The sequence below is a fragment of the Blastococcus sp. SYSU D00813 genome, assembly GCF_054050735.1.
Genome location: NZ_JBJGZX010000035.1, coordinates 1 through 46,706, shown reverse-complemented (window position 1 = coordinate 46,706; position 46,706 = coordinate 1). Strand labels below are relative to the sequence as shown.

47 protein-coding genes are annotated in these 46,706 nt (G+C 75.9%); 27 read left to right on the top strand and 20 right to left on the bottom strand.

Annotated features, from left to right (window positions below; all coding sequences use genetic code 11):
• On the bottom strand, positions 1-982 hold a 982-nt coding region (mmuM, locus tag ACI8AX_RS19175), incomplete at its 3' end, for a homocysteine S-methyltransferase (protein WP_456551447.1).
• A 52-nt stretch (positions 983-1,034) separates the two neighbouring features.
• Here mmuM and yidD point away from each other — a divergent pair.
• Both yidD and arfB read left to right on the top strand, forming a co-directional pair.
• Positions 1,035-1,553 carry a membrane protein insertion efficiency factor YidD gene (yidD, locus tag ACI8AX_RS19170; protein ID WP_456551446.1) on the top strand — a complete coding sequence of 173 codons (519 nt, stop codon included), beginning with the start codon at positions 1,035-1,037 and terminating at the stop codon, positions 1,551-1,553.
• A 33-nt stretch (positions 1,554-1,586) separates the two neighbouring features.
• Positions 1,587-2,030 (top strand): alternative ribosome rescue aminoacyl-tRNA hydrolase ArfB, encoded by a 444-nt coding sequence (arfB, locus tag ACI8AX_RS19165; RefSeq protein WP_456551445.1) that lies wholly within the window; start codon positions 1,587-1,589, stop codon positions 2,028-2,030.
• A 26-nt stretch (positions 2,031-2,056) separates the two neighbouring features.
• On the opposite strand, the gene ACI8AX_RS19160 is transcribed toward arfB, so the two are convergent.
• The 10 genes from ACI8AX_RS19160 to ACI8AX_RS19115 all read right to left on the bottom strand — a co-directional run bounded on the left by ACI8AX_RS19160 (position 2,057) and on the right by ACI8AX_RS19115 (position 9,661).
• A complete protein-coding gene (locus ACI8AX_RS19160) occupies positions 2,057-2,425 on the bottom strand; it encodes a YciI family protein (RefSeq protein ID WP_456551444.1) in 369 nt (122 codons plus the stop codon).
• 270 nt (positions 2,426-2,695) lie between these two features.
• On the bottom strand, positions 2,696-3,928 hold the full coding sequence (locus ACI8AX_RS19155) for an RNA polymerase sigma factor (RefSeq protein ID WP_456551443.1): 1,233 nt from the start codon (positions 3,926-3,928) through the stop codon (positions 2,696-2,698).
• Positions 3,929-3,972: 44 nt separating this feature from the next.
• The gene (locus tag ACI8AX_RS19150) at positions 3,973-4,398 is read right to left on the bottom strand and encodes a YciI family protein (protein WP_456551442.1); all 426 of its coding nucleotides are present in this window, start codon (positions 4,396-4,398) and stop codon (positions 3,973-3,975) included.
• A gap of 130 nt (positions 4,399-4,528) precedes the next feature.
• The gene (locus ACI8AX_RS19145) at positions 4,529-4,804 is read right to left on the bottom strand and encodes a DUF1905 domain-containing protein (protein WP_456551441.1); all 276 of its coding nucleotides are present in this window, start codon (positions 4,802-4,804) and stop codon (positions 4,529-4,531) included.
• A 5-nt stretch (positions 4,805-4,809) separates the two neighbouring features.
• Entirely contained in the window at positions 4,810-6,027 is a 1,218-nt protein-coding gene (locus ACI8AX_RS19140; RefSeq protein ID WP_456551440.1) for an RNA polymerase sigma factor, read from the bottom strand.
• 1 nt (position 6,028) lies between these two features.
• On the bottom strand, positions 6,029-6,388 hold the full coding sequence (locus tag ACI8AX_RS19135; RefSeq protein WP_456551439.1) for a YciI family protein: 360 nt from the start codon (positions 6,386-6,388) through the stop codon (positions 6,029-6,031).
• 62 nt (positions 6,389-6,450) lie between these two features.
• Positions 6,451-7,113 carry an N-acetyltransferase gene (locus ACI8AX_RS19130; RefSeq protein ID WP_456551438.1) on the bottom strand — a complete coding sequence of 221 codons (663 nt, stop codon included), beginning with the start codon at positions 7,111-7,113 and terminating at the stop codon, positions 6,451-6,453.
• A 61-nt stretch (positions 7,114-7,174) separates the two neighbouring features.
• Complete coding sequence (locus tag ACI8AX_RS19125) at positions 7,175-7,789, bottom strand: hypothetical protein (protein WP_456551437.1); 615 nt, start codon at positions 7,787-7,789, stop codon at positions 7,175-7,177.
• Between the two features lie 147 nt (positions 7,790-7,936).
• On the bottom strand, positions 7,937-8,752 hold the full coding sequence (locus ACI8AX_RS19120) for a DUF2382 domain-containing protein (RefSeq protein WP_456551436.1): 816 nt from the start codon (positions 8,750-8,752) through the stop codon (positions 7,937-7,939).
• Between the two features lie 108 nt (positions 8,753-8,860).
• Positions 8,861-9,661, bottom strand: a complete 801-nt coding sequence (locus tag ACI8AX_RS19115) for a TetR/AcrR family transcriptional regulator C-terminal domain-containing protein (protein WP_456551435.1) — start codon at positions 9,659-9,661, stop codon at positions 8,861-8,863.
• 157 nt (positions 9,662-9,818) lie between these two features.
• Between ACI8AX_RS19115 and ACI8AX_RS19110 the strand changes: the two genes are divergently transcribed.
• From ACI8AX_RS19110 to ACI8AX_RS19095, 4 genes are all read left to right on the top strand, one after another.
• Positions 9,819-12,425: a molybdopterin oxidoreductase family protein gene (locus tag ACI8AX_RS19110; RefSeq protein ID WP_456551434.1), complete on the top strand. Its 2,607-nt coding sequence runs from the start codon at positions 9,819-9,821 to the stop codon at positions 12,423-12,425.
• The gene (gene nirB, locus ACI8AX_RS19105) at positions 12,425-14,956 is read left to right on the top strand and encodes a nitrite reductase large subunit NirB (RefSeq protein WP_456551433.1); all 2,532 of its coding nucleotides are present in this window, start codon (positions 12,425-12,427) and stop codon (positions 14,954-14,956) included. Before ACI8AX_RS19110 ends, nirB begins: the two co-directional genes overlap by 1 nt.
• Positions 14,953-15,294: a Rieske (2Fe-2S) protein gene (locus ACI8AX_RS19100; protein WP_456551432.1), complete on the top strand. Its 342-nt coding sequence runs from the start codon at positions 14,953-14,955 to the stop codon at positions 15,292-15,294. Before nirB ends, ACI8AX_RS19100 begins: the two co-directional genes overlap by 4 nt.
• Positions 15,295-15,434: 140 nt before the next feature.
• On the top strand, positions 15,435-15,905 hold the full coding sequence (locus ACI8AX_RS19095) for an ABC transporter substrate-binding protein (RefSeq protein WP_456551431.1): 471 nt from the start codon (positions 15,435-15,437) through the stop codon (positions 15,903-15,905).
• A gap of 67 nt (positions 15,906-15,972) precedes the next feature.
• Here ACI8AX_RS19095 and ACI8AX_RS19090 read toward each other — a convergent pair whose 3' ends face one another.
• The 4 genes from ACI8AX_RS19090 to ACI8AX_RS19075 form a co-directional block, all read right to left on the bottom strand.
• Entirely contained in the window at positions 15,973-16,419 is a 447-nt protein-coding gene (locus ACI8AX_RS19090) for a nuclear transport factor 2 family protein (protein ID WP_456551430.1), read from the bottom strand.
• Positions 16,420-16,628: 209 nt separating this feature from the next.
• Complete coding sequence (locus ACI8AX_RS19085; RefSeq protein WP_456551429.1) at positions 16,629-18,098, bottom strand: hypothetical protein; 1,470 nt, start codon at positions 18,096-18,098, stop codon at positions 16,629-16,631.
• Entirely contained in the window at positions 18,095-18,625 is a 531-nt protein-coding gene (locus ACI8AX_RS19080; RefSeq protein WP_456551428.1) for a SigE family RNA polymerase sigma factor, read from the bottom strand. Before ACI8AX_RS19080 ends, ACI8AX_RS19085 begins: the two co-directional genes overlap by 4 nt.
• Before the next feature lie 103 nt (positions 18,626-18,728).
• The gene (locus ACI8AX_RS19075; protein WP_456551427.1) at positions 18,729-19,541 is read right to left on the bottom strand and encodes a hypothetical protein; all 813 of its coding nucleotides are present in this window, start codon (positions 19,539-19,541) and stop codon (positions 18,729-18,731) included.
• 185 nt (positions 19,542-19,726) lie between these two features.
• Between ACI8AX_RS19075 and ACI8AX_RS19070 the strand changes: the two genes are divergently transcribed.
• Positions 19,727-21,169, top strand: a complete 1,443-nt coding sequence (locus ACI8AX_RS19070; RefSeq protein WP_456551426.1) for an MFS transporter — start codon at positions 19,727-19,729, stop codon at positions 21,167-21,169.
• 71 nt (positions 21,170-21,240) lie between these two features.
• Positions 21,241-21,834 (top strand): GNAT family N-acetyltransferase, encoded by a 594-nt coding sequence (locus tag ACI8AX_RS19065; protein ID WP_456551425.1) that lies wholly within the window; start codon positions 21,241-21,243, stop codon positions 21,832-21,834.
• Here the strand turns inward: ACI8AX_RS19065 and ACI8AX_RS19060 are convergent.
• Positions 21,806-22,921 carry a uroporphyrinogen-III synthase gene (locus ACI8AX_RS19060; RefSeq protein ID WP_456551424.1) on the bottom strand — a complete coding sequence of 372 codons (1,116 nt, stop codon included), beginning with the start codon at positions 22,919-22,921 and terminating at the stop codon, positions 21,806-21,808. The two genes, ACI8AX_RS19065 and ACI8AX_RS19060, sit on opposite strands and share 29 nt — an antisense overlap.
• 139 nt (positions 22,922-23,060) lie before the next feature.
• Positions 23,061-24,125 (bottom strand): MBL fold metallo-hydrolase, encoded by a 1,065-nt coding sequence (locus ACI8AX_RS19055; RefSeq protein ID WP_456551423.1) that lies wholly within the window; start codon positions 24,123-24,125, stop codon positions 23,061-23,063.
• Between the two features lie 35 nt (positions 24,126-24,160).
• Between ACI8AX_RS19055 and ACI8AX_RS19050 the strand changes: the two genes are divergently transcribed.
• The 5 genes from ACI8AX_RS19050 to ACI8AX_RS19030 all read left to right on the top strand — a co-directional run bounded on the left by ACI8AX_RS19050 (position 24,161) and on the right by ACI8AX_RS19030 (position 27,166).
• On the top strand, positions 24,161-24,649 hold the full coding sequence (locus ACI8AX_RS19050; protein WP_456551422.1) for a PH domain-containing protein: 489 nt from the start codon (positions 24,161-24,163) through the stop codon (positions 24,647-24,649).
• A gap of 329 nt (positions 24,650-24,978) precedes the next feature.
• Positions 24,979-25,557 (top strand): translation initiation factor IF-3, encoded by a 579-nt coding sequence (gene infC, locus ACI8AX_RS19045; protein WP_456551448.1) that lies wholly within the window; start codon positions 24,979-24,981, stop codon positions 25,555-25,557.
• Positions 25,558-25,660: 103 nt separating this feature from the next.
• A complete protein-coding gene (gene rpmI, locus ACI8AX_RS19040) occupies positions 25,661-25,855 on the top strand; it encodes a 50S ribosomal protein L35 (RefSeq protein WP_456551421.1) in 195 nt (64 codons plus the stop codon).
• 35 nt (positions 25,856-25,890) lie between these two features.
• Positions 25,891-26,280 (top strand): 50S ribosomal protein L20, encoded by a 390-nt coding sequence (gene rplT, locus ACI8AX_RS19035; RefSeq protein WP_456551420.1) that lies wholly within the window; start codon positions 25,891-25,893, stop codon positions 26,278-26,280.
• Between the two features lie 94 nt (positions 26,281-26,374).
• Positions 26,375-27,166 (top strand): TrmH family RNA methyltransferase, encoded by a 792-nt coding sequence (locus tag ACI8AX_RS19030; protein ID WP_456551419.1) that lies wholly within the window; start codon positions 26,375-26,377, stop codon positions 27,164-27,166.
• 58 nt (positions 27,167-27,224) lie between these two features.
• Here ACI8AX_RS19030 and ACI8AX_RS19025 read toward each other — a convergent pair whose 3' ends face one another.
• Positions 27,225-28,160, bottom strand: coding sequence for an AurF N-oxygenase family protein (locus ACI8AX_RS19025; RefSeq protein ID WP_456551418.1), 936 nt, complete (start codon positions 28,158-28,160; stop codon positions 27,225-27,227).
• Positions 28,161-28,251: 91 nt separating this feature from the next.
• Here ACI8AX_RS19025 and ACI8AX_RS19020 point away from each other — a divergent pair, with 91 nt between their 5' ends.
• On the top strand, positions 28,252-28,911 hold the full coding sequence (locus tag ACI8AX_RS19020; RefSeq protein WP_456551417.1) for a TetR/AcrR family transcriptional regulator: 660 nt from the start codon (positions 28,252-28,254) through the stop codon (positions 28,909-28,911).
• Positions 28,912-28,924: 13 nt separating this feature from the next.
• Here the strand turns inward: ACI8AX_RS19020 and ACI8AX_RS19015 are convergent, their stop codons facing one another.
• On the bottom strand, positions 28,925-31,186 hold the full coding sequence (locus tag ACI8AX_RS19015; protein WP_456551416.1) for a diguanylate cyclase domain-containing protein: 2,262 nt from the start codon (positions 31,184-31,186) through the stop codon (positions 28,925-28,927).
• A gap of 74 nt (positions 31,187-31,260) precedes the next feature.
• Positions 31,261-32,103, bottom strand: coding sequence for an EamA family transporter (locus ACI8AX_RS19010; RefSeq protein ID WP_456551415.1), 843 nt, complete (start codon positions 32,101-32,103; stop codon positions 31,261-31,263).
• Positions 32,104-32,251: 148 nt separating this feature from the next.
• Here ACI8AX_RS19010 and pheS point away from each other — a divergent pair, with 148 nt between their 5' ends.
• The 13 genes from pheS to tyrS all read left to right on the top strand — a co-directional run bounded on the left by pheS (position 32,252) and on the right by tyrS (position 46,351).
• Positions 32,252-33,319 carry a phenylalanine--tRNA ligase subunit alpha gene (pheS, locus tag ACI8AX_RS19005; RefSeq protein WP_456551414.1) on the top strand — a complete coding sequence of 356 codons (1,068 nt, stop codon included), beginning with the start codon at positions 32,252-32,254 and terminating at the stop codon, positions 33,317-33,319.
• Positions 33,316-35,772, top strand: coding sequence for a phenylalanine--tRNA ligase subunit beta (pheT, locus tag ACI8AX_RS19000; protein ID WP_456551413.1), 2,457 nt, complete (start codon positions 33,316-33,318; stop codon positions 35,770-35,772). Before pheS ends, pheT begins: the two co-directional genes overlap by 4 nt.
• A 54-nt stretch (positions 35,773-35,826) precedes the next feature.
• Positions 35,827-36,630: an SDR family NAD(P)-dependent oxidoreductase gene (locus tag ACI8AX_RS18995; protein ID WP_456551412.1), complete on the top strand. Its 804-nt coding sequence runs from the start codon at positions 35,827-35,829 to the stop codon at positions 36,628-36,630.
• A 59-nt stretch (positions 36,631-36,689) separates the two neighbouring features.
• The gene (locus tag ACI8AX_RS18990; RefSeq protein WP_456551411.1) at positions 36,690-36,908 is read left to right on the top strand and encodes a DUF6158 family protein; all 219 of its coding nucleotides are present in this window, start codon (positions 36,690-36,692) and stop codon (positions 36,906-36,908) included.
• Positions 36,909-36,997: 89 nt separating this feature from the next.
• Positions 36,998-38,038, top strand: coding sequence for an N-acetyl-gamma-glutamyl-phosphate reductase (argC, locus tag ACI8AX_RS18985; RefSeq protein ID WP_456551410.1), 1,041 nt, complete (start codon positions 36,998-37,000; stop codon positions 38,036-38,038).
• Complete coding sequence (gene argJ, locus ACI8AX_RS18980; protein ID WP_456551409.1) at positions 38,035-39,186, top strand: bifunctional glutamate N-acetyltransferase/amino-acid acetyltransferase ArgJ; 1,152 nt, start codon at positions 38,035-38,037, stop codon at positions 39,184-39,186. The genes argC and argJ overlap by 4 nt, the downstream gene beginning before the upstream one ends.
• On the top strand, positions 39,183-40,208 hold the full coding sequence (gene argB, locus ACI8AX_RS18975; protein WP_456551408.1) for an acetylglutamate kinase: 1,026 nt from the start codon (positions 39,183-39,185) through the stop codon (positions 40,206-40,208). The genes argJ and argB overlap by 4 nt, the downstream gene beginning before the upstream one ends.
• Positions 40,205-41,395 (top strand): acetylornithine transaminase, encoded by a 1,191-nt coding sequence (locus tag ACI8AX_RS18970; RefSeq protein WP_456551407.1) that lies wholly within the window; start codon positions 40,205-40,207, stop codon positions 41,393-41,395. The genes argB and ACI8AX_RS18970 overlap by 4 nt, the downstream gene beginning before the upstream one ends.
• On the top strand, positions 41,392-42,354 hold the full coding sequence (gene argF / locus ACI8AX_RS18965; RefSeq protein ID WP_456551406.1) for an ornithine carbamoyltransferase: 963 nt from the start codon (positions 41,392-41,394) through the stop codon (positions 42,352-42,354). Before ACI8AX_RS18970 ends, argF begins: the two co-directional genes overlap by 4 nt.
• Positions 42,355-42,429: 75 nt before the next feature.
• A complete protein-coding gene (locus ACI8AX_RS18960; RefSeq protein ID WP_456551405.1) occupies positions 42,430-42,966 on the top strand; it encodes an arginine repressor in 537 nt (178 codons plus the stop codon).
• Positions 42,963-44,405 (top strand): argininosuccinate lyase, encoded by a 1,443-nt coding sequence (argH, locus tag ACI8AX_RS18955; protein WP_456551404.1) that lies wholly within the window; start codon positions 42,963-42,965, stop codon positions 44,403-44,405. Before ACI8AX_RS18960 ends, argH begins: the two co-directional genes overlap by 4 nt.
• A gap of 8 nt (positions 44,406-44,413) precedes the next feature.
• Complete coding sequence (locus ACI8AX_RS18950; RefSeq protein ID WP_456551403.1) at positions 44,414-45,061, top strand: DNA-3-methyladenine glycosylase; 648 nt, start codon at positions 44,414-44,416, stop codon at positions 45,059-45,061.
• A 3-nt stretch (positions 45,062-45,064) separates the two neighbouring features.
• Positions 45,065-46,351, top strand: a complete 1,287-nt coding sequence (gene tyrS, locus ACI8AX_RS18945; RefSeq protein WP_456551402.1) for a tyrosine--tRNA ligase — start codon at positions 45,065-45,067, stop codon at positions 46,349-46,351.
• Positions 46,352-46,706 lie beyond the last annotated feature (355 nt).

Below are 46,706 nucleotides of genomic sequence, written 5' to 3'. Positions count from 1 at the left end.
GCGCGGCGTTGCGAGGGGCTGCGCCAGCCGCGGGCAGGGGGGGCCGCCGGCCCCCCCGCCCCCGCGCCCCCCCCCCCCCCCCCCCCACCCCGTCCGCGACGGCGCGGATGTCCGCCGGGCCCACGCGGCAGCAACCGCCCAGCAGCCGGGCGCCGGCGTCGACCCACCCCGGGACGGCGGCCGGGTCGACGCCGCCGGCGCCGGTCCACCGCCGGCCGGCGGCGTCCCAGCCCTCGCCGCTGTTCGGGTAGGCGACCAGCGGCTTCCCGCTCACGGCCGCGGCCGCCAGGAACGGGCCCACGGCGGACGGCGCGGTGCAGTTGACCCCCACGGCGACCACCTCGGGCACGTCGGCGACCAGCGCGAAGACGTCCGCGGCCGGCTCACCCCGGCGGGTGCGGGGGACGCCGTCGTCGTCGAGCACCGTGGTCAGCGACAGCCACATCGGCACGCCGAGGGTCACGGCCTCGGCGACCAGGGCCCCGGCCTCCGCGGCGGCGGGCACGGTCTCGCACGCGAGGACGTCGGCGCCGGCCATCGCCAGCAGGTGCATCCTCGGCCGGTGGAAGGCGCGCAGCCGGCGGATGGAGAGGTCCTCGACGTAGGCGCCGGTGTACTCGGACCCGTCGGCGAGCGTCGCCCCGTACGGGCCCACCGAGCCGGCGATCCAGGCGCCGGGCGCACCCTGCCTCGCCAGCTCCACCGACCGCAGGATCAGGTCCTCCGCCCGCGAGGCGTCCACCCCGGCCGCGGCGAACCCCTCGATGCTGGCCTGGTAGCTCGCCGTCGTCGCCACCTGGGCGCCGGCCGCCGCGAACGCGGCGTGGGCCGCCACGACGGCGCCGGGGTCGTCGAGCAGCAGCCGGGCCGACCACAGCGCCGACGAGACGTCGTGCCCGCGGGCCTCCAGCTCCGTGGCGAGCCCGCCGTCGAGGACCACCGGCCCGGCGGCGAGCGCATCGGCGAGGGAGGACGACGGCACGGTGCCCATCCTCCGCGCTGCGGCCGCCCGGCGCGGACCGCAGGATCGGGGAATGGTGTTCATCTGGAGCAGCGGCGGCGGCCGGCGGAGGCGCGGCGGGTACGGCCCCGGCTGGGGACGCGGGTACGGCCCGCCACCGGGCTACGGCCGCGGGTACGGCCGTGGGTACGGGCCGCCGCCGGGCTACGGGTACCGCCGCAGAGGCGACGACTCCTGCCTGCGCGACCTGCTGTTCCTCAACACCGGCTGCTGCCTGGCCAACGCCATCGGCTGCGGCATGGACATGTTCTACGTGGCGCCGGCGACGGTGCGGCACGTGCACCGCGCGGGCACCGGGCCCCGCCGGGGCCGGCTGGCCGACCGGCTGGTGGCGGCCGTCCGGGTCTACCAGCGGGAGGTCAGCCCGAAGCGGCCGCCGTGCTGCCAGTTCACGCCGACCTGCTCGGCCTACGCCGTCGAGGCGCTGGAGACCCACGGCGCAGGCCGCGGCTCGTGGCTGACGGTGCGCCGGCTCGTCCGCTGCCGGCCGGGTGCCCGGGGCGGGGCCGACCCGGTGCCCTCCGCCGCCTGAGAACCCGGTTGCCCGCGCCGCGAGACTGTCCGGGTGCCCGCCTCCTCCGACGACGCCGCCGGTGACCTGCCCGTCACCGGCTCCCTCGTCGTCCCCGCCGGGGAGCTGCGGTGGCGGTTCTCCCGGTCGTCGGGCCCCGGCGGGCAGGGGGTGAACACGGCCGACTCGCGGGTCGAGCTCTCCCTCGCTCCGCTCACGCTGCCCGGGCTGACCGACGCCCAGCGGACGCGGCTGGCCGAGCGGCTCGGTGGGCGTCTGGTCGACGGCGTCCTCACCGTGGTCGCCTCCGAGCACCGCCAGCAGCTGCGCAACCGGCAGGCGGCCAGGGAGCGGCTGGCGGCCGTCCTGCGGGCCGCGCTCGCCCCACCGGCCCCGGCCCGGCGGCGGACGAAGCCGACGCGGGGCTCGCAGGAGCGGCGGCTGCAGGCCAAGAAGCAGCGGAGCGAGACCAAGCGCCGCCGACGCTCCTGGGAGTGAGTGCCGCGGGGACGAGGTGTCCAGGGCTACCGGTCCGGGACCTCCTGGAAGGCGCGGACCTCGATCCGGGCTCCGAGGGCCTCCGCCGCCTTCGCGGCCCACGCGACGGCGGCCTCCTGGTCGGGTGCCTCGACGACCCAGAGTCCCCCGAGGTATTCCGGCGCCTGCGTGTAGGGCCCCTCGGCGCGGACGAGGTCGTCGCCCGTGTGGTCGACGGTGACCGCCGTCGACGGCGGGTGCAGTCCCCCCGCGAAGACGAGGGCACCGGCGGCCGTCAGCTCCTCGAGGAAGGCGCCGGCCGCTGCCATGGCGGCCTCCAGGTCGGCGGGGTCCATCGACGCCATCGTGGGCTCTTCGGCGGAGTCGTGCGGCAGGGAGAGCAGGTACTGGGTCACGGGGGGCCTCCGGGTCGTCACGCCGGCCGCTGCGGCCGGGTCGTGAGGGGAGACCTCGCGGGCCGCCCGCTCTCATCGGTGGCAGCCGGCCCGGTGGCACGCCCGGACGGCGAGGTGTCGCGCGCCTCCACCGACGTCCGATCACCACCACGCCCGCGACCGTCCTGATCGACCGGGAGGGCCGGGTGGCCGCGGTCCACGCGGCGCCGTCCCGGTCGACGACCTGTCACAGGCGGTCGGCACCCTCGCCGACGAGGACGCGTAGCGGCGTCAGACGCACTCGCGGGCCCGGGCCAGCAGCAGGTCGCGCTCGCGCTCGTTGGCCGTGAGCCCGGCGGCCCGGTCGAACTCGGCCCGCGCCTCGGCCGCCCGGCCGAGCCTGACCAGCAGGTCGCCGCGGACGGCCGGGAGCAGGTGGTAGCCCTCCAGCTGCCCCTCCAGGCGGTCGACGAGCGCCAGCGCGGCGGCCGGGCCGTCGGCCATGGAGACGGCGACCGCCCGGTTCAGCTCGACCACCGGCGACGGCGCCACCCGCCCCAGCACCCCGTACAGCGCGGCGATGCGCCGCCAGTCGGTCGCGTCGGCCGTCCGGGCCCGGGCGTGACAGGCGGCGATCGCGGCCTGCACCGTGTACGGCCCGGCGGCCCCGCCCAGCTCCTCGGCGCGGGCCAGCCCGGCCAGCCCGCGGCGGACCAGCAGCCCGTCCCAGCGGCTCCGGTCCTGGTCGAGCAGGGGGACGGGGGCGCCGTCCGGGCCGGTGCGGGCCCGCAGCCGCGAGGCCTGCAGCTCCATCAGCGCGAGCAGGCCGTGCACCTCGGGCTCGGCCGGCACGAGCGCGGTGAGCACCCGGCCCAGCCGCATCGCCTCCTCGCACAGGGCCGGGCGCACGAGGTCCTCGCCGGCGGTGGCCGAGTAGCCCTCGTTGAAGACCAGGTAGACGACGGCGAGGACCGAGGCCAGCCGGGGCGCCAGCTCGTCGGCGCCAGGCGACTCGAAGCCGACCCGGGCCTGCGCCAGCGTGCGCTTGGCCCGGACGATGCGCTGGGCCATGGTCGCCCTCGGCACGAGGAACGCGCGGGCGATCTCCTCGGTGGTGAGCCCGGCGAGCATCCTCAGGACGAGCGCGGCCTGCGCCTCGGGGGCGAGCACCGGGTGGCAGGCGGTGAACACCAGCCGCAGGACGTCGTCCTCGACCGGCTCGGGCAGCCGGAGCTCCTCACCCTCGGGCAGCTCGCGGCCGAGCAACCGGACCCTGCCGGCCAGCGCGACGTCGCGGCGGATCCCGTCGACCGCCCGGCGGCGGGCCACGGTCGTCAGCCAGGCGCCCGGGCGGTCGGGGATCCCGGACACCGGCCACTGCTCGAGGGCGGCCACCAGCGCGTCCTGGGCGAGCTCCTCGGCCCGCCCGACGTCGCCCACCAGCCGCGCCAGGCCGGCGATGAGCCGGGCCGCCTCGATCCGCCAGACGGCCTCGACGGCACGGGAGGTGGCGGTGCCGGTCACCTCGGCGAGGGAACAGCACCGCCACCCGCCCGTGCGATCCGTTGTCAGCGGCGCTCGGCCAGGGTCTGCTGCAGCGCGTCGTCGGCCGCGGCCATCTCGGGGGTGACGCTGTCGCCGAAGTCCTCGTCGGTGTAGACGGGGCGGATCTCGACCTCGCCGTCCCCGCCGACGTCCGGCGAGCGCTTGACCCACTCGACGGCCTCCTCCAGGGAGCTGACCTCGAGGATCATGTAGCCGACGAGCAGCTCCTTGGTCTCGGCGAAGGGGCCGTCGATCACCGTCCGCTCGCTGCCGGAGAACCGCACCCGCGCGCCGGTGGCGCTCGGCTTGAGCCCGTGCCCGCGGTCGACGAGGACGCCGGCCGCCAGCATCTCCTCCTGGTAGGCGAGCATCGCCTCGAAGTCCTCCATCGGCGGGATCACCCCGGCCTCGGTGTCCGCCGTCGCCTTGGCCATCACCATGAAGCGCATCCGTCGCCCCTCTGCTCTCGTCCGCGCGGGCCCCGGTCGTGCCGACCGGTACGAACCCGCGCGCACCGGTACGTCGAACGGACGGGCCCGGATTCGACACCGCTCCCGCACGTCCTCCGCGTGCCGCCGGTCACGTCAGCCGCTCCCGCAGGTGCACGGTGACCACCTCGCCGGCGCGGCTCTTGCCGATCGCGGTGCAGATCGCCGCGCGCAGCGGCAGCCAGTACGGTCCGGTGCCCGAGGGCATGAGGGTCGCGGCGAACGGGTGGCCGTCCGTCGTCCCGGTCACCTCGACCGCGCGGCGGGTGCCCAGCAGCTCGGCCGAGTCCGGCACGGTCAGGTAGGTGGGGAAGGCGCCGTCCTTCTCGATGGGCGCGGTGAAGACGACGCCCAGGGGTGTGCTCATGCTCCTCAGGACCGGCCCGGGCCCGGCAACTCATCGCGCCGTCGCCGCAGGAACGCGGCCTCGCGCTCGTTGCCGACCAGTGCGAGCGCCGCGTCGTAGGCCGCGGCCGCCTCGTCCGGGCGCCCGAGCCGGCGCAGCAGGTCGGCCCGGACGGCGGGGAGCAGGTGCGACCGCGGCAGGTCGACCGCCTCCAGGGCGGCCAGCCCGGCGGCCGGGCCGTCGACCTCGGCCACCGCGACCGCGCGGTTGAGCGCCACCACGGGGGAGGGCGTCAGCGCCATGAGGTGGTCGTAGAGGACGACGACCTGCCGCCAGTCGGTGTCCGCGGCCGTCGCGGCGTCGGCGTGCACCGCCTGGATCGCCGCCTGCACCTGGTAGGGCCCCGGGGCGCCGCGGCGCAGGCAGCGGCGGACCAGGTCCTGCCCCTCGGCGACCAGGGCGGCGTCCCAGCGGCTGCGGTCCTGCTCGGCGAGCGGGACGAGGTCGCCGGTGGGGGAGACGCGGGCGGGACGCCGCGCCTCCGTCAGCAGCATCAGCGCGAGCAGGCCCAGCGCCTCCGGCTCGTCGGGCATCAGCTCCACCAGCGCCCGGCCCAGCCGGATCGCCTCGGCGCACAGGTCGCTGCGCACCAGCTCGTCGCCGGCGCTGGCCGTGTGCCCCTCGGTGAACACCAGGGAGACGACGGCGAGCACCCCGGCCAGGCGGTCGGGCAGGTCGGCCTCGGTCGGTACCCGGTAGGGGATGCGGGCCTCCCGGATCTTCGCCTTCGCCCGCACCAGCCGCTGCGCCATCGTCGGCTCGGGCACGCCGAACGCGTGGGCGATCTCCGCGGTGGTCAGCCCGCCGACCAGGCGCAGGGTGAGGGCCACCCGGGCGGCCGGCGCCAGCGCCGGGTGGCAGCAGGTGAAGAGCATGCGCAGCCGGTCGTCGCGCACGGCCCCCTCCTCGGGGAGTGGCCCCGGCTCGGCCAGCAGCGCCGCCTGCACGTGCCGGGCGTCGCGGGTGGCCTCGCGGCGGACCCGGTCGATCGCCCGGTTGCGGGCGGTGGTGACGATCCAGCCGGCCGGGCTGGGCGGGACGCCGTCGGCCGGCCAGCGCTGGAGCGCGGCGAGGAACGCGTCCTGCACCGCCTCCTCGGCGGCGTCGATGTCGCCGAGGAGACGGGTCAGGACAGCGACCGCGCGGCCGTACGCCTCGCGGAAGACCGCCTCGACGTCGGTCACGTCAGGGGCGGCCCGAGCCGTCCTGGAACGGCCGGACCTCGATCGGCAGCGTGGTGGCGGCGGCCAGCCGGCGGCCCCACCCCAGCGCGGCGTCGAGGTCGGGGACGTCGACCACCGTGAACCCGCCGACGTGCTCCTTCGCCTCGATGAACGGCCCGTCCACGACCAGCAGCTCGCCGTCCCGGGGGCGCAGCGTGGTGGCGGAGGCCGGCGGGTGGAGGCCGCCGCCGAACACCCAGCAGCCGGCGTCGACCATCGCGCGGTTCACCGCGTCGACGTCTCGCATGATCGGCTCCAGCACCTCCGGCGGGGGCGGCGTCCCGTCGCCGGGCTGGACCACGGTGAGCAGGTAGTGCGGCATGTCGTCTCCTGTCGGTCCGGCGGGCGGCTCCTGCCCCCCGCTCACCCCCTGGACGAACGGGATCAGGCCGGATCGACACCCGGCCGGCTGGAACCCGGCTCACGGACGAGCACCCAGACCGGCAGCTCGTCGTCGGCGGTGTGCAGGGAGGCGGTCACCTCGAAGCCCGAGCCGCGCAGGAACCGGACGCCGGCCCACGTGTACGCCGCCGTCGCCGCCGGGACGCCGTCGGCGTCGCACCGGGCGAGTGCCGGCTCGAGGACCGCGCGGCCGAACCCCTGCCGCCGCGAGGAGGGGCGGGTGCCCAGGTGGGCGAGCCACCAGTGCGGGCCGGCGGGCCGGGCGGCGTCGACGACCTCCCGGGTCGCGGCCACCTGCGCGGCGTGCGACCCCGAGAGGACGGGCAGCTCGCGGGCGAGCGCCGCGGCGACGTCGGCCGGCACGGGCGAGGTGCCCTCTGCGCCCGGCGGGGCCTCCCAGGTGGCGACGGCGGTGACGTCCTCGGTCACCCACGCGCTGCCGGTGGCGACGCCGCGGTGGCCGGCGGCGAGCTCGTGCCAGCGGGTGAGCCGCTGGATCCGCCCGTCCTCGGGCAGCGCCCAGCGGGTCCAGCGCGAGTCGGCCAGCGCCACGGTCAGCGTCGCGGCGATCCGCGGGACGTCGCGCTGCTCGGCCCGGCGCACCGAGGGCGCACCCACCTGCACGACCGTGGGGACGTCGCTCACCCCGGCATCAGACCACGACGCCCCACCGGCCACGTGGCCGGTGGGGCGGGGAGGTCGTTCGTCAGACGGCGTCGAAGCCCGCGCGGTCGACCTTGCGGTGGTAGCGCGTGCCGAGCCTCCCGCCGAGCACGGCGCCGAGCAGCGTGGCCACCAGGACCGCGCCGAGGGCGATGAGCCCGCCGGTGGTGCCGGTGCCCTCGTCGATCGGGATGCGCGGCAGGTCCAGCCGCTCGAGGACGTTGTACTCGCGGCCGAAGACCAGCCCGGCGACCGCCAGCGCGGCCACGACCAGCAGCCCGATCAGCCAGACGGCCAGCCCCTGCCGCGCGCCGTCGAAGCGGGACATCCGCCCGGCCACGTAGCCGCCGGCGAGGTAGGCCAGGAAGAGGACCACGACCAGGGCGATGCCGCCGCCCAGCCCGATGGTGGCCGCCTCCTCGGCGGCCTCGTCGGCGCTGTCGAGGCCCTGGGTGAGCCCGATCGCGACCCCCGCCGCGCCCAGCAGCGCGACGAGGAGGACGGCGAGGCCGTTGGCCGACAGCCAGCCGAAGAAGGCCGCGCCCCACTTGATGCCGCCGAAGCGGGCGTGCTGGGCGTCGACCGCGTCGCGGGCGGTGCCCCGGGTGGCGCGGGCGCCTGCGGTCGCGCCGGCGTCGGGTGTCGTGCTGCTGCTCATCGGGTCTCCAGGAGTAAGGACCCCGTCCTCCTCACCCCTGCCGAGCTCGGGGCGAGCCTCCGGACGGGGCCGTCGGCCGGCGCTGTGTGCCCGCGCGGCCGGCCGGGGAAGCCCCCGGCCGGCCGTGGTCACCTGATCAGGTGCACGTCAGATGCGGTCGGTGCGGCGGGTGGTGTCGCCGCCGTCGAACTCGATCTGCTCCTTGCGGACCGTGTCGCTGACGGTCTCGGTGTCGGTCACGGTGGTCGTGTCCAGGCGGACGCGCTCGACCGGCACGGCCTCCTTGGCCACGACGGGCCGCTCGGCGTGCAGCACGACCTCGTGCTCCTCCTCGGAGATCGCCGGGCCGTCCAGCGCGTCGCCGACGTTGGCGTCGGTGATCGGCTCGCGCTCGACGCGGATCTCCTCGTGCGACACCGGCACGGTCTCGGTGACGTTCTCCGTCACCACGTACTTGCGCAGCCGGGCGACGCCGCTCTCCACGCGCTGGGTGCCGACCGACAGCCGCTCCTCGGACCGGGTCATCGCGTCGTCGGTGGTCGGGCCGGAGGTGTCGTGGCCGACGGTGCCGCGCGCGTCGAGGTCGCGGTCGGCGCGGGTCTCGGTCAGCTCGGGCCCGCGGGCGGTGCCCACGGCGTCGGCGACCGACTGCGTGCCGCCGAGGCCGTAGTAGCGGTAGAGGTCGGCCTCCTCGCTGGGGGAGAGGTGGCCCTCGACGTCGTGGTGCGGCGAGTTCTTCACCTTCTCCTTGTCGTAGGGCAGGCGGAGCTCGTCGCCGGAGAGCGTGGCGTCGGCCAGGGGCACGAAGGCCTCCTTGGTGCCGAACAGGCCGGTGCGGACCGTGGCCCACTCGGGGCGGCCGGTCTCGTCGTCGAGGTAGACCTCGCCGACGGTGCCGAGCTTGCCCTCGGGGCCGACGGCGGTGCTGCCGATGACGGTGCTGATCTGCTGCTCGGTGATCACAGGTGCTCCTCGGGGAGTGGACTGGGTGTGCGGCAGGCCCCCGGGCCGCGTACACCGGGCGGGCCGCCGGACCCAGTCGTGCCCCACGGTTTACGTCGTAAACGTCGCTCAGGTGAACGTCTCGGGACGCTGCGGGTCGCGCCCCTCGCGCCGCACGACCTCCAGCCGGCCGAGCAGGTTCTCCAGCGCCTCCTCGAACTCCGCGGCCGACTCGTCGACCGAGAGCAGGCCCTGCAGCCGCACGACCGTCGGGTACCCGGTCAGGTCGGGGGGAACCTCCGGCTCGCCGATCCCGGCGTCCTCGGCGTTGACCGCGACACCCTTCTGCGAGACCTCGAGCAGCAGGTGGCCGAGCAGGAAGCTGCTGTAGGCGCGGTAGGCGGCCACCGCGGAGTCCTCGGAGAACCCGTGGCCGGTCAGCGCGACGAGGAAGGACTCGATCCAGCGCAGGCTGCGCAGCGGCGGGCGCACCCACGGCGCCGCCGGGGGACGCGTGGCCACCAGCGGGAAGACCTCCGGGTGGGCCAGCGCGATGCGGCGCACGCCGTGCGCCAGGCGCTGCAGGTAGTCCTGCCAGCCGTGCGCGGCCTCCAGGTGCACGTCGGGGTCGCCGTACAGCTCGTCGATGACGCTCTCCACGACCCCGTCGAGCAGCTGCTCGCGGCCGGGCACGTACCGGTAGAGAGCCATCGCCTCGACGCCGAGCGCGGACCCCAGGCGGCGCATGGTCAGCGCGCTGAGCCCGTGGGCGTCGATGAACTCGACCGCGGCCCCGAGGACCCGCCGCCGGTCCAGCGGCAAGCGCCCGGTGTCGGGCGGGCCCGCCGGCATGACGGCCGCGGCGCCGCCGCGCGCCTCCGGGGAGTCCGGGTCGAGACCCGTGTCGTCGGGTTCGTCGAGTGTCGCCACGGCACCTCCCTCGCCCGGCTGCTCAGGGCGTCGTCGTCTGCATCCTGCCCGGTCGGCTGCACCGCACCGTCGTCGGTGCCCGGTCGTGAGGTGTTCGGAACGCGACGTTGACGCCGGGGCCCCCACCGGGAAACGACCGGCACGCACCCTCGTCCCCGTGACCGCCGCGACCGCACCCGAGCCCGCCACCGGCGCGGCGGGCCCGTCGCGGACCACCGACACCCACTGCCCCTACTGCTCGCTGCAGTGCGGCATGCGGGTCACCGCGGGCGGCCGGCCGGCCACGGTCGTGCCGCTGGACTTCCCGACCAACCGGGGCGGGCTGTGCTCCAAGGGCTGGTCGTCGGTCGAGCTGCTCGACCACCCCGAGCGGCTGCTGCGCCCGCTGGTGCGCGCCGTGCCGGGCGACCGCACCAGCCCGCTGGTCGAGGCGACCTGGGACGAGGCGCTGGGGCGGGTGGTCGGCGCCGTCCGCCGCACCCAGCGCACGTACGGCCGCGACGCCGTCGGCTGCTTCGGCGGCGGCTCGCTGACCAACGAGCAGGCCTACCAGTTCGGGAAGTTCGCCCGCGTCGCGCTGCGCACCTCCGCGATCGACTACAACGGCCGGTTCTGCATGTCCTCGGCCGCCGGCGCGGCCACCCGGGCCTTCGGCCTGGACCGGGGGATGCCGTTCCCGCTGTCCGACCTCGCCGAGGCCGACGTGGTCGTCCTGGTGGGCAGCAACCCGGCCGACACCATGCCCCCGGCGATGCAGTACCTCGACGCCGGGCGCGAGCGCGGCGCCGAGCACGTGGTCGTCGACCCGCGGCGCACCGCGACCGCCCGCAACGCCGCCCTGCACCTGCAGCCGCTGCCGGGCACCGACCTCGCGCTGGCCAACGGGCTGCTGCACATCGCGGTCGCCGAGGGGCTGGTCGACGAGCAGTACGTGGCCGCGCGCACCACCGGCTTCGACGACGTCCGCGCCGGCGTGGCCGCCTACTGGCCCGACCGGGTCGAGCGGCTCACCGGCGTGCCGGTCGCCGACCAGCGGCGCACCGTCCTCGCCCTCGCCCGCGCGGAGAAGGCGATCGTGCTCACCGCCCGCGGCGCCGAGCAGCACCGCAGCGGCACCGACACCGCCCAGGCGTGGATCAACCTGGCGCTCGCGCTCGGACTCCCCGGCCGCCCGGGCAGCGGCTGGGGCACCGTGACCGGGCAGGGCAACGGGCAGGGCGGCCGCGAGCACGGGCAGAAGGCCGACCAGCTGCCCGGCTACCGGTCGCTGCGCGACCCCGCCGCCCGGGCGCACGTGGCCGCGGTGTGGGGCGTCGACCCCGACGACCTGCCGATGCCCGGCAGGAGCGCCTTCGAGCTGCTCGACGCGCTCGGGACGGACGGCGGGGTGCGCACGCTGCTGGTGCTCGCCTCCAACGTCGCCGTGTCCGCGCCCGACGCCCGCCGGGTGGTCAGCCGGCTGCGCGACCTGGACTTCCTCGCCGTCAGCGACTTCTTCCTCTCCGAGACCGCCGAGCTCGCCGACGTCGTCCTGCCCAGCGCGATGTGGGCGGAGGAGGCCGGGACGATGACCAACGTCGAGGGGCGGGTCGTCCGCCGCCGGCGCGCGCTCGACCCGCCGGCCGGCGTCCCCGACGACCTGCAGCTGCTGGCCACGCTCGCCGGCCGGCTGGGCGCCGGGCACCTCTTCTCCGGCGACCCGGAGACCGTGTTCGACGAGCTGCGCCGGGCCAGCGCCGGGGGAGCCGCCGACTACTCCGGGATCTCCTACGACCGGATCGACGCCGAGGACGGCGTCTTCTGGCCCTGCCCGTCCGACACACACCCCGGCACGCCGCGGCTGTTCACCGAGCGGTTCGCCACCCCCGACGGCCGGGCCCGGTTCCTGCGCGTCGAGCACGTCGAGGCGCACGAGCGGCCCGACGCCGAGTACCCGTACGTGCTCACCACCGGCCGGGTGCTGGCCCAGTACCAGTCGGGCACCCAGACCCGCCGTTCGCGCAGCCTGCAGGTGGTCGCGCCCACGCCCCGCGCCGAGCTGCACCCCGACCTCGCCCGCCGGCTGGGCGTCGCGCAGGACGACGTGGTCGAGCTCGCCACCCGCCGCGGCCGCGCCCGCTTCCACGCCTCGGTGACCGACGCGATCCGCCCCGACGTCGTCTTCGCCCCCTTCCACTGGGGCGGCGGGTCCAGCGCCAACGCGCTGACCGACCCCGCCCTCGACCCGACCAGCCGCATGCCCGCCTTCAAGGTCTGCGCCGTCGCCGTGACCCGCGTCGGCGGGCCGACCGAGCACATCCCCCCGCCGCCCGACGCCGGCCAGCCGCGGCCCCGCCCGCACGCCCCGGCCGCCGTCCCCGAGCCCCGCCCGCCGGCCCGTTCCAGCACCCCCTTCGGATCCCCGAGGAGCACCCGCGTGAAGAGCACCCCACGCTTCCTGCAAGGCGTCTACCCGATCACCGGCGAGGGGCTGGCCAAGCCCGGCCCCGTCGACGCCGCCCTGCGCTACACCGTGCCCTCGGGTACGACCGCGCAGGCGCTGTACTTCCGCGGCGGCAACTCCACCGGCGAGCTGGTCTACGTCCTGCTGCTGCGCGACGGCGAGCCGATGCGCTGGTTCCCGATCGGGGCGAAGGGCGACGTGCACGTGCCCCTGCGCGTGGTCGAGGACCTGCCCGGCGGCACCGTCGTCGAGCTGCACGCCGCCGCGCCCGAGGGCGTCACCGGCGAGCTCGTCGTCGACCTGGGGCTGGTGGAGGTCTGATGACGGCCGTGCTCGGCGGGCGCCCGGAGGGGCTGACCTCGCTCCCCCTGGGGGACGACGAGTTCGATCCCCGCGCGCGGCTGGTCGTGGTGGGCAACGGCATGGCCGGCGCCCGCTTCGTCGAGGAGGTGCTCGAGCGCGGCGGCGGCGAGCAGTTCCGGATCACCGTCTTCGGCGACGAGCCGCACGGCAACTACAACCGGATCATGCTCAGCCCGGTGCTCGCCGGGGAGTCGTCGGAGGACGAGATCGTCCTCAACAGCCACGACTGGTACGCCGACAACGGGGTCGACCTGCGCGCCGGGGTCCGGGTGGAGCGGGCCGACACCGCGGCCAAGGTCGTGTACGGCTCCGACGGCTCGGTCACCCCCTACGACCACCTGGTGCTCGCCACCGGCAGCTACTCGTGGATCCCGCCGATGTCCGGTGTCCGGACGGCCGATGGCGCGCTGCTGCCGGGTGTGTACGGCTTCCGCACCATCGACGAGACCCGGGCGATGCTCGAGGCGACCGGCCGCTGCCGGCGGGCCGTCGTCATGGGCGGCGGGCTGCTCGGGCTGGAGGCCGCCCGGGCGCTGCAGGGCCACGGGCTGCAGGTCGACCTCGTGCACGCCATGCCGTGGTTGATGAACGCCCAGCTCGACGCCGAGGCCGGCGCGATCCTCAAGCGCAGCGTCGAGGAGCTCGGCATCACCGTGCACCTCGACGTCCTGGCCACCGAGGTGCTCGGCACCGAGCACGTCACCGGGGTGGTGCTGAAGGACGGCCGGCGGCTCGACTGCGACCTGCTCGTGGTCGCCGCCGGCGTCCGGCCGCACACCGACGTCGCCGTCCGCTCCGGGCTGGAGGTCGAGCGCGCGATCGTGGTCGACGACCAGCTGCGCACCGACGACCCCGACGTCTACGCGATCGGCGAGTGCGCCCAGCACCGCGGCTCGGTCTACGGCCTGGTCGCGCCGGCGTGGGAGCACGCGAATGTCCTGGCCGACGTCCTCACCGGCACCGACCCCACCGCCGAGTACACCGGCAGCCGGACCGCGACCAAGCTCAAGGTGGCCGGGGTCGACGTCGCCACCATGGGGGTCAGCACCCCCGAGCGGGACGACGACGAGTTCCTCGTGATCAGCGAGCCGAGGCGCGGCGTGCACCTGTCGGTGGTGGTCCGCGACGACAGGCTGGTCGGCGCCACGCTGCTCGGCGACACCCGCAAGGTCGCCTACCTCACCCAGGCGTTCGACCGGGGCTCGCCGCTGCCCGAGGAGCGGATCCGGCTGCTGGTCGACCTCTCCGACGGCGCCGAGGAGGTGGGCGTCGCCGAGATGCCCGCCGACAGCCAGGTGTGCAACTGCAACGGCGTCACCAAGGGTGCGATCTGCGGCGCGGTCGCCGACGGCTGCGGCAGCGTCGGCGCCGTCATGGACCGCACCCGCGCGGGCAAGGGCTGTGGCTCGTGCAAGTCGCTGGTGAAGCAGGTCGTCGAGTGGGCCGCCGACGGCGAGGTCACCGAGGACCCCTCGGCGTCCTGGTACGTGCCGGGCGTCCCGCTGGCCAAGCCCGAGCTGATGGCGGCGATCCGGGCCCAGGACCTGCGGTCGGTCTCGCAGGTCTTCGCCGCCCTCGCCCCCGGTGGCAAGGAGGACGCGAAGTCGAAGATGGGGCTGACCTCGCTGCTGAAGATGGTGTGGGGGCACGACTACCTGCCGGAGAAGGACGCGGAGTTCATCAACGACCGGGTGCACGCCAACATCCAGCGCGACGGCACCTTCTCCGTCGTCCCGCAGATGAAGGGCGGGGTGACCACGCCGGCGCAGCTGCGGAAGATCGCCGACGTCGCCGAGAAGTACGAGGTCCCGATGGTCAAGGTGACCGGCGGCCAGCGGATCGACCTGCTCGGCGTCCGCAAGGAGGACCTGCCGGCCATGTGGGCCGACCTCGGGATGCCCTCGGGCTACGCGTACGGCAAGAGCGTGCGCACGGTGAAGACCTGCGTGGGCAGCGACTTCTGCCGATTCGGCCTGGACGACTCGACGCAGCTCGGCATCGACCTGGAGACCCGGTTCCAGGGCATCGAGAGCCCGGCCAAGATCAAGATGGCGGTCGTGGGCTGCCCGCGGAACTGCGCCGAGGCCTACGTGAAGGACGTCGGCGTGGTGGCGGTCGGGGCGGGCCGGTGGGAGGTCTACATCGGGGGAGCGGCCGGCGCGTCCGTGCGCAAGGGCGACCTGCTGGCCACCGTCGACTCGACCGAGGCGGTGCTGCAGCTGACCGGCCGGTTCCTGCAGTACTACCGCGAGAACGCCAACTGGCTGGAGCGCACCTACGACTTCGTGCCGCGGATCGGGCTGGACCGGCTGAAGCTCGTGCTCCTGGAGGACGGCGAGGGCATCTGCGCCGACCTCGACGCCGGCATCCAGCGCTCGATCGACGCCTACCGCGACCCGTGGGGTCAGGACCTGGCGGAGCCCGCGACGCCCGGGCAGTTCCGCCCCTCCCTGCCGCTGGTCGAACTGCCGGAGGTGCCCGTCCGATGAGCCTCACCACCGAACGTCCCGCCCCCGCCGCCGGGGTCCGCGCGTACACCGTCGGCCGGGTCGAGGACGTGCCGCCGGGGGAGGGGCGGGCCTTCGTCGCCGGCGGCACCCAGGTCGCCGTCTTCCGGCTGCGCGACGGCTCCCTGCACGCGACCCAGGCGGCCTGCCCGCACGCCGGCGGGCCGCTCGCCGACGGGCAGACCGACCCGGACGTGCTCGTCTGCCCCCTGCACCTGTACGCCTACCGGTGGGCGGACGGCGCGGCGACCAGCGGTTCCCTCGCGGTGCGCGTGTACCCCGTGCGCGAGGTGGACGGGATGCTCGTCGTCGACGTGTGACGTCCCGCCCGCCCGCGGCGATCATGGGCGCGTTGCCGCTCCCACCGGCGCGTTCGCGCGTGTCGGCGGCACCATGCCCATGATCGCGGCGGCGGCACGCCTACGGCGAGACCGAGATCCCGGAGGAGCCGCAGCGAGTCGTGTCGCTGCGGTACACCGAGCAGGACGCGATCCTGGCCCTCGGCGTCGTCCCGGTGGCCGTGCGCTACGCCTTCGGTCCCGAGGACGACGTGTTCTTCGCGTGGGCCGACGAGGCGGCCGGGGACGCCGAGCCGGTGGTCCTGCCCCGCACCGAGCTCGACGCCGAGCAGGTCGCCGTCCTCGAGCCCGACCTGATCATGGCCGTCACCGCGGGCCTGACCGAGGCCGAGTACGAGACGCTCAGCGGCATCGCGCCGGTCGTCGTGCAGCCGGCGGAGTTCCCCGCCTTCGGCACCCCGTGGCAGGACCAGACGCTGGTCACCGGCCGGGCGCTGGGCCGGGAGGAGCGCGCCGAGGAGCTCGTGGCGCAAGTGGAGGCGCAGTTCGAGGAGGTGCGCGCGGCGCACCCGGAGCTCGAGGGCCGGACTGTGACGCTGTCCGGCGTGGCCCACGAGGGCGAGTACGCCTGACCGTGTGCGCGCAGGCCGCGGACCCGGCCGGGTCCTCCGGCCTGCGCGCACACGCCGGCGCGGCTCCTCAGCCGACGACGACGCCCTCCGGCGGCGCCTGCACCGGGTTCACGAACCAGATGCTCTCCTCGTAGAGGTGACGGGACCGCCAGCCGTCGGGGGTGCGGACCATGTCGTGGTGGTAGTAGCCGCCGGTGTACGTGAAGCCCTGCACGCCGGGGATCTGCATCGGGTTGTAGAAGTCGGCGACCACCTTCGCCGTGTCCCCGTCCAGCTGGACCTCGACGTTGGTCACGTGGTGCTGGGTGAACGGGAAGGTCGAGAACGCCGCTGAGAGCATCTCCACCATCTCGTCGCGCGGCAGCTTCGGGGCGCCGGCGGAGGTGTAGTCGATGACGGCGTCCTCGGTGAAGACGCTGCGGTACATCTCCCAGTCGCCGCGGTCGATGCCGTGGCAGTAGCGGGTCAGCACGTCGCGGATCTCGATGCGGTCGGCGAGGGTCTGCAGGTCCACGGGTCCTCCGGCGGGTCGGTCGGATGTGGCGCGGACCATAGCCAGCCGGTCAGCCGGCCGAGGGCTCCGAGCCGGCCGGCGGGAGGGCCCGCCGGCGGTCCCGGTCGAGGCGGAGGAGGCGCGGAGGGGGGCGTCGGAGGCGGCGCGCGTGCGCCTCGTCGGCCAGCTGCCGGGCGGCGAGCACCGATGCCGGCTCCGGTGCGGCCGGCTCAGTCATCCCAGGTCACCTGGCCCATGACCCGGGTCTCGGCGAGGACGGCGCCCTCGGACGTCTCCGACACCACCGTGGCGGTGCCCTCGGGGAACTCCGCGACCACGACCCCGCCGTCGAGGACGTGGGAGCCGAGGTCGTCGCCGTCGGCCGACAGCGCCCGGGCCACCGCGGCCTCCGGCGGCGCGACCACGACGAGGGTCGGCAGGACCGTCGCGTCCGCGCTCAGGTCGGTGACGTCGCAGCGCAGCACGAACGTCTGCTCGGGAACCGGAGGGCCGGCGGGCCGCAGCTCGTTGCCGCACCAGGTGCCGGCGCCGCTGGTGAGGTCCCGCGAGGTGACCGAGAGGTCGGCCTGGGCGTAGACCGCGCCGGAGGGGAGCGTCGCGGTGAGCAGGGTGACCGCGGCCGTCCGGTCGTCGGCCGCGGGGACCGCGCCGGCCCAGGCCACGGCGAAGCGGACGTCGTCGGCGGTCAGGCCGAGAGTCCACAGGACCTGCTGGGCGTGGTCGGGGACCTGCCCCGCCGCGCCGGCGAGCGCCGACCCGGGCTGGCCGCGCAGCCACTCCACGGGCACCTGCGGCCCGGGCTCGAAGGCGCCGGCTCCGTCGGGTCCGCTCTCCACGGCCACGGCGCCGTCGCGCAGCACGCGGTACAGCAGCGCGGGCGGGGTCGCCGTCCCGTCGTCGGGCAGGTCCACGACCGCCACCCCGTCGACGGTCTCCACCGGCTCCCAGGCGCGGCTCACCGTGGCGTCGGCGGCGACCTCGGGCCGGCGGGACACCTCGACGGCGTCCCCGCGCAGGGCGACGACCACCAGGGCGCCGGTCGTCGCGTCGACCCGGGCGATCGGCCGGGAGGCGTCGACCCCGCGCGGCACTTCGACGACGGTCATCTGCTCGGGAGCGGCCCCGGTGGGGCCGGTGAACCAGGCGACCGCGACCTGGCTCAGCGCGCCGAGGTCGGTCTGCCGCTCGGGGTCGGCGGCCTCGCCCTGCGGCTGGGCGGTGTTCTGCCCGGCGACGAGGGCCCACCGGCCGCCGGCGACGTCGCCGGCCCAGACGACCTGGCGGGTCTCCACCGGCGGGTCGGGCACCGCGCCGAGGGACGCGGTGTCCGGCGTCGTCCACGGCAGTCGCCGCACGCCCTCCAGGAAGGCCGCGTCGCCGGCCAGCTGGCCCCGCACCGGCCCGGCGAGCACGTCGACCGTGGAGGCGGGCGAGGCCGGACCGGTCGTCTGGTCGTCGGCCGGTCCGGTCGCCGTCCCCGAGAGCGCCACCGAGACGGCGACGACGACGGCGGCCACGGCGGCCGCCAGCGCGGTCAGCCCGATCCGCTGGCGACGGCGGGCGCGGGCCCGGGCGGCGATGCGGGTGGCCAGGCCCGGGTCCTCGGGCGGGGCGGTGCTCTCGGCGATCCGGGTCAGCCGCGCGCGCAGCTCGGACTGGAGGCTCGTCTCGGTGCTCACGGTCGCTCCTCGGGGTGGCCGGCGCTGACCGCGGGCGGCACCGGAGCGGCCAGGGCGGCGCGCAGGCGGGCCAGGCCGCGGCTGGTCTGGGTGTCGACCGCGCTGGCCGAACAGCCCATGGCCTCGGCGGTCTGCTGCACGGACAGGTCGGCGTAGTAGCGCAGGACGACCGCGGTGCGCATGCGCGGGGGCAGGGCGCGGAGCGCGGCGCGGAGGTCCTCGTCGGGGTCGGCCGGGGTGGCGGAGTCGTCGGGGCGGTCGGGCAGCGTCTCGACGACCTGCTCGCTGCTCCACGCGAGCCGGCGCCGCCAGCTCACGTGGCTGGTGGCCACCACGCGGCGGACGTAGGCGGTCGGCGGGCCGGCCGCGGAGATCCGCGGCCAGTGCCGGTAGGTCTTGACCAGCGCCGTCTGCACGAGGTCCTCCGCATGTCCGCGGTCACCGGTGAGGAGGACGGCGAGACGCAGCAGCGCCGGCTGCTCCCGGGACACGAAGTCCGCGAAGGCCCGGTCGTCGTGGTCGCGCACGCAGTCCCCTCTCGCAGGTCCTGCCCTCTACACGCGGTGGGCCCCTCCTGGTCCCCACACCCGGTGCATCACGTTTCGGTAACGGTGGCCCGGCCGGGGGAGCTCAGGAGCGGGGGAGGTCCAGCGCGCCCAGGACGGCGGCGACCGCCTCGTCGCGGACGAAGTCGAGCGCGAGGAGCCGGTGCACCAGCACGCCCCGGCGGGTCAGCCGCAGGTCGGCCATCCGCAGCCGGGGGAGGGCGGCCCCACCCGGGCGGGGCGCGGCCGGCGGCGGGTCGAGCAGTCCGCGGCGCTGCAGGTCGGTCACGTCCTCGAGCGCGCCCCACGCCGTCCACCCGCGCGGGTCGGCCGGCAGCGGTGCCATCGGCAGCGGCGTGCGGTCCCGGCGGCCCACGGCGGCGAGGACGACGAGCTGGCGGCCGGTGAGCTCGCCGGCCAGCCGCAGCCCGCGGTGCACGACGCCGGCGTCCAGGTCGGGGGAGACGGCGGCCTCGGCCAGCAGGTAGCCCAGGTGCCGGACGCGCCACTCCTCGGGCGTCTGCCGGGCGGCGAGGACGGCGGCCTCCGCCAGCTCGTCGGCGGGCGCGCGACCGCCGACGTCCGGGGTGAGGAAGCCGTCGGTGCGCACCGGCCGTCCCGACGACACCCGGGTCACGGTCAGCTCGACGGCGAAGGCCAGCGCGGCGCCGGCCCGCACCCGCTCGCGCGGCACCGGCAGCACGGCGCTGTCGGTGGCGACCCGGCGCAGGCAGGCGGCCAGCCGCTCGTCCACGCGCACCCGGGAGCTCGCCGGGTCGAACAGCAGGGTGGCCGCCGACCGGCTCATCGAGCCGGCCACCGGCTCACCGGTCTCGACCAGCGTGCGGCCGTCGGGGGTGGCGCCGTCGGTCGCCGAGCCGTCCAGGGTGTCCCTCACGCGGTGATCATCCCGGCGGGGCGCCGCGGGCGCACCGCCTGCGGTGGCGGCCTCACCACCGCGGGGCAGGCCGCCGGCCCCGCCGGACCGCCTCACGGGCGCGCCGCCGCCGCGGTGAGGGAAACGGAACACACGGTCATCCGCGCGGCAACGGGTGGGGAACCCGGGCCCGCCACCGTCCTCCCATGGCTGCCCTCACCCGCCCCGCCGGCGCTGCTGCCACCCGCCCCGCCGGCGCTGCTGCCACCCACCCCGCCAGCGTCCCGGCGACCGCCGCCCCGCCGGCGTCGCCCCCACCCCCGGGCGGGCGGTGGATCGAGGACTGGCGCCCCGAGGACCCGCGGTTCTGGGAGTCCACCGGGAAGCGGGTGGCCCGGCGCAACCTGTTCTTCTCCGTGTTCTCCGAGCACGTCGGCTTCTCGGTCTGGAGCCTGTGGTCGGTGCTCGTGCTGTTCCTGCCCGAGCCGGTCTATGGCATCGACCCGGCCGGGAAGTTCCTGCTCACCACGCTGCCGACCGCGCTCGGCGCGTTCGTCCGGCTGCCGTACACCTTCGCCGTCGCCAAGTTCGGCGGGCGGAACTGGACGGTCGTCTCCGCCGCGCTGCTGCTCGTCCCGGCCATCGCCACGGCGGTCGTGCTCGAGCCCGGCGTCGACTACTCGACGCTGCTGGTGGTGAGCTGCCTGGCCGGCGTGGGCGGCGGCAACTTCGCCAGCTCGATGGCCAACATCAACGCCTTCTACCCCGACCGGCTCAAGGGCTGGGCGCTCGGCCTGAACGCAGGGGGCGGCAACCTCGGCGTCCCCGTCGTCCAGCTCGTCGGCCTGCTGGTGCTCGCCACGGCCGGCGCCCAGCACCCGCGGATCATCCTGTGGGTCTACATCCCGCTGGTCGTCGTCGCCGCCGTCGGCGCGGCGCTGCTCATGGACAACCTCGCCACCGCGCGCAACCAGCCACGGGCCATGCGCCAGGCCCTGCGCGAGCCGCACACCTACGTCATGTCGTTCCTGTACATCGGCACCTTCGGCTCGTTCATCGGCTTCGGGTTCGCCTTCGGGCAGGTGCTGCAGAACCAGTTCGCCGCCGACTTCGACATCCCGCTGGAGGCGGCCTACCTGACCTGGCTGGGCCCCCTGCTGGGCAGCCTGATCCGTCCGCTGGGCGGGTCGCTGGCCGACCGTTTCGGCGGCGCGCGGATCACCTCCGCCACCTTCGTGGCGATGGCCGCCGGCGCCGCGGTGGTCCTGGCGGCCAGCCGGATCGGGTCGCTGCCGCTGTTCGTCGTCGGCTTCGTGCTGCTGTTCGTGCTCAGCGGGATCGGCAACGGCTCGACGTACAAGATGATCCCGGCGGTCTTCCGCACCCAGGCCCAGCTGGCGGTCGCGGCCGGCGGCGACCCCGCGGCCGCCGACCGGCGGGCGCTGCGGATGTCGGGCGCGCTCATCGGCATCGCCGGGGCCGTCGGCGCCTTCGGCGGCGTGCTGGTCAACCTCGCGTTCCGGCAGTCGTTCCTGACGACCGGCAGCGGCGACGGCGCGTACGTCGCGTTCATCGCCTTCTACGCCGTCTGCGTCGTCGTCACCTGGGCGGTCTACCTCCGCAGGGGCGCCCCCATGGCCGGCGTCTGAGCCGCGCCGGGCGGAGTCGCCCGAGCGCGGGAACCGCACTCGAGCGACTCCGCCCGGGCCAGGATGGCCGCATGGCGATCGAGGTGCGCCCGGCCACCGACTTCGACGACGTCGCGACGATGGTCGGCCCCAAGCGGCCGGACGCGAACGTGTGCTGGTGCCTGAGCTACCGCATCCCGTCGAGGGAGAACCTGGCGCTCGCCGGTCCCGCGCGCGGGGAGCGGGTGCGGCAGCTCGTCGCCGAGGACCCGCCCCCGGGGGTGCTGGCCTACGACGGGGACGAGGTCGTGGGCTGGGCCGCGGTGCACCCGCGGGCCGACACCTCGTTCGCGCGCAACCGGAAGATCCCGCACGTCGACGACCTCGACGTGTGGTCGCTGTGGTGCGTGCGTGTGCGCCCCGGGCACCGGGGCAGGGGCCTGGCCCACGTGCTCGTGGACGGGGCCGTGGAGTTCGCCCGCGCGCACGGGGCGCCCGCGGTCGAGGCCTACCCGGTCGACAACGACGGTGCCCGGGTCGACCTCACGATGGCCTACGTCGGCACGCGGGCCCTGTTCGAGCGGGCCGGCTTCGCGAAGGTGGCCGACACCGGCTCCGTGGTCAACGGCTTCCCCCGCGTCCTCGTGCGCCTCGACCTCAGACCGGGAGCCGGTAGCCGCGCTTGACGACGGTCTCGACGACGCCGCGGCCCAGGGCCGCGCGGAGCCGGGTGACCGCCATCTCCACGGCGTGCCCGTCCCCACCGCCGGGCAGGCAACCCACCAGCTCGGTCCGCGGGACGACGACGCCGGGCCGGCGGGCCAGCGCCCGCAGCACGGCCATCGGCCCCGGCGCCAGCTCGACCAGCCGGCCGTCGACCACCGCCGCGGTGCCGCGCACCTGCAGCGTCGTCGCCCCCAGCCGCAGCACCGGGTCGCGCTCGGGCAGCCGGGCGACCACCTCGCGCGCGAGCGCCCCGAGGCGGGCCCGCTCCGGCTGGCAGGTCGGGACGCCGGCGGCCTCCAGCGGCCCCGCGGTCACCGCGCCGACGGCGACGGCCATCACCCGGTCCCGCATCGCGGCCACGAGCTCGTCCCGCCTCCCCAGCTCCCCGGCGACCTGCAGCAGGCTCGCGGCGGCCGGGGCGCTGGTGAACGTCACGGCGTCCACGGCCCCGGCCACGACCGCGGCCACCAGCCGGCGCACCGGGGCGACGTCCTCGGGCAGCACCCAGCGGTAGACCGGCACGGTCAGCACCTGCGCGCCGGTGCGGCGCAGGCCGGCGACGAGGTCGGGCAGCGGGTCGCCGTGCAGCTGGACGGCGATGCGGCGGCCCTCCAGCGGGCCCTCCGCGCCGGCGAGCAGGTGCTCGAGGACCTCCGCCGAGGACTCCGACTCCGGTGACCACGCGTCGACCAGGCCGGCACCGCGGATGGCGCCGCGTGCCTTGGGCCCGCGGGCCAGCACCCGGGCCCCGCGCAGGTGGTCGACCAGCGGCAGGTCCCAGGCGTCGGCGGCCTCCAGCCAGCCGCGGAACCCGACGCCGGTGGTGGCGACGACCAGGTCGACCGGCGCCGACAGCACGTCGCGGGTCGCGGCCACGAGCTCGGTGTCGTCGGCCAGCGGCACGATCCGGATGGCGGGGGCGTACACGACCCGGGCGCCCCGGCGGTCGAGCAGCGCGCCGAGCTCCTCCTTGCGGCGGGCCGCGGTGACAGCGACGGTGTACCCGGCCAGCGGCAGGACGGCGTCCGGTGCCTCGGTGTCGGTCAACCCGCGTCCCCCTGGTCCGGTGCTGTAGCCGGTCCATCGTGCGCCACCCGGGTTGCGGGGATGTGTCGGGACGCCGGTGCCGGCGGTGGCACCGGTCACGTGCCGGAGGGGACGCCGAACACCCCGTGCCCCGGCCGGGTCAGCGGACCGCGGCGGTCCAGGTCCGCACCGGGTCGTCGCTGCCGACCACCAGCCCCCGGCTGGCCAGCAGCCGCAGGTGGGCGTCGGTCTCGGTGACGGCGAACATCCGCATCGCGTTCGCGTACTGCTCCCACGGCCGTGACCAGGTGAGGTACCCGGCCAGCTCCCAGGGCGTGCTGTGCGGGTGCGCGCGGATCGCGTCGAGCAGCTCGGCCAGCCGCTGCTCGTGGTGGCGGGTCAGCTCCGCGGTGCGCAGGCCCAGCCCGCGGAAGCGCCACTCGTGCGCCGGCAGCACCTCGACCGGCTCGTCGAGGTCGCCGACCCTGGCCAGCGACGCGAGGTAGTCGCGCAGCGGGTCCGGGTCGGAGCCCTGGCCCGCGGAGACGTTCGGGCTGATCCGGGGCAGCACGTGGTCGCCGGCGAGGAACAGCCCGGTGCGCTGCTCGGCGAAGCACAGGTGACCGGGGGTGTGCCCCGGGGTGTGGACGGCGCGCAGCGACCAGCCGGGGAAGTCGGCCACCTCGCCGTCCTCGAGCAGCCGGTCGGGGATCGCCTGGCGCCGCAGCCCGGCCAGCCGCTCCGGCGTGGGCGCGTCGGACGTCGCGGTCGCCTCGTCGGCGCCCAGGGCGACCATGGACGCGATCTGGGTGCGGATGAACACCTCGAGGTCGGCGGCCGCGGAGCGCCGCACGATCGCGGCGTCGGCCGGGTGCATCGCGATCCAGGCGCCGGAGGCCTCGCGCACCCGGGCGGACAGCCCGTGGTGGTCGCCGTGCATGTGCGTGACCAGGACGCCGCGCACGTCGCCGACGTCGCCGCCGATCGCCGTCAGCCCGGCCCGCAGCGACGTCCACGCGTCGTCGGAGTCCCAGCCGGTGTCGACCAGGCCGAGGCCGCCGCCGTCGAGGGCGAACACGTAGGAGGTCACGTACCGCAGCGGGTTGTCCGGCATCGGGACCGGGATCGACCACAGGTCCGGGCGCAGCTGCTCGACCGGCGGTACCTCGCGGGCCAGCCAGGCCGCGCGCTGGGCGGTCCCGGTGACCTCGACGTCGCTGTCCACGCCCGCACCCTGCCAGCCCGCGGGATGATGGTGCCGTGGCCACCCCGGATGCCCCCGCCGCCGTCTCCGCCGTCCCACGCCGCCTGCGCACGGTCTGCGCGCTCGGGGCGGCGGTCGTGGTCGCCGCGATGGCCGTCGTCGGCCTGCTGCTGCCGGACTCCTCGACCGGTGTGGTGCAGTTCGGCTGGGCCGACCAGGTCGCGATCATCGGCGTCGGGGTGTGCCTGGGCGCCGGCATCCTGACGATGGGCCGGTCGCGGGTGGACGCCGACGCCACCGGGGTGCGGGTGCGCAACCTCTTCGTCCGGCACGAGCTGCCCTGGGCCGCGGTGCGGTCGGTGCGCTTCGACCGGCACTCCTCGTGGGCCAGCCTGCTGCTCACCAACGGCGACGAGGTGTCGATGCTGGCCGTCCAGGCCGCCGACAAGGAGCACGCCGTCCGCGCCGTGGAGGGCCTGCGCGCCCTGCTGGCCCAGGCGCGGGCGGCCGAGCCCGCCCCGCTGCCGCTGCTCTACGACGACTGAACCGGGGGCGGGAATGTCCCCGGGGTCCCCGACGCTGTAGCATGGGCGTGCCTCCCCGCTACACGAGGCGCGTGAACCACCCAGCGGCCCCGCCCCGGGCCGCTGACCAAGAGGAGCCCGCTCCCACCTGGCGCCGTCGAGGCGCCCAGGTCCCCGGTTCGCGAGTGCCGGCCCCCGTGGCCGGCTCCCGCGACGCGCAGCACCCCGCCCCGGGTGCGTGCGCCACCGGCCAGTGGGCCCCGCCGAGCACTCGCTCGCGGGGCTTTCTGTCTGCCGGCGTCCGGTGGTCGGACAGCGAGCCCCTCCCAGGCTGAAGCAGAGGAGAGGCCATCACCGAGCCCCGTATCAACGACCGTATCCGCGTCCCCGAGGTCCGCCTCGTCGGCCCGGAGGGCGAGCAGGTCGGCATCGTGTCGATCGGCGAGGCGCTGCGCCTGGCCCAGGACTCCGAGCTCGACCTCGTCGAGGTCGCGCCCATGGCCCGGCCGCCCGTCGCCAAGCTCATGGACTACGGGAAGTTCAAGTACGAGTCCGCCCAGAAGGCCCGCGAGGCCCGGCGGAACCAGGCGCTCACCGTCATCAAGGAGATGCGGCTGCGCCTCAAGATCGACCCGCACGACTACGAGACCAAGAAGGGCCACGTCGAGCGCTTCCTCAAGGGCGGCGACAAGGTCAAGATCACCGTGATGTTCCGCGGCCGCGAGCAGTCGCGCCCGGAGATGGGGTACCGCCTGCTGCAGCGGCTGGCCGCCGACGTGTCCGAACTGGGCGTCGTCGAGTCCAACCCGAAGCAGGACGGCCGCAACATGGTCATGGTGATCGCCCCGCACCGGAACGCCCAGGCCCAGCAGGGCAAGGGGCGGCCGGCGAAGGGGGAGCAGGAAGCGGAGCAGGCGCCCAGCGCCTGACCCCCTGCGCCACCGCAGGACCGCACCACCGAGACCACGGGTGCGTGCGGCAGCCCCGTGCTGCCGCACGCACCCGCACGTAGACGACAGGACAGGCGAGGACATGCCGAAGCAGAAGACCCACAAGGGCACCGCCAAGCGGGTGCGCGTCACGGGCAGCGGCAAGCTCATGCGCGAGCAGGCCAACAACCAGCACAAGTTCGAGCACAAGTCGGGCCAGCGCAAGCGCCGGCTGGACCAGGACCAGGTCATCTCGCCGTCCGACGCGAAGAACCTCAAGAAGCTGCTGGGCATCTGACCGCCCTCCCGTAACGAGAAGACAGGAGCTCTCACGTGGCACGCGTGAAGCGGGCGGTCAACGCCCAGAAGAAGCGCCGGACGACCCTCGAGGCCGCCAGTGGCTACCGGGGCCAGCGGTCCCGCCTGTACCGCAAGGCCAAGGAGCAGATCCTCCACTCGGCCACCTACAACTACCGCGACCGCAAGGTGCGCAAGGGTGACTTCCGCAAGCTGTGGATCACCCGCATCAACGCCGCGGCGCGCCAGAACGACATGACCTACAACCGGTTCATGCAGGGCCTCAAGCTCGCCGGCATCGACCTCGACCGCCGCGTGCTGGCCGAGCTCGCCGTCAACGAGCCGGCCGCGTTCACCGCGCTGGTCGAGGCCGCCCGGGCCGCGCTCGCGGCGAACCCCGAGGCGACCGGCGCCCAGGCCGCCTGAGCCTGCGCCCCGTAGTACCGACGACGCCGCCGGTGACCGGCCCCCCGGGGCCGGCGCCGGCGGCGTCGCCGTCTGCCCGCCGGGAGGAGGAGCGATGACCGAGCTGCTGACCGAGCGCTCCGGCCGCGTCGCCGCGGCCCGCAAGCTCACCCGCCGGGCCGGCCGCGACGCCGCAGGGCTGTTCCTCGCCGAGGGCCGGCAGGCCGTGTCCGAGGCCCTGGCCACCGCGCCGGACGGCGTCCGCGAGGTGTTCGCCACCGAGGCCGCCGCAGCCGCGCACCGCGAGCTGCTGGCCGGCGCCGGCGTCCCCGTGCGGCTGGTGACCGAGAAGGCGGCCGCGGGCCTGTCGGAGACTGTGACCCCCCAGGGGCTGGTGGCCGTCTGCGCGCTGCGCGACGTCCCGGCCGCGCGGCTGGCCGAGGCCCCGCCGCGGCTGTCGGTCGCGCTGGCCGAGCTCGCCGACCCGGGCAACGCCGGCACCGTGCTGCGCACCGCCGACGCGTGCGGCGCCGGGGCCGTCGTCTTCGGCGCCGGGTCGGCCGACCCCTACGGCGGCAAGGCGGTGCGCTCCAGCGCGGGGAGCCTCTTCCACGTCGACGTCGTCCGCGGGACACCGCTGACCGAGCTGGTCCCGGCCCTGCAGGACACCGGCGTCACCGTGCTGGCCGCCGACGGCGGGGGAGAGGCGTCGCTGGACGCCCTCGGCGACGTGCTGTCCGGGCCCGTGCTCTGGCTGTTCGGCAACGAGGCCCGCGGCGTGCCGGCCGACCTCGCGACGCTGGCCGACGCCCGGGTGCGGATCCCGATGCGCGGGCGGGCGGAGAGCCTCAACCTCGCCGCGGCCGCCGCGATCTGCCTCTACGCCACCCAGCTCGCCCAGGGCTGAGAGCACGTCGCGCGCGAAAGTCCCGGCGTCGGCGGGACCTTCGCGCGCGAAGTGCTCATCAGACGAGGCCGGCGCGCTTCCAGAGCAGCTCCGAGGGCCCGCCGATCAGGCCGACCTCGCGCAGGAACGCGACCAGGCCGGAGGAGGCGTCGCGCAGCTTGGCGCGGTAGTGCTCGTTGGCGCGGGCGACGGCCTTGGCCTCCGCGGGGTCGAGCCCGACCGAGGCGTACACCTGCGGCTGCACCAGGTTGTCGGCGACGATCGCGGCCACCGAGGCGACCAGCGTCCGGTGCCGGCGCAGCGCCAGGAACCCCAGCCGCGGGGTGCGGCGCGCGACCTCGTCGCGGGCGAAGCGCATGTGCCGCGCCTCCTCGACCACGTGGATCTCGCTGGTCCGGCGGGTCAGCGGCTGCACCCGCTCGTCGCGCATGAGGTCGCGCTGGAGGATGTCGAGGATCTCCTCGGCCACCAGGATCGCGGCGTACGCCGAGGGGCCCGAGCCGCGCGCCATGAACGCCTTGCCCAGCCGCAGGATCGACGGCGGCGGCTGGTAGGACGGCGCCCCGAACGTCTGCGCCGTCCGGGCGAACATCACCGAGTGCCGGCACTCGTCGGCGATCTCGGTCAGCGCCCACTGCACGTGCGGCTGCGAGGGGTCGTCGCCGTAGACGTCCTTGAGCACCAGCTGCATGAGCAGGCCCTCGAACCAGATCCCGACGCCGGAGATCGAGCAGTACTCGTGGATGGTCAGGGTGATCCGCTGCTGCTCGGTCAGCCCGTCCCACAGCGGCGTGCCGTACAGGGAGGACCACTCCGGCGAGAGACCGTAGAGGTCCCCGGGGACCGGGGCCGACCAGTCGACGTCGACCGCGGGGTCGTAGGACCGCTTGGCCGCCGACCCGAGCAGCCGGGTCGAGAGCTCCTGGCGGTCGGTGGCGCGGGTGGGCGTCCGGGTCGCGGGGGCGGATGCGGCGGCGGGGACGGTCGCGGTCATCGGGCACTCCTCCGAGGCGGGTCGGGTGATGCTGTGCCCGACGGTAGCTGTTACCGACTGACACACGCAAATGATGGGGGAGGATGGGTCCGTGCCGAGGACGACGGAGAGCCGCCCCGCCGTGGAGGGCCGCTCCGCGCCGGACGGACGACGGGCCCGCTGGACCGAGCACCGGCGGGAGCGCCGCGCCGAGCTGGTGGGGGCGGCGCTGACCGCGGTGCGCGCGGCCGGGCCGGACTTCGCGGTCGACGACGTCGCCCGCGCCGCCGGGGTGTCCAAGACCGTGATCTACCGGTACTTCAGCGACAAGGACGAGCTGGTCGACGCCGTCCTGGAGCGGATCGCCGACGACCTCCTCCTGCCCCGGCTGCTCGGCGAGCTGGCGCTCGAGCGGGCCGACGACCGCGCGCGGCTGCACGGCGTCATCCGCGCGTTCGTGCAGCTCATCGAGGACGAGCCGGCGCTGTACCGCTTCGCCTACGCCCAGGCCGGCCGGTCCGGCCGCGCCGACCTCGTCGCCGCCACCGAGCGCCAGGTCGCCGACGCACTCGGGGTGCTCATGACCGAGCGCCTGACGGCCGCCGGGCGGTCCGCCGCCGGGGCGATGACGTGGGCCTACGGCGTCGTGGGCATGGTGCAGCTGGCCGCGCACTGGTGGGCGGACACCCGCACGGTGCCGGCGGGGGAGCTGGCCGAGCAGCTCGCCGACCTCGCCCACGGCGGGCTGGCCGCCCTCCTGCCGCCGGCCTGAGCCGCCCCCGGCGTCAGCGGGCGAGCACCGCCTTCGCCTCGTACATCCGCGTGTCGGCCAGGTGCAGCAGGGTGGCGAAGCCGACGCCGTCCTCCGGGGCGACGGCGATCCCGACGCTGGCGCCGACGAAGACCGGCGCCCCGTGCACGTCCACCGGCAGGCTGACCGCCTCGACGAGGGCGTCGGCCACCCGGCGTGCCTCCGCGTGTGCCTCGCCGTCGCCGGAGAGGCCGGGGAGGGCGACGAGGAACTCGTCGCCGCCGAGGCGGGCCACCAGGTCGCGGCGGCGTAGCCGCTGCCGCAGCCGGGCCGCCACCTCCTGCAGGAGCTCGTCGCCGGCGGCGTGGCCGAACCGGTCGTTGACGGCCTTGAAGCCGTCGAGGTCGAGGAAGAGCAGTGCCAGGGACTCGCCGCGGGCGCGGGCGTCCCACAACGCGGTCTCCACCTGCTCCTGCAGCCGGCGGCGGTTGGCCAGCCCGGTGAGCGGGTCGGTGGCCGCGAGCTCCTCGATGCGGGCCAGCGCGGCCCGGGTGCGGTCGCGCTCCTGCACCAGCGCGCGCTCGGCCTCCACGCGGGCGGTGACGTCGACCTGCACGCCGATGTACTGCACGACCGCGCCGGAGGTGTCGCGGACCGGCGCCAGGTGCAGCTCGTTCCACCACGGGGTGCGCTCGGGACCGCGGACGTTGAGCACGGTCTCCCGGCACTCCTCGCCGGCGGCGATCGCGGCGCGGATGCGGGCGACGGCGCCCGGGTCGGTGTCGGGGTCCTGCAGGAAGCGGCAGTTGCGGCCGAGCAGCTGCTCGCGCGGCAGGCCGGCGAGCCGCTCGAACGCCGGGTTGACGTAGACCAGCGGCTGGTCGGGCAGCCGCAGGTCGGCCACCGCGACGCCGCTCGGCGTGGCGCCGAGCGCCTCGAGCAGCAGCGCCTCGCCGGCCGGCACGCCCGCCGCGGCCGCCCGGGCCACCGCCACCGCCGGGGTGGGTGCCGCCGGGCGCGCCGGCTCGGGCGCCGGGGCCACCCGCGGGGCGACCCGGGCCAGCAGCGACGACGTCGCGGCCACCACGGTGTCGCGGTCGTAGGTCAGGGCGTACTCGAACCGGCGCTCGCGCTCGGGGCCGGTGTCGCCGAGGTCGCGGGCCAGCAGCGCGGCGCTGAAGTGCGGGCTCAGGACGGTCACGTCCCACTCGCCGCGGACCGGGTCGCCGTCGGCGAGGGTGGTGCCGCGCAGGCCGGGCAGCGGCTCCTCGGGCAGGCCCTCGCCGAGCGCGCACACGAACCCGGTGCGCTCGACCAGGTCGCGGTAGCGCTGGGTGGTCGACGGCGTGAAGTGGCGGGCCTCCTGGAAGGCCGCGGCGACCACGCAGGTGCGGCCCATCCGCATCGCCTCCCGCTCGAGCTGCTTGGAGAGCTCGATGAGCAGCGCCTTGGGGGCCTGCCGCAGCGGCGTCCCCTCGGGCAGGCAGGCGAAGGGGGAGACGGTCTCGTCGGCAGCGACGGCGGCCGCGGAGCCGGGCAGCGCGAGCTCGCCGGTCTCCCGGTCGTCCGCGGGGCCGGCGGCCGGGCGGCCGAAGAACCAGCCCTGTCCCAGGGTGGCGCCGAGGCCGCGGGCCATGGCCAGGTGCTGCTCGTGCTCGATGCCCTCGGCCAGCACGACCGCGCCGGTGCGCTCGGCGTAGGCGTTGACCGCGTTCATGATCTCGGCGACGTCCGGGCCGGGCCGCTCCTGGACCAGCCTCAGGTCGAGCTTGACCACGTCGGGGCGCAGCAGCGGCATGAAGGCCAGCGACATCGGCTCGGCGCCGACGTCGTCCACGGCCACGCCCCAGCCCGCCGACCGCACCCGCGCCACGGTCCGCAGCAGCTCGGCGGGCCGGGCGGCCAGGGCCCGCTCGGTGATCTCCAGGACCACCCGCAGCCCGCCGGGAGCCGAGGTCGCCAGCCCCAGCAGCGTCTCCACCGGTGCCTGGTCCAGCACCTCCGGCTCCACGTTGACGAAGAGCGTGAGCGGCGCGGTCAGCCCCTGCTCGACCGCTCCGCGCAGCGCCGCGGTCCGGCACGCCTGGTCCAGCTCGGCCAGGCGGGCGGCGGCCCGGGCGGCGCCGAAGAGCTGGTCGGGGCGCTCCAGCGGCCCGTGCGGGCCGCGGGCGAGCGCCTCGTAGGCCACCACCCGGCCGGTGTCGATCTCGACGATCGGCTGGAAGACGCTGCGGACGCCGCCGGAGGCGAGGACGGCGTCCAGGGCGTCGGCGGCGGCGGTACGGATGAGGTCCACGAGCGGTGCATCGGCAGCGGACGCCGGTCCGTGCACCGATCGGTCCGCCGTCCCACCCGCGCGGGGGAGACGGGTCAGCCGGGGGTCGTGATGAGCACGACGGCGACGGCCGCGGCGACCAGCCCGGCCACCTGGGCGCCGGCCAGCCGCTCGCGCAGCAGCACCTGGGCCAGGACGACGGTGCTGACCGGGTACAGCGAGGCCAGCACGCCGGTGATCGCCAGCTGGCCGGGAGCCTGGGTGGCCAGGAGGAAGAGCGCGTTCGCCGCCATGTCCAGCACCCCGGAGAGCAGGACCAGCGGCAGCGCGGCGCGGGGCGGCCGCAGCGAGCGGCGCCCGGCCGCGGCCACGAGCACCACCAGCCCGATCGACGCGACACGGGCCGCCACCAGCGGCGTCAGCCGGGACTCCTCGCGGGTCTGGTCGAGCAGCACGAAGAAGCAGCCGAAGGCCAGGCCGGCCAGCAGCGCCGGCACCAGGGCGGCGGGCCGGGCCGCGCGCAGGGCGCCCCCGCCCTCCTCGGCGGAGACCAGGGCGACGGCCACGAGCGCGAGCAGGATGCCGATCGTCGCCGGCACCCCGACCCGGTCGCCGGAGACGACGCCGACGAGCACCGGGACGGCGGCCGCGGTGACCGCCGTCGTCGGCGCGACGACGCTCATCACCCCGCCGGCCAGCGTGCGGAAGAAGACCAGCAGCCCGGTCGCCCCGGCCAGCCCGGCGCCGGCGCCCCAGAGCAGGTCGGCGCCGGTCACCGGCCCGCCGAGCCAGGGCAGGAGCAGCAGCAGCGCGGCCAGCCCGGTGGCCTGGGAGAGGGCGACGACGGCGAGGACGGACGCGCGCCGGCTCGCCAGCCCGCCGAGGAAGTCCGCCGTCCCGTAGACGACCGCCGATGCCAGCGCGAGGACGACCGCCACGCCGCTGCTCTCCCTCCGCGAGATCTGCACAGTCGTCGCTGTCGAGCGCCGATGGCGACCACTGTGCAGATCTCGTCGCGGGACCCGGCGGGCGGGTGCCGAGAACCCACGCGCGTGCGCGGGCCGGTGCCGGGCAGAATGGCCTCCCGTGTCTGGCGCCAACGACCCCTACGACCCCAAGCAGGTCGCCGCGCTCTCCGCCGAGGCCCTCGACGCCGCGGTCGCCGCCGCGGTCGAGGCGTTCGGCGCGGCTGCCGACCTCGCCGGGCTGGCCGCGGTCCGGCCGGCCCACCTCGGCGACCGGGCGCCGGTGCTGCTGGCCCGCCGCGAGCTCGGCGCGCTGCCCCCGGCCGCCCGCTCCGACGCCGGCAAGCGGGTCAACGCCGCGCGCGTCGCCGTCACCGAGGCCTACGAGCGGCGGCTGGCCGAGCTGGAGGCCGAGCGCGACGCCCGCGTGCTGGCCGAGGAGCGGGTCGACGTCACGCTGCCCTGGGACCGGGTGCCCCGCGGCGCCCGCCACCCGCTGACCACGTTCGCCGAGCGGATCTCCGACGTCTTCGTCGGCATGGGCTACGAGGTCGCCGAGGGCCCGGAGCTCGAGGCGGAGTGGCTGAACTTCGACGCGCTCAACATCGGCCGCGACCACCCGGCGCGCACGATGATGGACACCTTCTTCGTGGCGCCGGAGGACTCCGGCCTGGTGCTGCGCACGCACACCAGCCCCGTGCAGGCCCGCACCATGCTGTCCCGCACGCCGCCGATCTACGTCGTGGCGCCCGGGCGGGTCTACCGGACCGACGAGCTCGACGCGACGCACACCCCGGTCTTCCACCAGATCGAGGGCCTGGCCGTCGACCGCGGCCTGACCATGGCGCACCTGCGCGGCACGCTCGACCACCTCGCCCGCACCCTGTTCGGCGCCGAGGCGGTCACCCGCTGGCGGCCGTCGTACTTCCCCTTCACCGAGCCCTCGGCCGAGTTCGACGTGTGGTTCCCCGAGCACCGCGACGGACCGCGCTGGGTCGAGTGGGGCGGCTGCGGGATGGTCAACCCGCGGGTGCTGGTCGCCTGCGGCGTCGACCCCGAGGAGTACAGCGGGTTCGCCTTCGGCCTGGGCATCGAGCGGGGCCTCATGTTCCGCTCGGGCATCACCGACATGCGCGACATCGTCGAGGGCGACGTCCGGTTCACGACTGCGTTCGGAGTGGAGCTGTGAGAGTCCCGATCGGCTGGCTGGCCGAGTACGTCGACGTCCCCGCCGGGACGACGGTCGAGGACCTCGACACCGCCTTCGTCCGGCTCGGCCTCGAGGTCGAGGAGATCCACCGCCCCGAGCCGGTGACCGGCCCGCTCGTGGTCGGCCGGGTGCTGGAGATCGAGGAGCTGACCGGCTTCAAGAAGCCGATCCGCTACACGCAGGTGGACGTCGGGGAGGGCGAGCCGCGCGGCATCGTCTGCGGCGCGCGCAACTTCGCCGCCGGTGACGCGGTGGTGGTCGCGCTGCCCGGTGCGGTGCTGCCCGGCGGCTTCGCGATCGCCGCGCGGAAGACCTACGACCACGTCTCCGACGGGATGATCTGCTCCGTCCGCGAGCTGGGCGTCGGCGACGACCACGCCGGCATCCTGGTACTGGGCGACGACGCGCCGGCGCCGGGCACCCCGGCCGGGCCGCTGGTCGGACTGGACGACGTCGTCATCGAGCTCGCCGTCACCCCCGACCGCGGCTACTGCCTGGCCATGCGCGGCCTCGCCCGGGAGATGGGCACCGGCCTGGGCGTCGACTGGCGCGACGCCGGCGCGCTGGAGCTGCCGTCCTGGTCCGGCGAGCCGGCGTGGCAGGTGCGCGTCGAGGACGCCGACCGCTGCGACCGGTTCTCGATGATCGCGCTCGAGGGCCTCGACCCCGCCGCGGCGAGCCCGTGGTGGATGCGCCGGCGGCTGGCGCAGTCCGGCGTCCGCAGCATCTCCCTGGCCGTCGACGTCACCAACTACGTGATGCTCGAGCTCGGCCAGCCGATGCACGCCTTCGACCGGGACGCGGTCACCGGCCCGATCGTCGTCCGCCGGGCCCGGGCGGGGGAGCGGCTGACCACTCTCGACGGCGCCGAGCGGGCGCTGGACGCCGACGACCTGCTGATCACCGACGACACCGGCCCGATCGGCCTGGCCGCGGTGATGGGCGGTGCGTCGACCGAGATCGGGGACGGGACGACGAACGTCCTGCTCGAGGCCGCGCACTGGGAGCCGACCGGGGTGGCCCGCACCGCCCGCCGGCACCGGCTGCCCAGCGAGGCGGCCAAGCGGTTCGAGCGCGGCGTCGACCCGGAGATGACCGTGGTCGCCCTCGCCCGGGCGGCCGCGCTGCTGGCCGAGTACGGCGGCGCCCGCGTGGTCGGCTCGCCGGTCGACGTCGACACCCGCGGTCCGCGCCCGGTCGTCGAGCTGGACGCCGGCGCCCCGGCCCGCGTCGCCGGCGTCCCCTACGCGGAGTCGCAGGTGGTCGACCTGCTCACCGCGGTCGGCTGCACCGTGGCGGGCGACGGTGCGCTCCGCGTCACCCCGCCGTCCTGGCGCCCGGACCTCACCGACCCGGCCGACCTGGTCGAGGAGGTCGTCCGGCTCGCCGGGTATGACGACATCCCGTCGGTGCTGCCCACCGCCCCGCCCGGCGGGGGACTGACCGAGACCCAGCGGCGGCGCCGGGCCATCGGCCGCGCGCTGGCCGAGACCGGCCACGTCGAGGCGCCGTCCTACCCGTTCGTCGGCGAGCGGGCGCTCGACGCGCTCGGCCTGGACGCCGACGACGAGCGCCGGCAGACCGTGCTCGTGCGCAACCCGCTGTCGGAGGAGGAGCCGGCGCTGCGGACGACGCTGCTGCCCGGCCTGCTCGCCGCCCTCGCCCGCAACCTCGCCCGCGGCCAGCGCGACCTGGCGCTGTTCGAGCACGGCGCGGTGTTCCCCGGGGGGCGGCGCTCGCCGGCGCCGCTGCCCGGGGTCGACCGCCGACCCGGCGACGACGTCCTCGCCGCGCTGCTGGGCGCGGTGCCCGAGCAGCCCTGGCACGTGGCCGTGGCGCTCACCGGCTCGCGCGAGCGGCGCGGCTGGTGGGGCCCGGGCCGGCCGGCGGAGTGGGCCGACGCGGTCGAGGCCGCCCGCCGCGTGGCCGACGCCGCCGGCGTGGAACTGACCGTGCGGGCCGGCGAGCGCGCCCCGTGGCACCCCGGCCGCTGCGCCGAGCTGCTCGTGGGGGGGACCGTCGTCGGGTACGCGGGCGAGCTGCACCCGCGGGTGTGCGCGGCGCTGGAGCTACCGGCGCGGACGGCGGTCATGGAGCTCGACGTCGACGCGCTGCCGGCCCGCCCCGTGCCGTCCGGCCCGCCGATCTCCACCTATCCGCCGGTGCTCCTCGACCTCGCGTTCGTGGTCCCCGCCGAGGTGGCCGCGGCCGACGTCGAGGCCGCGCTGCGCGAGGGCGCGGGCGGGCTGCTGGAGTCGGTGCGGCTGTTCGACGTCTACACCGGCGCCCCCGTGCCGGAGGGGCAGCGCTCGCTGGCCTACGCGCTCACCCTCCGCGCGCCGGACCGGACGCTCACCGGCGAGGAGGCCGCCGAGGTGCGGCAGCGCGCGGTCGCCCTGGTGGGGGAGCGGACCGGGGCGACCCTCCGGTAAGGACCCCCTGCCTCTCACGCCTCGCACGCTCGGCACGAGCCTCCGGAGGGGGTCATGAACAGGATCGACGGGGTCGCCCTGGTCACCGGGGCGTCCACCGGCATCGGCCGGGCCCTGGCCGAGGGCCTGGCCGCCCGCGGCATGGCCGTGGCCGGCCTGGCCCGGACCGGGGACCGGCTGCGGACGGCGATGGACGAGATCGCCGCGGCCACCGGCGCGCGCACCCTCGCGGTGACCGCCGACGTGACCGACCGGGCCGCGGTGGACGCCGCCGTGGAGGAGGTCGCCGGCGAGCTCGGCCGGGTCGACCTGCTGGTCAACAACGCCGGTGTCGTCGACGCGGCCGAGGAGCCGCTGTGGGAGACCGACCCCGACCAGTGGTGGGACGTCGTCTCCAGCCACGTGCGCGGCGGGTACCTGCTCTGCCGCGCCGTGGTGCCGTGGATGGTCCTGCGCAACCGCGGCCGGATCGTCAACCTCGCCAGCGGGATGAGCGTGCGCGCCCGGCCGCAGTACTCGGCCTACTCGGTGGCCAAGACCGGGCTGATGCGCATGACCGAGGCGCTGGAGGGGGCGCTGGAGGGCACGGACGTGCACGCCTTCGACGTGGCGCCCGGCGTCGTCGACACCCCGATGACCCGGTCGATGGCCATGTGGCAGGGCTTCGAGGACTGGACGCCGGTCGAGCGGGTGGTGGGGATGGTCGCCGCCATCGCCGCCGGGGAGCTCGACGCCTGGGGCGGCCGCTTCCTGCACGTGAACAACGAGACGCCGGCCGAGCTCGCGGCCCGCACCCCGGAGGGCGACGCCCGCCGGCTGCGGCTGCGCCCCTGGGGGGACGGCGACCCGCTGGGCTGACGCTGACCTGCTCGGCTGACGCGCTGCGGGTCCGGCCAGGGCTCCCTAGGGTCGGCCCCATGCTGCACCCACCGGCCATGGCCGAGATCTCCGACGAGGACCTCAACCGCGAGCTGGCCCACCTCTACGAGAAGCGGCACGACATCCTCCGCACCGGGTCGGCCGAGGCGTGGGCCAACCACCGCGAGCGCACCGACCAGCTCGAGGCCGAGTACGTGCGCCGCTTCACCCGCGGCGTGACCGACGCAGAGGCCAAGCTCGCCGGCTACGGCGGCTGACCCTCCGGGGGACTCTCGCGCGCGAAGTGCTCCCGCCGGCCGGGACACCGCGATGAACGGTCATGCATGGTCGTGTATGGTCATGCATCGTGAGCACATCGCGGACGTGGACGGTCGGGGTCACCGGCGCCACCGGGTACGCGGGGGGTGAGGTGTGCCGGCTGCTGGCCGGGCACCCGAACCTCCGGCTGACCGGGGTGCACGCGGCATCGAGCGCCGGCCGACGCCTCGGTGAGCTCCAGCCCCACCTGCTGCCCTACGCCGACCTCGAGGTGCGGCCCAGCGGGCCCGAGGACCTCGCCGGCTACGACGTCGTCGTCCTCGCGCTGCCGCACGGCCAGTCGGCCGAGGTCGCCGCGCAGCTGCCCGACGACACGCTGGTCGTCGACTGCGGCGCCGACCACCGGCTCAACGACCCGGCGGCCTGGACCCGGTGGTACGGCTCCGAGCACGCCGGCAGCTGGCCCTACGGCCTGCCGGAGCTGCCCGGCCAGCGCGAGCGGCTGACCGGCGCGCGGCGGATCGCCGTCCCGGGCTGTTACCCGACGTCGGTCACCCTGGCGATGGCCCCGGCCCTGGCCGCCGGCCTGGTCGAGCCCGACGTCGTCGTCGTGGCGGCCTCCGGCACCTCGGGCGCGGGCAAGTCGGCCAAGCCGCACCTGCTCGGCAGCGAGGTCATGGGCTCGGTCAGCGCCTACGGCGTCGGCGGCGTGCACCGGCACACCCCGGAGATGGTGCAGACGCTGTCGCAGGCCGCCGGTGCGCCCGTCTCGATCAGCTTCACCCCGACGCTGGTGCCGATGAGCCGGGGCATCCTCGCCACCTGCTCGGCGAAGCTCGCCCCCGGGGTGGACGCCGACGCCGCCCGGGCCGCCTACGCGAAGGCCTACGCCGAGGAGCCGTTCGTGCACCTGCTCCCCGAGGGGCAGTGGCCCACCACCGCGCAGGTGCTCGGCGCCAACACCGTGGCGATCCAGCTCGCGGTCGACCCCGACGCCGGCCGGCTGGTCGTCGTCGCCGCCGTCGACAACCTCACCAAGGGCACCGGGGGAGCGGCCATCCAGTGCGCCAACCTCGCTCTCGGCCTGCCGGAGACCACCGGCCTGCCGCTCGTGGGGGTCGCGCCGTGACCGTCACCGCACCTGAGGGCTTCCGCGCCACCGGGGTCGCCGCCGGGCTGAAGTCGTCCGGGGACCCCGACGTCGCCCTCGTGGTGAACGACGGGCCGCACGACGCCGCGGCCGCCGTCTTCACAACCAACCGCTTCCCGGCCGCGCCGGTGCAGTGGAGCCGGCAGGTGCTGTCGACCGGTCGCCTCAGGGCCGTCGTCCTCAACTCCGGCGGCGCCAACGCCTGCACCGGGCCCGAGGGCTTCGCCGACACCCACGCCACGGCCGAGCACACGGCGGCGGCGCTCGGTCTCGGCGCGATCGACGTCGCCGTGGCCAGCACCGGCCTGATCGGCATGCGGCTGCCCATGGAGAAGCTCCTGCCCGGGGTGACCGCGGCCGCGCAGGCGCTGAGCGCCGACGGCGGACCGGACGCCGCCCGCGCGATCATGACCACCGACTCGGTGCCCAAGACCGCGGTGCAGCAGCGGGAGGGCTGGACCGTCGGCGGCATGGCCAAGGGCGCGGGCATGCTCGCCCCGTCGCTCGCCACGATGCTCGTCGTGATCACCACGGACGCCGTCGTCCCGACCGAGGTCCTGCAGCCGGCGCTCGAGACGGCCACGGAGCTCTCGTTCGAGCGGGTCGACTCCGACGGCTGCCTCTCGACCAACGACACGGTCGTCGTCATGGCCAACGGCGCGAGCGGGGTGACCCCGGACGCCGGGGAGCTCACCGAGGCGCTGACCGCGGTCTGCACCGACCTCGCGATGCAGCTGCTCGCCGACGCCGAGGGCTCGACGAAGGACATCGCGATCACCGTCCGCAACGCCGCCACGGTCGAGGACGCGCTCACCGCCGGCCGCGCCTGCGCCCGCAACAACCTGCTCAAGACCGCGCTGTTCGGCAACGACCCCAACTGGGGCCGGGTGCTGGCCGCGATCGGCACCACCGACGCCGCCTTCGCGGCCGACCAGGTGGACGTGACCATCAACGGGGTCACCGTCTGCCGGGGCGGTTCGATCGGCGACCCGCGCGAGGGCGTCGACCTCACCGGCCGGGCGATCACCATCGACGTCGACCTGAGGGCGGGGACCGAGCAGGCGACGATCTGGACCAACGACCTGTCCATCGCCTACGTGCACGAGAACTCGGCGTACTCGACGTGAGCCACGACCCGAACGCCCAGGACCCCACGCCCCCCGACGTCCGCGTCGGCGAGCCCGCCCCCGAGGTCCCGGCCGTCCGCCGGCGCATCGGCACCACCCGCAAGATGCGCCAGTACGACCCGGAGGGCGACGCGCTCAAGGTCGCCGTCCTCACCGGGGCGCTGCCGTGGCTCAAGGAGTTCCACGGCAACGTCGTGGTGATCAAGTACGGCGGCCACGCGATGGTCGACGAGGAGTGCCGGCGGGCCTTCGCCGAGGACATGGTCTTCCTGCGGACCTGCGGCATCCTCCCCGTCGTCGTGCACGGCGGCGGCCCGCAGATCACCGAGATGCTCGGCCGGCTCGGGATCACCAGCGAGTTCCGCGGCGGCCTGCGGGTGACCACCGAGGAGACCATCGAGGTGGTCCGGATGGTGCTCACCGGCCAGGTCACCCCCGAGGTGGTCGGGCTGATCAACCAGCACGGCCCGCTGGCCGTGGGCTTGTCCGGGGAGGACGGCGGTCTGTTCCGCGCCGAGCGGACGACGGCGACGGTCGACGGCGAGCCGGTCGACGTCGGCCTGGTCGGCGACGTGGTCGAGGTCGACCCCGGGCCGGTGCGGGCGCTGCTGGAGTCCGGGCACATCCCGGTGATCGCCACCGTGGCCCCCGACGCCGACGGCGTGGTGCACAACGTCAACGCCGACACCGCCGCGGCCGCGGTGGCCGTGGCGCTGGACGCGGTGAAGCTCGTCGTCCTCACCGACGTCGAGGGGCTCTACGCCGACTGGCCCGACCGCGGGTCGCTGGTGCAGCAGATCGACGCCGCCGAGCTGGCCGAGATCCTGCCCGGCCTGGACTCCGGGATGGTCCCGAAGATGGCCGCCTGCCTGCGGGCGGTCGAGGGCGGGGTGAAGCGGGCGACCGTCGTCGACGGCCGCACCCCGCACGCCCTGCTGCTGGAGATGTTCACGACCGAGGGCACCGGGACGATGGTCGTCCCCGCGCCCACCGAGCCGACACAGGAGGAGGCGACAGCATGAACGAGCACACGCACACGGAGGAGCTGGCCCGCCGCTGGTCGGCCGTGATGATGGGCAACTACAGGGCCCCGGCGGTCGCGCTCGCCCGCGGCGAGGGCGCCACGGTGTGGGACGTCGACGGCCGCGAGTACACCGACCTGCTCGGCGGCATCGCCACGACGATCCTCGGCCACGCCCACCCCAGGGTCGTCGAGGCCATCACGCGGCAGGCGCAGACCCTCGGCCACGTGTCCAACCTGGCGATGCACGAGCCCGGCGTCGCGCTCGCCGAGCGGCTGCTGGAGCTCGCCGGCCGCCCCGGCCGGGTCTTCTTCTGCAACTCCGGCGCCGAGGCCAACGAGGCCGCCTTCAAGCTCAGCCGGCTGACCGGGCGCACCCAGGTGGTCACCGCCGAGGGCGCCTTCCACGGCCGGACCATGGGCGCGCTGGCGCTCACCGGCCAGCCGTCCAAGGCCGCCGCGTTCGCCCCGCTGCCCGGCGGGGTGTCCCACGTGCCCTACGGCGACGCCGGCGCGCTGTCCGCGGCCGTCACCGACGCGACCGCCATGGTGCTGCTCGAGCCGATGCTCGGGGAGGGCGGTGTCCAGCCCCCGCCGGCCGGGTACCTGGCGTCCGCCGCCGCCACGGCCGCCTGCGCCGGCGCGCTCTTCGCCGTCGACGAGGTGCAGACCGGCATCGGCCGCACCGGCCACTGGTTCGCCCACCAGGCCGACGGCCTCCAGCCCGACGTGGTCACGCTGGCGAAGGCGCTCGGCGGCGGGCTGCCCATCGGCGCGACGCTCGCCTTCGGCGACGCCGCGGACCTGATGACGGCGGGCTCGCACGGGTCGACCTTCGGCGGCAACCCGATCGCCGCGGCCGCCGCGCTCGCGGTGCTCGACACCATCCGCGACGAGGGGCTGCTGGAGCGGGCCAAGGAGCTCGAGCACCGGTTCACCGCCGGCATCGAGGGGCTCGGCCACGCCGGGGTGTCCGGCGTCCGGGGGCGGGGCGCGCTGCTCGGCGTCGTCCTCACCGCGCCGGTCGCCGCCGGGGTCGAGGCCGCGCTGCGGGAGGCCGGGTTCCTGGTGAACGCCGTCGCGTCCGACGTCGTCCGGCTGGCCCCCTCGCTGGTGGTCACCGACGCCCAGGTCGACGCCTTCGTCGCCGCCCTCCCGGCGGCGCTCGACGCGGCGGCCGGCTCGTGACCCGTCACTTCCTGCGGGACGACGACCTGTCGCCGGCCGAGCAGGCCGAGGTCCTGGCCCTGGCGGCGGAGCTCAAGCGCACCCGGCACACCGAGGCGGCGCCGACCCCGCTGCGTGCGGCGAACGGGGTGCCGCGGGCGGTCGCCGTCCTGTTCGACAAGCCCTCCACCCGCACCCGGGTGTCGTTCTCCGTCGGCGTCGCCGAGCTCGGCGGCTACCCGCTGGTGATCGACGCCGCCGCGAGCCAGCTCGGCCGCGGCGAGCCGGTCGAGGACACCGCCCGCGTGCTCGACCGCCAGGTGTCGGCCATCGTCTGGCGCACCTTCGGCCAGGACCGCATCGAGGCGATGGCCGCGGCCAGCCGGGTGCCGGTGGTCAACGCGCTCACCGACGAGTTCCACCCCTGCCAGATCCTCGCCGACCTGCAGACGATCGCCGAGCACCACGCGGATCGACCGGGCGGGCTCGCCGGCCTGACCATGAGCTACCTCGGCGACGGCGCCAACAACATGGCGCACTCCTACCTGCTGGGCGGGGCCACCGCCGGCATGCACGTGCGGATCGGCTCGCCGGCGGAGTTCCGGCCCGACCCGGCGGTGTTCGAGCGGGCCGAGGAGATCGCCGCCGGGACCGGCGGCTCGGTGCGGTGGACCGCCGACGCCGCGGCCGCCGCCGACGGCGCCGACGTCCTGGTCACCGACACCTGGGTGTCGATGGGGCAGGAGTCGGAGTACGAGGAGCGGATCGCGCCCTTCCTGCCGTACGCCGTCGACGAGGCGGCGCTGGCCCGCGCGGCCACCGACGCGATCGTCCTGCACTGCCTGCCCGCCTACCGCGGCAAGGAGATCGCCGCGTCGGTGATCGACGGCCCGCAGAGCGCGGTCTGGGACGAGGCGGAGAACCGGCTGCACGCCCAGAAGGCGGTCCTCATCTGGCTGCTGCAGCAGGGGGACCGGTGACCGCCGCCACGTGCGATCCCGCCGGTGCCGGGCCGTGCCGCCTGCTGGAGCGTGCCCGATGAGGTCCCTCCGACGATGACCGGCGCGCTGTCCCGCAGCGCCCGGCAGGCGCGGATCCGCGAGCTGATCGAGGCCCGGGCGGTCACGTCGCAGACCCAGCTCGCGGCCCTGCTCGCCGAGGCCGGGATCGAGGTCACCCAGGCGACGCTGTCGCGCGACCTCGACGAGCTGGGCGCGGTGAAGATGCGCGGCTCCGACGGCGCGCCGGCCAGCTACGTGCTGCCGCCGGAGAACGCGCCGCTGCGGCCGGCGCAGACCGCACCCGCCCGGCTCACCCGGCTGCTCGCCGACCTGCTCACCCACGCCGACGGCAGCGCCAACCTCGCCGTCCTGCGCACCCCGCCGGGCGCCGCGCAGTTCCTCGCCTCCGCCCTGGACAAGGTCGGCCTCCCCGACGTCCTGGGCACCATCGCCGGCGACGACACTGTGCTGGTGGTCTCCCGAGCGCCCGACGGTGGCCCCGCGCTGGCCGAGCGGCTGGCCGGGCTGGCCCGGCGCACCCCGCCCGTGTACCCCGAACTGAACGCCGACCTGGAGGAACCCACCCCGTGACCGCCGACTCGCAGCCCTCGCACACCCGGCTGTGGGGCGGTCGCTTCGGCGGCGGTCCCTCCCCGGCGATGGCCGCGCTCAGCAAGTCGACGCACTTCGACTGGACGCTGGCACCCTTCGACCTGGCCTGCTCCCGCGCGCACGCCCGCGTGCTGCACCGCGGCGGCCTGCTCACCGACGAGGAGCTGGACCGGATGGTCGGCGCCCTCACCGAGCTGTCGGCGGAGGTCGCGGCCGGCACCTTCGGGCCGCAGGAGTCCGACGAGGACGTGCACGAGGCGCTCGAGCGCGGCCTCACCGAGAAGCTCGGCCCGCTGGGCGGCAAGCTGCGCGCCGGCCGCAGCCGCAACGACCAGATCGCCACCGACCTGCGGCTGTACCTGCGCCACCACGTCCGCGCGCTGGTCGGCGAGCTGGCCTCGCTCGAGTACGCCCTGGTCGGCCTCGCCGAGCGGTACTCCGACGTCGCCGCCCCCGGCATGACGCACCTGCAGCACGCCCAGCCGATCCTGGTGGCCCACCAGCTGCTCGCCCACGCGCACGCGATCGCCCGCGACGTCGACCGGCTGCGCGACTGGGACCGCCGCACCGCCGTCAGCCCCTACGGGTCCGGCGCGCTGGCCGGCTCCTCGCTGCCGCTGGACCCCGACGCCGTCGCCGCCGAGCTGGGCTTCGACCGAGCCTCGGACAACTCGATCGACGGCGTCAGCGACCGCGACTTCGCCGCGGAGTTCTGCTTCGCCGCCGCCCTGATCGGCGTCCACCTGTCCCGGCTGGGCGAGGAGGTCGTCCTGTGGACGTCCACCGAGTTTGGCTGGGCTGTCCTCGACGACGCCTGGGCGACCGGGTCGTCGATCATGCCGCAGAAGAAGAACCCCGACATCGCCGAGCTCGCTCGCGGCAAGTCCGGCCGGTTCGTCGGCAACCTCACCGGCCTGCTCACCATGCTCAAGGGCCTGCCCCTGGCCTACGACCGGGACCTGCAGGAGGACAAGGAGCCGGTCTTCGACTCCATGGAGCAGCTGCTCCTGCTCCTGCCGGCCGTGACCGGGATGGTCGCCACCCTGACGCTGCGCCCGGAGGTGATCGAGGCCGCCGCCCCCCAGGGGTTCGCGCTGGCCACCGACGTCGCCGAGTGGCTGGTCCGGCAGGGCGTGCCGTTCCGGTCGGCGCACGAGATCTCCGGCGCGATGGTCGCCTTCTGCGAGTCCGCGGGCCTCGAGCTCGACGAGCTGGACGACGACCAGCTCGCCGGCATCGACGAGCGGCTCACCCCCGACGTCCGCTCGGTGCTGTCGGTGCGCGGCGCCCTGGCGGCGCGCAGGGCCCGGGGCGGGACGGCGCCCGAGCGGGTCGCCGGTCAGCTGGCGCAGCTGGCGGAGCTGGCGCGGCAGCACGCGGAGTGGTCGTCGTCCTCCCCGGTGGCGGCGGTCCTCTGAGCGCTCCGGTGCCCGACCCGGCGGCGCCCGGCCCGCTGCTCGCCGCCGCGCAGCTGCTCGGCCCGGTCGACGAGGTGGCCCCCGCGCTGCTCGGCTGCTGGGTGGTCACCGACCGGCCGGAGGGGCGCGTCGCCCTGCGGCTCACCGAGGTGGAGGCGTACTCGGGGGCGGGGGAGGACCCGGCGTCGCACGCCCACCGCGGCCCGACCCCGCGGGCGGCGATCATGTTCGGGCCGCCGGGCCGGCTGTACGTCTACTTCAGCTACGGCGTGCACTGGTGCGCGAACGTGGTGGTCGGTCCGGAGGGCCGGGGCTCGGCGGTGCTGCTGCGGGCCGGTGAGGTGGTGGCCGGGGAGTTGGTGGCCCGAACCCGCCGTCCCGCCGCCAAGGCGGCGCGCGACCTGGCGCGCGGGCCGGCCCGGCTGACCCAGGCACTGGGCATCGGCCCCGACGACCGCGGTGCGGCGCTGCTCGACCCGGCCTCGCCGGTCCGGCTGCACGCCGGGGAGCCGCCGTCCGCCGTCGCCTCCGGTCCCCGTGTCGGGATCAGCGTGGCGACGGACCTGCCCTGGCGGTTCTGGGACCCGGCCTCGGACACGGTGAGCGCCTTCCGCGCGGGCGGCCGGAAGGTGCGGCGGTCGCCCAGGCAGGATTGAGCCGTGACCGACGTGATCGACGAACTGCACCGGCGCGGGCTGATCGCCCAGAGCACCGACGAGGACGCCCTCCGCGCCCACCTCGGTGCCGGGCCGGTCGCCTTCTACTGCGGAGTGGACCCCACGGCGCCGAGCCTGCACGTCGGTCACCTGGTGCAGTACATGGTCATGCGGGCCCTGCAGCGGGCCGGCCACCAGCCGGTGGTCCTGGTCGGTGGCGCGACGGGCCTCATCGGCGACCCGCGGCCGACCGCGGAGCGGCAGCTCAACGACCCGGAGGTCGTGGCCGGCTGGGTGGCGAGCATCCGCCGGCAGGTCGCGCCGCTGCTCGAGCTCCCCGCCGAGGCCGAGGGGCTCCAGGCGCCCGTCTACGTCGACAACCTCGACTGGACCGGACCGCTGTCGGCCATCGACTTCCTCCGTGACATCGGCAAGCACTTCCGAGTCAGCCAGATGCTGGCCAAGGAGGCCGTGTCGGCGCGGCTGAACTCCGAGGCCGGCATCAGCTACACCGAGTTCAGCTACCAGATCCTCCAGGCCAACGACTTCCGCGAGCTGCACCGCCGGCACGGCGTGACGCTGCAGACCGGTGGCTCCGACCAGTGGGGCAACCTCACCGCCGGCATCGACCTGGTCCGCCGGACGGAGGGTGCGCGGGTGCACGCCCTCTCCACGCCGCTGGTGACCAAGTCCGACGGCACGAAGTTCGGCAAGACCGAGGGCGGAGCGGTCTGGCTGGACGCCTCGCTGACGTCTCCCTACGCGTTCTTCCAGTTCTGGCTCAACGCCGACGACGCCGACGCCCGGGCATGGCTGCCGCTGTACTCGGAGCGGCCGGCCGAGGAGGTGGCGGCGCTCATCGCCGAGAGCACCGAGCGACCGGCCTCCCGGGCCGTGCAGCGTGCGCTGGCCGAGGAGCTGACCCGGCTCGTGCACGGCGCCGACGAGCTGCGGCAGGCGGAGGCCGCCGGGAGGGCGCTCTTCGGACGGGAGGAGCTCTCGGCCCTCGGCCCGGAGACCCTCGGCGCCGCGCTGCGGGAGGCCGGCAGCGTCACCGTGGACGGCGACGTGCCCTCGGTGGCGCAGCTGCTGCACCTCACGGGCCTCGCCGGCAGCCTGTCCGAGGCGCGGCGGACGGTGAAGGAGGGCGGCGCGTACCTCAACAACGAGCGGGTGACCGACGCCGAGGCCGTCCCCGGGGAGGAGACCTGGCTGCCCGGCGGGTGGCTGGTCCTGCGCCGCGGGAAGCGGGCCGTGGCCGGTGTGCAGCGTGGCTCGTCCACGCCCTGAGGAGCCCGCTGGCGCGTGAACGCGAGGTGACGCGCCGGTTCCGGCCGGGTGTCGACCGTCACCCCGGGACCGGTTTGACACGGCGTCCGACAGGCGCGTAACTTTCTCTCTGCGCCGCGCGGGACCCCGGGAGGGGCCGCGAGGAGGGGCCCGGAAGGGCCGCCCCGGAGCGGCGTACAGTGGGACAAGCCGCCGTTGACGAGGGCCTCTCAGGGGGTCTGGTTCTTCGCGCGTCCGTTCCTTGAGAACTCAACAGCGTGCCGAAAGTCAGTGCCAAGTAATACCCCGGGTGCTGCGGATCTTCGGGTTCGTGGTGCTGGGATTCCTTTGGTTGATTGATATCGCGAGTGTCAGC

Excerpts from the sequence above, each read along its gene's own strand:
- yidD (WP_456551446.1), top strand. The coding sequence starts at position 1,035 with ATGGTGTTCATCTGGAGCAGCGGCGGCGGCCGGCGGAGGCGCGGCGGG.
- ACI8AX_RS19150 (WP_456551442.1), bottom strand. The coding sequence starts at position 4,398 with ATGCGCTTCATGGTGATGGCCAAGGCGACGGCGGACACCGAGGCCGGG.
- ACI8AX_RS19145 (WP_456551441.1), bottom strand. The coding sequence starts at position 4,804 with ATGAGCACACCCCTGGGCGTCGTCTTCACCGCGCCCATCGAGAAGGAC.
- ACI8AX_RS19135 (WP_456551439.1), bottom strand. The coding sequence starts at position 6,388 with ATGCCGCACTACCTGCTCACCGTGGTCCAGCCCGGCGACGGGACGCCG.
- ACI8AX_RS19125 (WP_456551437.1), bottom strand. The coding sequence starts at position 7,789 with ATGAGCAGCAGCACGACACCCGACGCCGGCGCGACCGCAGGCGCCCGC.
- nirB (WP_456551433.1), top strand. The coding sequence starts at position 12,425 with ATGACGGCCGTGCTCGGCGGGCGCCCGGAGGGGCTGACCTCGCTCCCC.
- ACI8AX_RS19100 (WP_456551432.1), top strand. The coding sequence starts at position 14,953 with ATGAGCCTCACCACCGAACGTCCCGCCCCCGCCGCCGGGGTCCGCGCG.
- ACI8AX_RS19070 (WP_456551426.1), top strand. The coding sequence starts at position 19,727 with ATGGCTGCCCTCACCCGCCCCGCCGGCGCTGCTGCCACCCGCCCCGCC.
- ACI8AX_RS19065 (WP_456551425.1), top strand. The coding sequence starts at position 21,241 with ATGGCGATCGAGGTGCGCCCGGCCACCGACTTCGACGACGTCGCGACG.
- rpmI (WP_456551421.1), top strand. The coding sequence starts at position 25,661 with ATGCCGAAGCAGAAGACCCACAAGGGCACCGCCAAGCGGGTGCGCGTC.
- ACI8AX_RS19030 (WP_456551419.1), top strand. The coding sequence starts at position 26,375 with ATGACCGAGCTGCTGACCGAGCGCTCCGGCCGCGTCGCCGCGGCCCGC.
- ACI8AX_RS19025 (WP_456551418.1), bottom strand. The coding sequence starts at position 28,160 with ATGACCGCGACCGTCCCCGCCGCCGCATCCGCCCCCGCGACCCGGACG.
- ACI8AX_RS18995 (WP_456551412.1), top strand. The coding sequence starts at position 35,827 with ATGAACAGGATCGACGGGGTCGCCCTGGTCACCGGGGCGTCCACCGGC.
- ACI8AX_RS18990 (WP_456551411.1), top strand. The coding sequence starts at position 36,690 with ATGCTGCACCCACCGGCCATGGCCGAGATCTCCGACGAGGACCTCAAC.
- ACI8AX_RS18970 (WP_456551407.1), top strand. The coding sequence starts at position 40,205 with ATGAACGAGCACACGCACACGGAGGAGCTGGCCCGCCGCTGGTCGGCC.
- ACI8AX_RS18960 (WP_456551405.1), top strand. The coding sequence starts at position 42,430 with ATGACCGGCGCGCTGTCCCGCAGCGCCCGGCAGGCGCGGATCCGCGAG.